The 57671-nt window shown below is 43.6% G+C and carries 57 protein-coding genes, 1 tRNA gene and 1 riboswitch (1 of these 59 running past the window's edge); of the genes, 42 read left to right on the top strand and 16 right to left on the bottom strand.

The genetic code is table 11. The features are described 5' to 3' along the window. From EXT47_RS15280 to EXT47_RS24295, 3 genes are all read left to right on the top strand, one after another. On the top strand, positions 1 to 1350 hold the 3' portion of the coding sequence (locus EXT47_RS15280) for a methyl-accepting chemotaxis protein (protein WP_130126991.1). 531 nt of this gene lie to the left of the window's left edge; 1350 of the gene's 1881 nt are visible here — the last part of the coding sequence; its start codon lies beyond the left edge, outside the window; it ends in the stop codon at positions 1348 to 1350. Between the two features lie 89 nt (positions 1351 to 1439). Next, a complete protein-coding gene (locus EXT47_RS15275) occupies positions 1440 to 1829 on the top strand; it encodes a GrpB family protein (protein WP_130126990.1) in 390 nt (129 codons plus the stop codon). 155 nt (positions 1830 to 1984) lie between these two features. After that, positions 1985 to 2158 (top strand): GrpB family protein, encoded by a 174-nt coding sequence (locus EXT47_RS24295; RefSeq protein WP_084204252.1) that lies wholly within the window; start codon positions 1985 to 1987, stop codon positions 2156 to 2158. Here EXT47_RS24295 and EXT47_RS15265 read toward each other — a convergent pair. From EXT47_RS15265 to priA, 5 genes are all read right to left on the bottom strand, one after another. After that, a complete protein-coding gene (locus EXT47_RS15265) occupies positions 2155 to 2529 on the bottom strand; it encodes a gamma-butyrobetaine hydroxylase-like domain-containing protein (protein WP_130126989.1) in 375 nt (124 codons plus the stop codon). The two genes, EXT47_RS24295 and EXT47_RS15265, sit on opposite strands and share 4 nt — an antisense overlap. Before the next feature lie 49 nt (positions 2530 to 2578). Next, a complete protein-coding gene (hslU, locus tag EXT47_RS15260) occupies positions 2579 to 3907 on the bottom strand; it encodes an HslU--HslV peptidase ATPase subunit (RefSeq protein WP_010607051.1) in 1329 nt (442 codons plus the stop codon). 11 nt (positions 3908 to 3918) lie between these two features. Continuing rightward, positions 3919 to 4437 (bottom strand): ATP-dependent protease subunit HslV, encoded by a 519-nt coding sequence (hslV, locus tag EXT47_RS15255; protein WP_010368932.1) that lies wholly within the window; start codon positions 4435 to 4437, stop codon positions 3919 to 3921. Positions 4438 to 4507: 70 nt separating this feature from the next. Further along, positions 4508 to 5038 carry an SPOR domain-containing protein gene (locus tag EXT47_RS15250; RefSeq protein WP_017217264.1) on the bottom strand — a complete coding sequence of 177 codons (531 nt, stop codon included), beginning with the start codon at positions 5036 to 5038 and terminating at the stop codon, positions 4508 to 4510. Between the two features lie 13 nt (positions 5039 to 5051). After that, positions 5052 to 7223 carry a primosomal protein N' gene (gene priA, locus EXT47_RS15245; RefSeq protein ID WP_130126988.1) on the bottom strand — a complete coding sequence of 724 codons (2172 nt, stop codon included), beginning with the start codon at positions 7221 to 7223 and terminating at the stop codon, positions 5052 to 5054. A gap of 214 nt (positions 7224 to 7437) precedes the next feature. Between priA and rpmE the strand changes: the two genes are divergently transcribed. Together rpmE and EXT47_RS15235 are read left to right on the top strand one after the other, a co-directional pair. Then, a complete protein-coding gene (gene rpmE, locus EXT47_RS15240; protein ID WP_010607053.1) occupies positions 7438 to 7653 on the top strand; it encodes a 50S ribosomal protein L31 in 216 nt (71 codons plus the stop codon). Positions 7654 to 8425: 772 nt separating this feature from the next. Further along, the gene (locus tag EXT47_RS15235; RefSeq protein WP_069020522.1) at positions 8426 to 9667 is read left to right on the top strand and encodes a malic enzyme-like NAD(P)-binding protein; all 1242 of its coding nucleotides are present in this window, start codon (positions 8426 to 8428) and stop codon (positions 9665 to 9667) included. An 81-nt stretch (positions 9668 to 9748) separates the two neighbouring features. Here the strand turns inward: EXT47_RS15235 and metJ are convergent, their stop codons facing one another. Then, positions 9749 to 10069, bottom strand: coding sequence for a met regulon transcriptional regulator MetJ (gene metJ, locus EXT47_RS15230; RefSeq protein ID WP_010368921.1), 321 nt, complete (start codon positions 10067 to 10069; stop codon positions 9749 to 9751). A gap of 344 nt (positions 10070 to 10413) precedes the next feature. On the opposite strand from metJ, the gene metB reads away from it, so the two are divergent. Continuing rightward, positions 10414 to 11634 (top strand): cystathionine gamma-synthase, encoded by a 1221-nt coding sequence (metB, locus tag EXT47_RS15225; RefSeq protein WP_130126987.1) that lies wholly within the window; start codon positions 10414 to 10416, stop codon positions 11632 to 11634. A gap of 4 nt (positions 11635 to 11638) precedes the next feature. Continuing rightward, positions 11639 to 13987, top strand: coding sequence for a bifunctional aspartate kinase/homoserine dehydrogenase II (gene metL, locus EXT47_RS15220; protein ID WP_130126986.1), 2349 nt, complete (start codon positions 11639 to 11641; stop codon positions 13985 to 13987). A 75-nt stretch (positions 13988 to 14062) separates the two neighbouring features. On the opposite strand, the gene EXT47_RS15215 is transcribed toward metL, so the two are convergent. After that, positions 14063 to 16519 (bottom strand): penicillin-binding protein 1A, encoded by a 2457-nt coding sequence (locus tag EXT47_RS15215; protein ID WP_130126985.1) that lies wholly within the window; start codon positions 16517 to 16519, stop codon positions 14063 to 14065. A 129-nt stretch (positions 16520 to 16648) separates the two neighbouring features. On the opposite strand from EXT47_RS15215, the gene EXT47_RS15210 reads away from it, so the two are divergent. From EXT47_RS15210 to EXT47_RS15170, 9 genes are all read left to right on the top strand, one after another. Then, on the top strand, positions 16649 to 17728 hold the full coding sequence (locus EXT47_RS15210) for a pilus assembly protein PilM (protein WP_045990228.1): 1080 nt from the start codon (positions 16649 to 16651) through the stop codon (positions 17726 to 17728). Further along, a complete protein-coding gene (locus EXT47_RS15205) occupies positions 17716 to 18288 on the top strand; it encodes a PilN domain-containing protein (protein ID WP_039494023.1) in 573 nt (190 codons plus the stop codon). Before EXT47_RS15210 ends, EXT47_RS15205 begins: the two co-directional genes overlap by 13 nt. A gap of 16 nt (positions 18289 to 18304) precedes the next feature. Further along, positions 18305 to 18910 (top strand): type 4a pilus biogenesis protein PilO, encoded by a 606-nt coding sequence (locus tag EXT47_RS15200; protein WP_039494025.1) that lies wholly within the window; start codon positions 18305 to 18307, stop codon positions 18908 to 18910. Next, positions 18907 to 19449: a pilus assembly protein PilP gene (locus EXT47_RS15195; protein ID WP_010368907.1), complete on the top strand. Its 543-nt coding sequence runs from the start codon at positions 18907 to 18909 to the stop codon at positions 19447 to 19449. Before EXT47_RS15200 ends, EXT47_RS15195 begins: the two co-directional genes overlap by 4 nt. Continuing rightward, positions 19439 to 21505 (top strand): type IV pilus secretin PilQ, encoded by a 2067-nt coding sequence (locus EXT47_RS15190; RefSeq protein WP_017217255.1) that lies wholly within the window; start codon positions 19439 to 19441, stop codon positions 21503 to 21505. Before EXT47_RS15195 ends, EXT47_RS15190 begins: the two co-directional genes overlap by 11 nt. Before the next feature lie 150 nt (positions 21506 to 21655). Further along, positions 21656 to 22174, top strand: coding sequence for a shikimate kinase AroK (aroK, locus tag EXT47_RS15185; protein ID WP_010607062.1), 519 nt, complete (start codon positions 21656 to 21658; stop codon positions 22172 to 22174). A 24-nt stretch (positions 22175 to 22198) separates the two neighbouring features. Then, the gene (aroB, locus tag EXT47_RS15180) at positions 22199 to 23269 is read left to right on the top strand and encodes a 3-dehydroquinate synthase (protein ID WP_010368901.1); all 1071 of its coding nucleotides are present in this window, start codon (positions 22199 to 22201) and stop codon (positions 23267 to 23269) included. Continuing rightward, a complete protein-coding gene (locus EXT47_RS15175; RefSeq protein ID WP_130126984.1) occupies positions 23270 to 24631 on the top strand; it encodes an AAA family ATPase in 1362 nt (453 codons plus the stop codon). A 47-nt stretch (positions 24632 to 24678) separates the two neighbouring features. Then, complete coding sequence (locus tag EXT47_RS15170; protein ID WP_010368897.1) at positions 24679 to 25512, top strand: Dam family site-specific DNA-(adenine-N6)-methyltransferase; 834 nt, start codon at positions 24679 to 24681, stop codon at positions 25510 to 25512. Positions 25513 to 25531: 19 nt separating this feature from the next. Here the strand turns inward: EXT47_RS15170 and EXT47_RS15165 are convergent, their stop codons facing one another. Then, positions 25532 to 25726: a DUF2970 domain-containing protein gene (locus EXT47_RS15165; protein WP_010368896.1), complete on the bottom strand. Its 195-nt coding sequence runs from the start codon at positions 25724 to 25726 to the stop codon at positions 25532 to 25534. 38 nt (positions 25727 to 25764) lie between these two features. Beyond that, on the bottom strand, positions 25765 to 26067 hold the full coding sequence (locus EXT47_RS15160) for a hypothetical protein (protein ID WP_010368894.1): 303 nt from the start codon (positions 26065 to 26067) through the stop codon (positions 25765 to 25767). 137 nt (positions 26068 to 26204) lie between these two features. Here EXT47_RS15160 and rpe point away from each other — a divergent pair, with 137 nt between their 5' ends. The 15 genes from rpe to EXT47_RS15085 all read left to right on the top strand — a co-directional run bounded on the left by rpe (position 26205) and on the right by EXT47_RS15085 (position 41404). Continuing rightward, the gene (gene rpe, locus EXT47_RS15155; protein ID WP_010368892.1) at positions 26205 to 26876 is read left to right on the top strand and encodes a ribulose-phosphate 3-epimerase; all 672 of its coding nucleotides are present in this window, start codon (positions 26205 to 26207) and stop codon (positions 26874 to 26876) included. After that, a complete protein-coding gene (locus tag EXT47_RS15150) occupies positions 26876 to 27541 on the top strand; it encodes an HAD-IA family hydrolase (RefSeq protein ID WP_130126983.1) in 666 nt (221 codons plus the stop codon). Before rpe ends, EXT47_RS15150 begins: the two co-directional genes overlap by 1 nt. Before the next feature lie 25 nt (positions 27542 to 27566). Next, on the top strand, positions 27567 to 28571 hold the full coding sequence (gene trpS / locus EXT47_RS15145; protein WP_039494036.1) for a tryptophan--tRNA ligase: 1005 nt from the start codon (positions 27567 to 27569) through the stop codon (positions 28569 to 28571). Positions 28572 to 28756: 185 nt separating this feature from the next. Further along, positions 28757 to 29338, top strand: coding sequence for an aminodeoxychorismate/anthranilate synthase component II (locus tag EXT47_RS15140; protein WP_039494039.1), 582 nt, complete (start codon positions 28757 to 28759; stop codon positions 29336 to 29338). 213 nt (positions 29339 to 29551) lie between these two features. After that, on the top strand, positions 29552 to 30727 hold the full coding sequence (locus tag EXT47_RS15135) for an HDOD domain-containing protein (protein ID WP_010607070.1): 1176 nt from the start codon (positions 29552 to 29554) through the stop codon (positions 30725 to 30727). A gap of 357 nt (positions 30728 to 31084) precedes the next feature. Beyond that, positions 31085 to 32296, top strand: a complete 1212-nt coding sequence (locus EXT47_RS15130) for an aspartate aminotransferase family protein (protein WP_130126982.1) — start codon at positions 31085 to 31087, stop codon at positions 32294 to 32296. Positions 32297 to 32363: 67 nt separating this feature from the next. Then, positions 32364 to 33377 (top strand): arginine N-succinyltransferase, encoded by a 1014-nt coding sequence (astA, locus tag EXT47_RS15125; RefSeq protein WP_010368879.1) that lies wholly within the window; start codon positions 32364 to 32366, stop codon positions 33375 to 33377. A 15-nt stretch (positions 33378 to 33392) separates the two neighbouring features. Further along, positions 33393 to 34865 carry a succinylglutamate-semialdehyde dehydrogenase gene (gene astD / locus EXT47_RS15120; RefSeq protein WP_010368876.1) on the top strand — a complete coding sequence of 491 codons (1473 nt, stop codon included), beginning with the start codon at positions 33393 to 33395 and terminating at the stop codon, positions 34863 to 34865. Between the two features lie 152 nt (positions 34866 to 35017). Further along, entirely contained in the window at positions 35018 to 35353 is a 336-nt protein-coding gene (locus EXT47_RS15115; protein ID WP_029215895.1) for a DUF3802 family protein, read from the top strand. Between the two features lie 103 nt (positions 35354 to 35456). Further along, the gene (locus EXT47_RS15110) at positions 35457 to 35870 is read left to right on the top strand and encodes an OsmC family protein (protein WP_010607074.1); all 414 of its coding nucleotides are present in this window, start codon (positions 35457 to 35459) and stop codon (positions 35868 to 35870) included. Positions 35871 to 35955: 85 nt separating this feature from the next. Beyond that, positions 35956 to 36765 carry an adenosylmethionine decarboxylase gene (speD, locus tag EXT47_RS15105; protein ID WP_010607075.1) on the top strand — a complete coding sequence of 270 codons (810 nt, stop codon included), beginning with the start codon at positions 35956 to 35958 and terminating at the stop codon, positions 36763 to 36765. 258 nt (positions 36766 to 37023) lie between these two features. Then, entirely contained in the window at positions 37024 to 39378 is a 2355-nt protein-coding gene (locus EXT47_RS15100; protein ID WP_130126981.1) for a hypothetical protein, read from the top strand. 10 nt (positions 39379 to 39388) lie between these two features. Beyond that, complete coding sequence (locus EXT47_RS15095; protein ID WP_130126980.1) at positions 39389 to 40084, top strand: AHH domain-containing protein; 696 nt, start codon at positions 39389 to 39391, stop codon at positions 40082 to 40084. Between the two features lies 1 nt (position 40085). After that, positions 40086 to 40721, top strand: a complete 636-nt coding sequence (locus EXT47_RS15090) for a DUF1629 domain-containing protein (protein WP_130126979.1) — start codon at positions 40086 to 40088, stop codon at positions 40719 to 40721. 47 nt (positions 40722 to 40768) lie between these two features. Next, a complete protein-coding gene (locus EXT47_RS15085; RefSeq protein WP_130126978.1) occupies positions 40769 to 41404 on the top strand; it encodes a DUF1629 domain-containing protein in 636 nt (211 codons plus the stop codon). Between the two features lie 68 nt (positions 41405 to 41472). Here EXT47_RS15085 and EXT47_RS15080 read toward each other — a convergent pair whose 3' ends face one another. The 4 genes from EXT47_RS15080 to EXT47_RS23875 form a co-directional block, all read right to left on the bottom strand. After that, complete coding sequence (locus tag EXT47_RS15080) at positions 41473 to 42132, bottom strand: hypothetical protein (protein ID WP_130126977.1); 660 nt, start codon at positions 42130 to 42132, stop codon at positions 41473 to 41475. Between the two features lie 28 nt (positions 42133 to 42160). Continuing rightward, positions 42161 to 42631 (bottom strand): hypothetical protein, encoded by a 471-nt coding sequence (locus tag EXT47_RS15075; protein ID WP_130126976.1) that lies wholly within the window; start codon positions 42629 to 42631, stop codon positions 42161 to 42163. Between the two features lie 154 nt (positions 42632 to 42785). Further along, the gene (locus tag EXT47_RS15070; protein WP_130126975.1) at positions 42786 to 43139 is read right to left on the bottom strand and encodes a helix-turn-helix transcriptional regulator; all 354 of its coding nucleotides are present in this window, start codon (positions 43137 to 43139) and stop codon (positions 42786 to 42788) included. Between the two features lie 495 nt (positions 43140 to 43634). After that, the gene (locus EXT47_RS23875; RefSeq protein ID WP_017217237.1) at positions 43635 to 43790 is read right to left on the bottom strand and encodes a hypothetical protein; all 156 of its coding nucleotides are present in this window, start codon (positions 43788 to 43790) and stop codon (positions 43635 to 43637) included. 611 nt (positions 43791 to 44401) lie between these two features. Between EXT47_RS23875 and EXT47_RS15060 the strand changes: the two genes are divergently transcribed. After that, positions 44402 to 44635: a hypothetical protein gene (locus EXT47_RS15060; protein ID WP_010368835.1), complete on the top strand. Its 234-nt coding sequence runs from the start codon at positions 44402 to 44404 to the stop codon at positions 44633 to 44635. Between the two features lie 125 nt (positions 44636 to 44760). On the opposite strand, the gene EXT47_RS15055 is transcribed toward EXT47_RS15060, so the two are convergent. Continuing rightward, complete coding sequence (locus EXT47_RS15055) at positions 44761 to 46839, bottom strand: TonB-dependent receptor (protein ID WP_130126974.1); 2079 nt, start codon at positions 46837 to 46839, stop codon at positions 44761 to 44763. A gap of 111 nt (positions 46840 to 46950) precedes the next feature. On the opposite strand from EXT47_RS15055, the gene EXT47_RS15050 reads away from it, so the two are divergent. The 8 genes from EXT47_RS15050 to EXT47_RS15015 all read left to right on the top strand — a co-directional run bounded on the left by EXT47_RS15050 (position 46951) and on the right by EXT47_RS15015 (position 54683). Continuing rightward, entirely contained in the window at positions 46951 to 47340 is a 390-nt protein-coding gene (locus tag EXT47_RS15050) for a thioesterase family protein (protein WP_130126973.1), read from the top strand. 125 nt (positions 47341 to 47465) lie between these two features. After that, a complete protein-coding gene (locus EXT47_RS15045) occupies positions 47466 to 47885 on the top strand; it encodes an META domain-containing protein (RefSeq protein WP_045962604.1) in 420 nt (139 codons plus the stop codon). A gap of 68 nt (positions 47886 to 47953) precedes the next feature. After that, positions 47954 to 48083, top strand: a riboswitch (TPP riboswitch). Between the two features lie 118 nt (positions 48084 to 48201). Then, positions 48202 to 50154, top strand: coding sequence for a phosphomethylpyrimidine synthase ThiC (thiC, locus tag EXT47_RS15040; protein WP_130126972.1), 1953 nt, complete (start codon positions 48202 to 48204; stop codon positions 50152 to 50154). Positions 50155 to 50375: 221 nt separating this feature from the next. Next, positions 50376 to 51389, top strand: a complete 1014-nt coding sequence (locus tag EXT47_RS15035; protein WP_039494061.1) for an FAD-dependent oxidoreductase — start codon at positions 50376 to 50378, stop codon at positions 51387 to 51389. Further along, complete coding sequence (gene thiS / locus EXT47_RS15030) at positions 51386 to 51583, top strand: sulfur carrier protein ThiS (protein WP_130126971.1); 198 nt, start codon at positions 51386 to 51388, stop codon at positions 51581 to 51583. Before EXT47_RS15035 ends, thiS begins: the two co-directional genes overlap by 4 nt. Before the next feature lie 2 nt (positions 51584 to 51585). Next, positions 51586 to 52383 (top strand): thiazole synthase, encoded by a 798-nt coding sequence (locus tag EXT47_RS15025; protein WP_130126970.1) that lies wholly within the window; start codon positions 51586 to 51588, stop codon positions 52381 to 52383. Between the two features lie 34 nt (positions 52384 to 52417). Then, entirely contained in the window at positions 52418 to 53941 is a 1524-nt protein-coding gene (thiE, locus tag EXT47_RS15020; protein WP_130126969.1) for a thiamine phosphate synthase, read from the top strand. Further along, positions 53934 to 54683 (top strand): HesA/MoeB/ThiF family protein, encoded by a 750-nt coding sequence (locus EXT47_RS15015; protein ID WP_039494068.1) that lies wholly within the window; start codon positions 53934 to 53936, stop codon positions 54681 to 54683. Before thiE ends, EXT47_RS15015 begins: the two co-directional genes overlap by 8 nt. Positions 54684 to 54706: 23 nt before the next feature. On the opposite strand, the gene asd is transcribed toward EXT47_RS15015, so the two are convergent. After that, positions 54707 to 55573, bottom strand: a complete 867-nt coding sequence (gene asd, locus EXT47_RS15010) for an archaetidylserine decarboxylase (RefSeq protein WP_039494070.1) — start codon at positions 55571 to 55573, stop codon at positions 54707 to 54709. A 99-nt stretch (positions 55574 to 55672) separates the two neighbouring features. Beyond that, the gene (gene rsgA / locus EXT47_RS15005; RefSeq protein WP_010368812.1) at positions 55673 to 56725 is read right to left on the bottom strand and encodes a small ribosomal subunit biogenesis GTPase RsgA; all 1053 of its coding nucleotides are present in this window, start codon (positions 56723 to 56725) and stop codon (positions 55673 to 55675) included. A 161-nt stretch (positions 56726 to 56886) separates the two neighbouring features. Between rsgA and orn the strand changes: the two genes are divergently transcribed. Beyond that, the gene (orn, locus tag EXT47_RS15000; protein ID WP_010607090.1) at positions 56887 to 57432 is read left to right on the top strand and encodes an oligoribonuclease; all 546 of its coding nucleotides are present in this window, start codon (positions 56887 to 56889) and stop codon (positions 57430 to 57432) included. A 167-nt stretch (positions 57433 to 57599) separates the two neighbouring features. Then, positions 57600 to 57671, top strand: a tRNA-Gly gene (locus EXT47_RS14995).

The following is a 57671-nucleotide window of genomic DNA, read 5'->3' as shown; positions in this document are numbered from 1 at the left end:
TTTGATACCAAATATCTTAAGCGTTTTGACGAGCTGGTTGCACAGTTTTCTCAGGAAATTCGCAGCGCTGGGTTTAACGCTCAATATCAATCTAAGCTGCTTAGTTTATTGAGCACCTATCAATCCAAATTTGCGGGTTTAGTTCGAGCACAAGAGGCACTTGGCTTAGATTTAACGAGCGGTGCGCTTGGCAAGATGAAAGTGAGTGTTGAGAAAAGTGATGCGGTGGTCTCTGAAGTCGTGGAACAGGCAAAAGCAGAGATCAAAGAAAACGTTGATAAAACTCAGATGCTTGCCATCGGTGTATTTGTTGTGGCTGGTATTATCGTGATGACTTTGGTGTTATCGACTAGTCGCTCAATTATTCAGCCCGTAGAGCGTGTTTACCAAACCATTGAGCGCATTCGTCGTGAAAATAATTTAAGTCTACAAATTGAACAAAGCGGTAATGACGAAATCACGATTATGACTCGTGATTTTAATAGCTTAATTTCTGACTTTAGAGATCTTATAGCGGATGTGAATGGAGCGTTGGCAACCATTAATGAAGCCACGGATCATTTAACGGAAACCACTGCCCAAACGAGTACTGGAATGGCTGAGCAGTTGCATGAAGCGGATATGGTCGCCACCGCAGCGACCGAAATGCAAGCGACGATCCAAGACATTTCTCATAATACGGGTGAAGCGGCGCATAAAGCCGAGACAACGAATGAAAATGCGCAACAAGGTCGCCGTGAGGTTACAGCAACAATTGAGCACATCATGCAGTTATCGGAATCGTTAGGTGGTGCTTCAAGCGTTGTTGCTCAGTTAGAACGTGACGGTGAAACCATTGGTTCGGTCCTGGATGTGATCCGTGGGATTGCAGAGCAAACAAACTTACTTGCGCTAAACGCTGCTATTGAAGCTGCGCGCGCAGGTGAGCAAGGTCGAGGTTTTGCTGTTGTGGCGGATGAAGTTAGGTCTCTTGCGCAGCGTACTCAAGACTCCACACAAGAAATCGAAAGTATCATTTCTACACTGCAACAGCGTACACGAGAAGTGGTGAACATCATGGAACAATGCCGTGAGCAAGGCAATGAAAGTGTGTCGCAAGCCGAAAAAGCAGGGGAGTTGCTCAGCATGATCACCCAAGATGTGCAAACGATTATGGAAATGAGCACGCATATCGCGACGGCAATTGATGAACAAAACCAAGTTGCTTCAGAAGTGAATAAAAACGTGGTTAAAATCAGAGACATTGCGCAAGGTGCGTCAGAGCATGCTCGCTCTAATGCGCAAAGTAGTGAAGAAGTCGCAGAGCAAGCGCGCGTATTACACGAAGCCGTGGCTAAGTATCAGGTATAAACACCAATTCAACCTGAGGTTCTTTATGTCAAAGCCCCACTTTATTTATAGTGGGGCTTTTATTTAGACTCAAGATAGGTATCACTTAAATGAATACCAACATAGCAGTGGTAAGTTACAAGTCGGATTGGCCGCACCAGTTCAATAAAGAGAAACAGGCGATACTCGCTCATCTATCCAAGGAAAATGTAGCTGCTTTACACCATATTGGCAGTACATCGGTGCCACTGCTGTGTGCTAAACCAATAATAGATATGTTATTGGAAGTAAATGACTTAGATAAATTAGACATAGAGTCAGAAAAATTGCGTGATTTAGGTTATGAGATAATGGGGGAGTTTGGTATTACTGGGCGCCGTTATTTTCGTAAAGGCATAGCGTCTAGAACTCATCATCTGCATGCTTTTTTAGCAGGTTCTGATGGAGTTAAACGTCACCTTGCCTTTCGTGACTATTTAATTAACCTGAGGTTTGGATAAGGAATGTTCCAACTCATTGTTGCTAAAGCACAACTTAGTTTTTTCCTTGTCTAGCCAGCAAGATTTAGGGAAAACAAGGCGAATTTACGCACCAATAGCTGGCTATTGGAAGTGAATTCAACGCAGTTAGCGCTAAAACTGGCTGCTAGAAAGGCATTAATTATCCGCAGCTCAGGTTAATTACTTTTCCAGATATAGCGAGGCAATACGCTAGGGTTAAGCAAGACGCTGTAAATGCCTGTAACCAAGATATGGAGAAGTACATTGCATTTAAGAATGACTTTATTCAATACCATGAGCAGCATGCATTGCTATGGCGGTTTGGTTAAGGCACAAACTTGATAGGTACGCTGTCCTTTTGGGTTTTATACTCTTCTACCGCGTTTACGTATTCTTGCCACAGCGCATCGTGTTGCGTGGCTATAGTGTCTAAGTATTGCCAGCTGTAAAGCCCAGAGTCGTGGCCATCATCAAAAACAATGCGTGCAGCGTAGTGACCAACGGGATCAATTGTCTTGATAGCGACATTCTGTTTGTTTAGCACGAGTTGCTTTTGCGCCGGACTATGTCCTTGCACTTCGGCGGATGGTGAATGTGTTCGTAAGAATTCGGCACTTAGCGCAAAACAGCGGCCGTCCTCAAAATAAACATCGAGCACTTTACTGAGCGTATGATAATGAAGTTTGGTGACTTGATACATAATTGGTATAACTCAAAAAGCGGAGCAAGGCTCCGCTTTTGATTTTAATTTACAGAATGAAGCGGCTTAAATCTTCATCCTGAACAAGCATGTCTAAATGCTGTTCAACGTAGGCGGCATCAATCGTCAAGGTGTCACCGGCTTTTTCACTGGCATCGAATGAAATCTCTTCCATCAATTTTTCCATCACAGTGTGAAGGCGACGCGCACCGATGTTTTCAGTTTTCTCGTTGACCTGATATGCAGCTTCAGCCAGTTTGGTGATAGCGTCATCGGTAAAGTCGATAGTGACGTCTTCTGTTTTCAGTAGCGCTTGTTGCTGCTCTGTAAGAGATGCATTTGGCTCAGTTAGAATACGTTTGAAATCACCCGCTGTCAGTGCTTCTAGTTCAACGCGAATAGGTAAACGACCTTGTAGCTCAGGGATTAAATCCGACGGCTTGGCCATTTGGAACGCACCTGACGCGATAAATAAAATGTGGTCGGTTTTTACCATACCGTGTTTAGTATTAACGGTTGAACCTTCGATAAGTGGTAGTAAGTCGCGTTGTACACCTTCACGGCTAACATCTGGGCCAGAAGATTCACCACGCTTACAAATTTTATCGATTTCATCAATAAACACGATACCGTTTTGTTCAACTGACTCAATAGCTTGCTCCTTAAGCTCTTCTGGATTAACAAGCTTTGCAGCTTCTTCTTCAATCAATAGCTTAAGTGCTTCTTTAATTTTCAGCTTACGGTTCTTTTTCTTGTCACCCGACATGTTTTGGAACATGCTCTGTAGCTGGCTGGTCATTTCTTCCATACCAGGAGGAGACATGATCTCAACATGAGGCGCAGTTTCTGCGATGTCGATCTCAATTTCTTTGTCGTCTAACTGACCTTCGCGTAGTTTCTTGCGAAATACTTGACGTGTTGACGAGTTTTCATTTGGCTGAGACTCACCCCAAGCGTCTTTTGCTGGTGGCAAAAGTGCATCTAAAATACGTTCTTCGGCGGCTTCTTCAGCGCGGAATTTGAATTTCTTGGTTTGCTGTTCACGTGTTAGTTTAAAAGAAACTTCGACTAGATCACGGATGATGGTTTCAACTTCTTTACCAACATAACCCACTTCGGTGAACTTAGTCGCTTCTACTTTGATAAATGGCGCGTTAGCAAGCTTTGCTAAACGGCGGGCAATTTCAGTTTTACCCACACCTGTTGGGCCGATCATCAAAATATTCTTTGGTGTAACTTCTGCACGCAGCTCTTCATCAAGCTGCATACGACGCCAACGGTTGCGCAGTGCAATCGCGACGGCTTTTTTGGCTTTGTCCTGACCGATAATGTGTTGATCAAGCTCGTGCACAATCTCTCTTGGAGTCATAGCTGTCATGACGAGTCCTATTACAATTCTTCGATAGTTTGGAAATTATTGGTAAATACGCAGATATCGCCAGCGATCTTCAGGCTCTTTTCCACGATTTCTTTCGCACTTAAGTCTGTATTTTCAAGTAGTGCGGTTGCAGCCGCCTGTGCGAAGTTACCACCACTGCCGATAGCAATAAGATCATGCTCTGGCTGCACCACATCGCCGTTACCTGTGATGATAAGCGAGGCGGTTTCATCGGCTACCGCAAGTAGGGCTTCAAGCCTTCTTAATGCTCTGTCGGTACGCCAGTCTTTTGCCATTTCTACGGCTGCTTTAGTGAGATGGCCTTGGTGCATCTCTAGCTTTGCTTCAAAGCGTTCAAATAATGTAAATGCATCAGCTGTACCGCCAGCGAAACCTGCCAGTACTTTACCATTGTATAGACGACGTACTTTACGTGCGTTGCCTTTCATAACTGTGTTACCAAGCGAAACTTGGCCATCACCGCCGATAACCACTTTGTCATCGCGACGAACACTAACGATGGTAGTCATAGTAATCCTTATTTGGGCCTGTGCCCGTGTAACTCTAGATTAGTAGGAAATATGGGTAGACTTATAAAAATCAAGTCCAGCCCCAAATCCCGCAGCCAAATATCCCAACACGCTGCAACTTGTTTTTATCGCTCTCGGCTAAACGTTTGGTATCGTAGGGACCAAGACGGACACGATACCAGACACCGTTACTCCCTTCGGTACGACGGATCTCCGCGATTAATCCAGCAAACGCAACTTTGGCTTTCATGGCTTCGGCTTGGCTATGGGTTCTAAATGAACCACACTGCATTTGATAGGGGCCTTTGCTCTCGATCTCTTTAACTTCGACCTTGATTTCATGATTTTTAATTTCTTCAATGAACTCAGGTGGGCGAGGCTTTGGTTTAATAACCTTTTGCTCGGCAACTGGATGCGGGTTTTTGGCTTGCTCTACTTCTTTCGGATCGGCATTGGTTTTTATAAACCAAAGACCGTAGGCAAACCCACCGATCAGTAGAAATGCAAAAATAGCAGCAATAACAGGAAATTTTGCCGATTTTTCTGGCTTGTCTTTCCCCTTGCCTTTAGGTTTCTTATTGATGTAATCGTGCTGTGCCATAGGTTATTTGATTTTAATAGCTATCCATTGGATCAACATCTATGCTCCAGCGTACTCGATTGGCAGACTCATGCGTAGCAATATAGCGCGCAAGTTGCGAAAGGTAGTCCCGCAGCACAGTGCGTTGTTGTGCGTGTATATGTAATTGATATCTGAACTTTCCAGCTATTCGTTCAAGTGGTGCTGGAATTGGACCCAGCAATTGTATACCAGGATAGGGGGTAGCTGGAACCAAATCCGACAAAAAGCGCAATACTGTATTTATATTTGTTGCCTCGGCGCGGATGATAGCTAAGTGTGCGAAGGGGGGAAGCATAGCTTCTTCACGCTCTTGTAAGGCATATCGCGCGAAGTCGCCATAACCATTATTGATTAAATCTTGCAATAATGGATGTTCTGGAAAATGCGTTTGCAATAACACGGTTCCCGCTTCACCGGCGCGTCCGGCTCGTCCAGCAACTTGCGTAATAAGCTGCGCCATTTGCTCGGTGGCTCTAAAGTCGCAAGAGTAAAGTCCTGAGTCCACATCCAAGATAATCACAAGACTGACATCGGCAAAGTGGTGGCCCTTGGCAAGCATTTGAGTGCCGACCAAAATTCGCGCGCCACCTTGATTAATTTCTTCAAGGGCGCTTTCAAGGCTGCCCTTACGGCGCGTAGAATCTCGGTCAATGCGAGTGACGGGAATATCAGTGAAGCGTTCGCTTAAAAAGCCTTCGAGTTGTTCTGTACCAAGCCCTGTGGGCATGATTTGGGTGCTGCCGCAATCTGGACACTGTCTCGGTACAAAGTCCTGTTCACCACAATGATGGCATACCAAGCGGTTCATGTTTTTATGGTACGTGGCGCTGGTAGAGCAATGTTTACAGGTATTAAGCCATCCGCATTCGTGACACATCAATGTTGGTGCAAAGCCTCGACGATTTAGAAACACCATAACTTGCTTACCGCGAGCGAGTGTTTTTTCCATCCAATGTAAACTCATTGGTGAAAACCCGCCTTGTTCTGGCTGACCTTTCATGTCTACAAGGTGAAATTGGTTATCGTGCTGGGTCTGCGCTCGTTTACTCAGTGTGACGAGTTGGTATTTGTTGGTAATGGCTTTGTGTAATGTTTCTAATGCCGGTGTTGCTGTTCCCAAAAGCAAAGGGCAGTGTGCCTGATGCGCTCGAAATGCAGCGAGATCTCTGGCGTGATAGCGCAGGCCTTCTTGCTGTTTAAACGAGTTGTCGTGCTCTTCGTCAACGATGATCATGCCGAGATTTTGAAATGGCAAAAAAATGGCCGAGCGAGTACCGATAACCAAGGCGCTCAGACCCTTTTCGGCGCGACGCCAAGTATGTAGGCGCTCGTTATCGGTTAGATTTGAGTGCCATAAATCAATGGGCAGGTTATTGAAGCGCTTCTTAAAGCGGTTGACTGTTTGCGGTGTGAGTCCAATTTCAGGCACCAAGATCAGTGCTTGTTTACCCGCTTTTATTATGTTTTCAAGGCTTTGTAAGTAGACTTCAGTTTTACCACTTCCCGTTACACCTTCGATTAAAAAGGTACGGTAACCGACTTGTGCATTGACGGCGCTGCAAATAGTCGCTTGTTGGTCGTTTAGGCGTGGTTTTTCGCCAAGCAGTAATTCGTTTTGCGACCAATCACTATCATGCTCAATAGATTGTGAGATAAGCGCTTTTTCTTCCAATGCTTTAATTGTTTGGTTTGCAAATCCGAGCGCTTTGAGTTCGCTTAATTTTATTGCGCCACCTTCATATAATTGAGAAAGCAGTGCTTGTTGCTTTTTGGCTCGCAGTGTTGGTAGTTTCTGCCCTTTTTCCGTTAATCTGACGACAGGGATCTGAGTTTTGTCTGGGCTTCCACCATCTCTGAGTACCGCCGGTAGTGCTGTGAATAAGGTATCGCCAATTGGATGACAGTAATACTGAGAGACAAAGTGTAAAAAGCTAAGTTGTGCTTGGCTAAAGACAGGATGCTCGTCCAACACCTCAATAATTTGCTTGAGCTTTTCTTTTGGTACATCGGTGTCGCCTTTTTTAGCAAGCACAATCGCTGTGCAGCGACGGTTGGCGAAATTGACGGTGACTCTCATTCCTGCTTCAACTTGCATGGTTGGTGCTAGCAAATAGTCGAATGTTCGGTGCAGTGGCAGCTTTAAAGCTACTTCAAGAATGAGCATGTATTACAATTCCATAAAGTGAGCGCAGTGACGAAGTATATACCTAAGGTGGTACGAATTGAAAATGTACTCTGCGACGGTGACAAAAAACTCTGAAATATTGCTTGTAGATTGTTCAGATAGGCACTAAAATACGCATCCACATTTTTGTATAACTACGTATGGTGCCAGACTTCGGGTTTGGAGAGCGATACGGCCTTAACTAGAGGTTGCTATGAAAGAAGGTATTCACCCTAATTACGAGACGATCACTGCATCGTGCTCTTGCGGTAACAAGTTCGAAACTCGTTCAACGCTATGTAAAGATATTCACCTAGACGTATGTTCTGCATGTCACCCGTTCTACACTGGTAAGCAGAAGATCCTTGACACAGGTGGCCGTGTAGATCGCTTTAACAAGCGTTTCGGTGCACTTAGCAGCAAGAAGTAATCTTGTTGGTCTAGTCGAAAAAAGCACCTTAGGGTGCTTTTTTTGTGCCTGTTTGAAAATACCTTCCCGATTTATACATTCTGTTCTTCATTGACAGAAAGACCGTCAGTCATCCCGCCTTCATTGTGTCTTTTATTCTTCTAAAATAAAAAACTTGCCAGTTTGGCAGCAAAACTTTACTGATCTCTTGGGTAGAGTAAAAACTCTATTTAGTAGATAAATACTGAACATTTACGAGCTTAAGTTGTGAAAATAATCAAAGCTCATATAGTAAATAGTATCAGGTATGAGCATTTTATATAAACAAAAGTCAGTATATTGCGATTAAATGTCGGTATCTTGATGTTAAAATTAGCTAAGTTGCTATTTTCTTATTGTTTTTATAATTAGTGTACATTTGTGTTGATTTTCTACACTTTGTGCTGGTTTTAGCGTCTTATTTTTTAAGTTTTAGTCATTTTATTTGTGAAATATTTCTTAAAATTGAGCTTATCTTCTCGGAAAAGTATAGAAAATACCGTGCTAGTGGATAGACCTGATTTTACTTGAATAATGAGCAAAACTCGGTATTGTGTGAATACGGTCGATTAACTATATGTCCTATTGACATACCGCGACAGCAAAGCACATACGCTTGTTGAGCGGTTGAATGTCGTCGCTCATATAGTTAATCGCACTGTGTGTTGCTGTAACCAGCCTGATAGGTTGCCAACATTCAGAATGCGAACGTTTACCACACTCTCACATTAACTTCGTAGGAAAATATCGCGCCATGACAGATTTTCGTCAACAAGCTCTAGATTATCACGAGAAGCCCGTTCCAGGTAAAATCAGTGTTGAACTCACTAAACCTGCCGAGACCGTAAAAGACTTAGCACTTGCATACAGCCCAGGTGTTGCAGAGCCAGTACGTGAAATCGCGGCTGATCCGGCGAATGCATACCGTTACACGGGTAAAGGAAATATGGTTGCGGTGATCAGTAATGGTACGGCAATTCTTGGCTTGGGTAACTTAGGTCCTTTGGCGTCAAAGCCTGTTATGGAAGGTAAGGCGCTATTATTTAAGCGTTTTGCGGGTCTTGATTCAATCGATATCGAAGTTAAGCACAACACCACCGAAGACTTCATCAATACGGTGGCAAATATCGCAGACACATTTGGCGGTATTAACCTAGAAGATATTAAAGCGCCAGAGTGCTTTGAAATTGAGCGCGCGCTAATCGAACGTTGTGACGTTCCTGTATTCCATGATGATCAGCACGGCACCGCAATTGTAACCGCTGCGGGTATGCTGAATGCGTTGGAAATTCAAGGTAAAGATATTCATGATGCGATTATTGTGTGTCTTGGCGCGGGTGCAGCCGCTATTGCTTGTATGGAATTACTGATCAAATGCGGTGCTCAACGTGAGCACATCTATATGCTGGACAGAAAAGGCGTGATCCATACTCGTCGTGATGACCTAAATGAATACAAAGAGCTGTTTGCAAACAACACGGATAAGCGTACGTTACAAGACGTGATTGCAGATGCGGACGTATTTGTTGGTGTTTCTGGCCCAGACTTACTTTCTGCTGAGGATCTAAAGCTAATGGCTGACAAGCCAGTGGTATTTGCTTGTTCTAACCCAGACCCTGAGATCAGCCCTGAAGTTGCACACGGTGCACGTAATGATTTGATCATGGCGACTGGTCGCTCAGATTATCCAAACCAAGTAAATAACGTGTTGTGTTTCCCGTTTATCTTCCGTGGTGCGCTTGATGTACGTGCAACCGCTATCAATGATGAGATGAAGATTGCAGCGGTTGAAGCAATTAGAACGATTGCTAAAGAGCCTGTGCCTGCTGAAGTGTTAAAAGCGGCTGACGTGGATAGTCTTGAGTTTGGTCCTGAGTACATTATTCCAAAACCAATGGATCCGCGTTTGTTACCTCGTATCGCAAAAGCGGTAGCGGTAGCTGCAATTGAATCAGGTGTGGCCCAAATCGATATGCCAGCTGGATACATGGAATAATACCATTGGTATTATCCAAATGAAAAAAGCCTCGATTGAGGCTTTTTTTGTGTCTGTATGTCCACAGAGAAAGAATAGTTATCACTCTTCGTTTATTTCTGGGATCTCCAAACCGCGCTCTTCCATTATTTGTCTTACCTCTAACGGAATACGCTCTGGATTATCTTTTCTCAAGTCTTCATCGCTCGGCAGTGGCTGACCTGTGAAGGCATGTAGAAACGCCTCACATAAAAGCTCACTGTTCGTGGCATGACGTAAGTTATTCACTTGGCGACGTGTACGCTCATCAGTTAGCACTTTGAGTACATTCAGAGGTATGCTCACCGTGATCTTTTTTACTTGCTCTGCTTTCTTACCGTGTTCTGCATATGGGTGAATATACTCACCGTTCCATTTTGCCATAATTGTGTACTTGCCTCAGTTACATCAATGCCAATATGACTGGGTTCTGGTCTACATTATTCACCAACCGCATGAATATAGGGATAACCTTACGAATTAAAGATAAATCCCAAACTCAAATAGATGAATAAACTAATCCGCCATAGCGAGATAGAAGAATCTCTGCCATAGTTTTCAATAACTCAGTCGTATTAGCAACGCCTAGAGTGGCGAAATTTTATCGGTTTAAAAAAGATAGTCAAATACTAGTTATTTAGCCATTTAGCAGTATAAATGTTTTGACTTCTAGTTTCTGTTGTTCTAACCTTTTAGACGTCTAAACATCCAAATATCTAGGTGACCTTATGAGTCAAGTTAACAAATCGACGGTTGTAGTGCGTCATGGTATAGAAGCTGATAAAGCACATGGGGCAGTAGTGCCACCGCTTTACCTTTCTACCACCTATTCTTTTGCCGATTTTGATACCAAACGCGACTACGATTATGGACGCAGTGGTAACTTTAATCGTGATGTGCTTGCACAGGCACTTACCGAACTTGAAGGTGGTGCTCGTGGCATTATTACCGCGACTGGCATGGCTGCCGTTCACCTAGTAACTCAGCTACTTAACCATGACGATACGCTGGTTATTCCACATGACTGTTACGGTGGTAGCTATCGCTTGTTTACATCGCTTGCTAAGCGTGGATTGCTCAAATTAGCCGTCTTGGATCTCACACAATCGGAAAGTCTTGCACAGCTGCAGCAGATCAAACCTAAATTAGTTTGGATTGAAACACCAAGTAACCCAATATTAAGGCTAACGGATATAGAAGCTGTCGTAAATGCAGCACACGCAGTGGGGGCTTTGGTCGCCGCCGACAACACCTTCTTGTCTCCAGCACTACAAAATCCCATTGCCTTTGGCGTAGATGTAGTCGTGCATTCAACTACTAAATATATCAATGGTCATTCTGATGTCGTGGGGGGCGCGGTGATCGCGCGTACACAGGTGTTGGGTGATGAGTTAGCTTGGTGGGCGAATAATATCGGTATTACAGGTGCACCTTTTGATAGCTACCTTACCCTACGTGGACTGCGCACCTTAAACGTGCGTTTACGCCAACATCAAGAAAATGCTCAGCTTATTGCGGAGTATTTAGAAAAGTCGCCGTATGTTAGCCAAGTTTATTACCCTGGCCTTGAGTCGCATCCTCAACACGAACTTGCGAAAAAACAACAGCTCGGCTTTGGTGGCATGGTGAGCTTTGATATCAAAGGCGATCTGCAAACATCAGCGAAGTTTTTAACGTCTCTAACGCACTTTTCATTGGCAGAATCTTTAGGTGGGGTTGAGAGTCTTATTTGCCATCCAGCGACGATGACACACGCAGGTATGGATCCGCAAGCACGTTTAGAAGCGGGAGTGGGCGACACGTTGATTCGTATTTCTGTAGGCATTGAAGATGCACAAGATCTTATTGCAGATCTGGAATCAGGATTTGCATGTATTGATGAAAGTCGGGCGAGTGATGATGCTAAGTCATTCAAATTAACGCCTGCACATACAGTAGCGTTGTGGTGAGTAAATGGCAAAAGTAGTACATAAGTTTGGTGGTTCGAGTTTAAGCTCGCCAGAGCGTTATCAGGCAGTTGCCAAGATAGTGTTAGAGCAATGTCAACTAGGTGACAGTGTTGTGGTTTCTGCTGCAGGAAAAACAACGAATACCCTAGTGAAGTTATGGCAAAGTTTTGAGCAGCAAGATGTTCGCGCATTCAACGATGTTTTATTACAAGTTGAAAATCATCAACGAGAATTAATTGATGCCCTGTTTGTAGGTGAACAACACAGTGTGTTACTCAAACAGCTTGTCAATGAGCTGCAAGCAATCGCTTTAGGGCGAGAAGAGCAACATCTTCACTACGCGAGTTTACTTGCACATGGAGAGCTATGGTCGGCTCGTATATTAGCAAACTACCTCAGCTCTCAAGGTGTTGAAGCCAAAGCTATTGACGCTCGTAGGTTATTTGTACAACAAGAGGGGGTGTTACTACACGCCCATAACAAAGAAGCGTGCTATCGCGCCATTGATGATCACGCTATCTATATCGTTACCGGTTTTATTGCTGCAAATGCACAAGGTGAAACGGTGACCTTAGGCCGAAATGGCAGTGACTATAGCGCAACTTTGTTGGCAAGTTATCTTGATGCGGCTCAAGTATCAATTTGGACGGATACAACTGGTGTGTTCAGCACTGATCCACGTAAAGTCGCTAATGCCATAAAATACACTAAAGTATGTCGTGGCCAAGCTGAATTACTCGCACGATTAGGTAATCCGGTACTGCATGCAAAAACGCTGTCTCCACTTAAAGATACCGATATAAAACTACAAGTTCGCAGCAGCTTTGATGCCGATGCGCTTGGCACTGAGATAGTAAAGGCAGGCTATAGCAAAGAGAAGCGCTTTATTACCACTTTTGGACAACTTGACCTGTTACGCGTTGAGCAACTAAAAAGTGGTGAAGTAAAACAGCTAAGCCAGCTTATCCAGCATAGCATTCATCATTTTGTTAAAGGTGGAGAGGCACACTTACTGGTGCCATCTGAGTTTAGCCATGTTGTGATCAAAGCGCTGGATTCGCGGGCCAATATTATTGAATCACAAGTACAAGGCTTTGCTATTGTTGCCCCAAGTCAGGATGTCGCTGGCTTACATCAGCAGGCACTGGAATTATTGGATGAACATGCGATTGTCACCCGTTTTGTGCTGCAAGAGCGTCATTACAGCTTAGTGTTAACCGATCAAGCAATTGATAGCGATCTACTTGCTATATTGCACGAGCGTTTGGTGAATAAAGGCCGGGAGCTTGCAGTGATTGTCGCGGGTGTTGGCAATGTGGGTGAAGTGTTTATCGAACAATGCAAAAACCAAGTCGCTAAGCTGAGTGAGCACTTTGATCTTAAGTTGGTTGGCCTACTGCGTTCTAAGCAAATGTTGTTCTGTCCAAGCGGGTTGAATTTAGCATCGTGGCAACAGCAATGGCAAAATGAGGCCATCGAATACAATGAAGCAGAGCTATTCACTCGTATTAAAGAGCTAGATTACGAGCATAAAGTGGTGGTCGATATTACTGCGAGCGAGCGTTTCAGCGAGTTGTATCCGCTGTTTGTTGAACATGACTGTCATTTGATCAGCGCCAATAAATATGCCGGCACGGCACAACAAGGTTGGTACTCAAAGCTGCGTCAGCAGTTACAAGAGCGTAACCTTTTATGGCGTTACAATACCAGTGTTGGCGCAGGTCTTCCCATTAACTTTGCATTGGCTGATCTGCAAAATAGTGGCGATGAAGTGGTGAGAATTGAAGGTGTCTTTTCCGGTACTTTATCTTGGCTTTGTAGTCGCTATGATGGTTCTGAAGCATTTTCTGAGCTAGTGCTTGGGGCGCAAGAACTTGGTTTTACCGAGCCCGATCCGCGCGAAGATCTATCTGGCCGAGATATGCAGCGTAAGCTTTTGATTTTAGCACGAGAGTTAGGCATTGAACTTGAGCTTGAAGATATTGAATTAGAGGCATTAATGCCTGAGTCCTTGAGTGTGGGTTCATGGCAAACGTTTTTAGAAAATCGCCAGCAACTCGATGACTTTTATGCGACACACTATGCAAAGGCCACTGCGAATGACGCTGCGCTTCGCTATACTGGTGCGCTTGAAATTGCAAGCAATGGTAAAGTGTCTGCAAAAGTAGGCATAGCACAGGTACCAAACGGCTCGGCAATCGCGAATTTAACACCGGGTGATAATATTTTTGTGATCCACACTAAATGGTATGAACAAAACCCACTGGTGATCCAAGGCCCGGGGGCAGGTAAAGAAGTGACTGCTGCGGGAATACATTCCGATTTATTCTGGCTGACGCAAAATCTAAAATAACTCTTTTAAGAAAATAGATATGATACTACTGGTATAAGACAAAAATGCCGATACATTTGTATCGGCATTTTTATTCTAGAATAACTCTTCGTGAGTTGGTAGCGGCGCGGTATCGTCAAACGGTGTGCTGCTATCCGTATCTAATACGTATTTGGTTGGGGCCGTACCTTGTTCGAAATACTCAAACCGAGATGTGTAGTCGTTCTTACGAGACAAAAGCCCTGTTTTTAAGTCTATCCGAGTTGAAATAAGCCCTGGAGGCGGCTCTATCGGGGCCAAAGGCTCATCTCTAAGTGCCTCACGCATAAAGTCTATCCAAGCAGGTTGTGCTGAAATTGCGCCGGCTTCTGCCCCAACAAGTTGATTATCACCAAGGTTAGCGTTGTAGGCCGCACGACCCAAGGATTTACTCGCATCGTCAAAGCCAACCCAAACTGTAGTGAGAACGTTGCGGTTAAAGCCCGTAAACCAAGTATCTACTGAGTCGTTGGTGGTACCCGTTTTTCCAGCAAGGTCACGACGTTTTAACCACTGACCACGCCAGCCTGTGCCGCTCCAGCCCGTGTCGTGTTTCCAGCTACCACCACCCCAGATAGCACTGTGAAGTGCATCGGCAATCAGAAATGCGTTTTGCTCCGAAATCACTTGCGGTGCACAGCGCTCAGGTTGTTCTTCCAGCTGCTGCTCGTCGCAGACTAATAACGGTTCTGCCGACCCCAGTTCAGTGCCGAATGAGTCGGTAATTCTATCGATAAAGTACGGCTCAATGAGGTGACCGCCATTGGCAAAAGTGGCCATGCCGCGCGCCATTTCAATAGGAGTCAGTGCAGCACTACCAAGCGCCAATGACTCACTGCGATTAATATCTGCGTCTTGAAAACCAAATTTAAGCAAATGATCAGCAGCCTTATTTATGCCAACACCTTTGATCAAACGAACAGATACCACGTTTTTCGATTGTGCAAGCGCTCGACGAATACGGATTGGGCCGTTATACACTTCAGGGCTATTCTTCGGACGCCAAGCCACGCCAACGCTTCTGTCCCAATGATTAATCGGGGCGTCATTAAGAATGGTGGCTAGGGTATAGCCATTTTCTAATGCGGATGAATAAATAAAAGGTTTGATGTTTGAACCCACCTGACGCTTAGCTTGGGTAGCACGATTGTATTGGCTAAGCTCAAAGCTGTAGCCACCCACAATCGCCTTTACACGCCCATCCTGCGGGTCGAGTGAGACAAGAGCACTAGATGCCTGTGGCAACTGACTTAACATCCAGCCGTCGTCTTGTTTACGGACGAACACTTGCATGCCCGGCGCGAGGATATCTGCGGTTGTTTTTGGTGGTAAGCTTTGACGCGTCTCACTGATGTATTGTCTGGCCCAACTTAAGCCTGACCATTCCAATGTAATTTGTTCACCGGTCTTTAAGAGCAGGTCGGCCGTTTTCTCTGCAATGCTCAGCACCACAGCGGCTTTTAACGGTCCAATTTCATTGACCTTTTTAAGGCGAGTAATAATGCCTTCATGGCTTAGCGGCGATCCCGTCTCAGCATGCCAATAGGTTTCTTCTGCGCCTCTAAAGCCGTGACGCATATCGTAGGCATGTAAATTATCAACTAATGCATGCTGAGCAGCCTGTTGCATGTCAGAATCCACACTGGTGTAAACTTTCATGCCTGAGTTATAAGCTTTATCAGTACCGTAGCGTTCGACCATATAGGCGCGAACCATTTCAGAAATATAAGGTGCATACAGCTCGATTTCGGCGCCATGGAATTTAGCCGTGATAGGAGCTTGTGTCGCCTCATCATATTCTGCGCGGGTAATATACTTTTCAGCAAGCATTCGTCCGAGCACAACATTCCGGCGCAATTGTGCGCGCTCTGGGTTACGAATTGGATTTAACGCAGAAGGCGCTTTTGGCAGGCCTGCAATCATTGCCATTTCTGCTAAAGTTAATTCTGATAGTGAGCGACCGTAGTAGACTTGTGCTGCTGCACCGATACCAAAGGCGCGATTGCCCAGTTCAATTTTGTTTAAGTAAAGCTCAAAAATTTCATCTTTCGTTAATAGTTGCTCAATATGCAACGCAATAAAGATTTCTTTTACTTTACGAATATAGGCTTTCTCTCTTGTTAAGAAGAAGTTTCTGGCAAGTTGCATGGTGAGCGTACTGGCTCCCTGCTTTTTTTGCCCTGTGGTGATAAGCACTATAGCGGAGCGGACGATACCTATCGGGTCAATGCCGAAATGATCGTAAAAGCGATTGTCTTCTGTCGCTAAGAATGCTTTTCGCATGGGAAGTGGAACATCCTGCAAACGTACAGGGATCCTGCGCTTTTCACCAAACTGATTGATGAGTTTTCCGTCTCGTGTAAAGACTTGCATGGGTGTTTGTAGTTGGACATCTTTCAAAACCTCTACACTTGGTATGTCAGATTTGACATAATAATAAAGACTGATAAGTGTCAACACGCCTAAAAGGGTACAAACAAAAACGAATTGTAAAAATCTTTTCAATAATTTCACGGAATTATCCCTAGTTAGACTCCCAATTACAGGTAGACACTGCTAGTATATCTTGATTAAAAAACGATTAATATTTTTGTGTGCTAAATTTTTATGGTACACAGTCTTAAAAGGAAACGGGCGCTTCACATGCTGAGCCAACTACTAAAAAAACAAGCACCTCTGATGATAGGGATCGATATCGGTTCCCATTGTGTCAAAGCGGTGTTGCTGTCGAAGACAAGTTCCAGCTACCGAGTAGAAGCCGTTGCGATTGAACCTATTCCGAAAGGAGCAGTAAATGAAAGGGCCATTCAAGACATTGAAGCGATCGGCAACGCGATAACTAAAATGAAGCGGCGCATTCCAAAGCTCACGCAATATGCAGCAGTTGCCGTATCCGGTCAGACCGTGATTACAAAAGTGATCTTTATGGATGTGTCATTAACTGATGCTGAACTCGAGTCCCAGATAGCTATTGAAGCGGATAGCCTGATCCCTTACCCGTTAGATGAAGTTAGTCTAGATTTTGAAAAAATTGGAGTAAACGAAGCCGATCCGTCAAAAATGAATGTGCTGCTCTCTGCGGCTCGTACCGAAAGCGTGCAAGCACGGGTTGGTGCATTGGAAGAAGCTGGTTTCAAAGCGAAAGTTGTTGATGTAGAAAACTACGCACTAAGTAGAGCCATGGACGTCATTTACCCTGAACTGCCAAATGATGCCTTTGATAAAATAGTAGCAATGATAGATATTGGCGCTGTGCTTACGTTGATAAGCGTTATTCAATCTGGGAAAACGATTTATACCCGTGATCAAGTGTTTGGTGGTGAGCAATATACCAACAGTATTGTTGCTTATTACAACAAAACTTACGATGAAGCTGAACTGGCGAAAACGACGGGGGATTTACCGCCAAACTATACCTTTGAAGTCTTAGCTCCTTTCCAAACTTCTATGCTGCAGCAAATTCGTCGAGCAGTGCAAATGTTCATGACGACCAGTGGTAAAGATCATATCGATTACATCGTGTTGACGGGTGGAACGGCTTTGGTGAGTGGCTTAGATAAACTGCTCATTGATGAGCTTGGGATCCACACAATAGTGGCAGATCCGTTTACTGACATGGAGATTGCACCAAAAGTAGATAGGCATGTGCTGCAAAAGCATAAAGCGCAGTTCGCCTTAGCGACAGGCTTGGCACTAAGGAGCTTCTCATCATGCCACATATAAATTTGCTACCTTGGCGCGAGCAGCAAAGGCAAGCGTCGCAACAAATCTTTTTGACTATCATTGCGGTGATCATCGCGGCTTGTCTGTTGTTAATGTATTTGCTTGGCAGCTTCTATGACGGCTTGAAAACCGGGCAAGAAATTAAAAACCGCTATCTCGAAAGTGAGATCACTCAACTAGATTCACGGATAGTCGCGATTAACGATCTTAATAAGCAAAAAGAAAATTTACAGCGCCGTATTCGGCTTATTGAAGAGCTACAACTCAACCGTAGTCTCGGCACGCAAATTATCGATGAAATAGCACGAGTAGTTCCGGCTGGGGTTTATCTCACCAGTCTTGAACGGCAAGACAATATGATCAAAGTCATTGGTCGAAGTGAATCGAACAACCGCTTATCGCAAATGCTACGACAAGTTGAATCGTCTTATTTATTAGAGCGACCTGTGATCCAAGGCATAGTAGCCGGTGAGCAAAGTTCAAAATTACTGAGTGATTTTACGATGCATTTTTATGTTAAGTCTCATGAAGACATCCACTTAGCCGATAAAGCGAAGTAGGGCGGAGGCACAGTGCATGAATTTTGACTTAAACAGTTTAAAAGAAATCGATTGGAATGAGCTGGAGCTCGACAACATAGGTCATTGGCCTTTTCCTGTAAAAGTTTTATGTTCCATTCTCGTGGTTTTATTAATGATGATATTGGGTTATAACCTGATGGTCTCAAGCTCAATTGACCGTTACGACCAAGCGGTTAAAAAAGAGCAGGAGCTAAGAACGAGCTACCGAATAAAATACGCAAGAGCAAACAATCTTGAGCTTTATAAACAGCAAATGATTGATATGGAAGCGCAATTTACAGAGCTGTTGAGGCGACTGCCAAGTTCCAACGAAACGCCTGGGTTACTTGATGATCTGACTTACGTTGGTACTTCAAGCGGATTAACCTTCCTAAAAATTGGCTGGATGCCAGAGGTACGCAAAGAGTTTTATACTGAATTGCCTATTAAGTTAGAGGTGATTGGTAAGTATCATGAATTTGGTCAGTTTGTGAGTAAAGTATCTGAGTTACCTCGAATAGTCAGCCTACACGATTTTAGAATCGAAAATGCAGGAAACGGCGAGCTGGTATTTAGTGTTGTGGCAAAAACTTATCGCTATGAGCAAGGAGGTCAGAAATGATCCGACTGATGCTCTGCGTGACCACATTGATGTTCATCTCTGGTTGTAATGATAGTACGGCAGAACAAAAAGAATTTATTGATCAGGTAAAAGCAAGCTCAACGCCAAAAATCGAGCCGATACCTGAAATGCAAAATTATGAACCGTTTAAGTATAGCGCTTCGGAGTTACGCAGTCCTTTTGTTGCGCCACAGCCCGAAGTGATTGAAAATAAACTAGTTCAAATTAAAAACTGCTTACATCCAGATCCTGATAGAGATCGCTATCCTTTAGAGAAGTTTCCATTGGATAACCTGCGTATGAAAGGCATTATCGCCAAGTCTGACGGTCGTTGGGCGCTAATCGAAGCGGCAACGCAGGGGTTATATCGTGTTAAACGTGGCGAATATATGGGTTTGTATCATGGCAAAGTGCTAAGTGTACATGCCGATCATTTAGAATTATTAGAATTGATCCCAGATGGAACGGGATGTTGGAAAGAAAGGCTAACAAAAGTGGAAATGTTAGAAGCGGAACAAGGTGGCGCGAGTGAATACTAACAATAACGTTATAAAATCAACTATTAAAAGCACTCGAACACTATGGCGTTCCGTGCTCGGTGTTGCCTTAGTTGGCCTTTCGTCAATAGCGCATGCCATTCCTATGTTGTATGACATTCGCTATAACCCTGTGCCAACAGGGGAAACCCAGCTACAACTGGTGTTTGACGAAAAACTCAATACAGAGCCAAAAGTTCGAGTTGTTGGCGAAAGTGCTAGTATTGAATTATTTTTCCAGCAGGCTGAGTTTGAAGAAAGCTTAAAAGCATTGAGCATTAACAAGGCTGGCATTCAAGGCATTACCAGTGAACTCAGAGATGGCGGTTTTGCCGTTTCCATCAACATGGATGAGCTGAAGCTATATAAAACCGAGGTTAAGAATAATCTTGTGATAGTGGAAGTATCTAACAAGCCGATTGTCTCCGAACAAGATCAAAGTCAAAAAGTCACCGCATTTATTAACCAAATTCAAGCTATCGATTTTCGTCGCGGTGAGAAAGGTGAGGCGAAGGTATTAGCGTTTTTAGAGCACAATCAAGCTGCTATTGATGTACAAGAGCGCGGTGGCAAAATCATTGCGGACTTCCACCATATTGATATTGCGGAAGACCTGTTATATGAACTTGATGTGTTAGATTTTGGCACTGTGGTATCTCGTATCGAGACCTTTAAAGAAGACAATAAAAGCCGCATTGTGATTGAGCCAAATGCGGCATTCAAGTTTACCTATCAGCAGCTTGATAACATCTTTACGTTATCAGTTGAGAAAGACGAAGGTAATAAAACCTTTGGCGATAAAAAAGAGTATAAAGGTCAGCCAATCACGCTGAATTTTCAGGATATTCCAATTCGCTCTGTACTACAGATCATCGCAGATACAAACAACTTTAACCTAGTAACGAGTGACACTGTATCTGGCAATATAACCCTACGTTTAGACGGTGTACCTTGGGATCAGGCGCTTGATGTTGTGTTACGTGTGAAAGGGCTAGATAAGCGTATGGATGGTTCTATTTTGATGGTTGCACCATCAGAAGAACTCGCAGCGAGAGAAGCCAAAGAATTACAAGCGCGTCAGCAAGTGGAAGAGCTAGAGCCATTATATAGCGAGTATATTCAACTTAATTACGCGAAAGCGGAAGAGTTTGCTGACTTACTTAAAACAGATATCAACTCTATTATTAGCCATCGTGGTAGTGTGTCCGTTGACAAACGTACCAATACTTTATTAATTAAAGATACCTCGCGCAGTATTGAAAGTGTGCGCCGGATGGTGGAAACCTTAGATGTGCCAGTAAAACAGGTGCGTATTGAGTCGCGTATGGTTACTGTGGATGATACCGTACAAGAAGACTTAGGTGTCCGCTGGGGCTTTAGCGACCAGCAAGGTAGCGATGCCATATCTGGTACGCTGGAAGGCGCTGATGCTTTGTCCAATGGTAACATCCCGTCTTTGGAAAATCGCTTGAACGTTAATTTAGGCGTGAAAGGGGTTCCTGCTGGTAGTATTGGTATGCACATTGCTAAATTGGCGGATGGCACACTGATTGATCTTGAGTTGTCAGCTTTGGAACAAGAGAACAAAGGCGAGATAATTGCAACGCCAAGTATCACCACGGCGAATCAGAAAAAGGCGCGTATCGAGCAAGGTACAGAAATTCCTTACGTAGAGGCATCGTCAAGTGGTGCAACGACGGTGAGTTTCAAAAAAGCGGTTTTAAGCTTGGAGGTGACACCGCAAATTACACCTGATAATAAAATAATTCTCGACTTAGTGATTACACAAGACACTAAAGGTGATACCGTGCAAACGCCAAATGGCCCGGCGACGGCAATCAATACCCAACAGATCCAAACACAAGTACTGGTCGAAAATGGTCAAACTATTGTACTGGGTGGTATCTATCAGCAAGAAGTGAAAACAGCAGTAAGTAAGATCCCAATTTTGGGCGACATCCCATATTTAGGTCTATTGTTTAAGAACTCTCGTGATATTAATGAGAAGCGAGAATTGCTGATATTTGTGACACCTAAGATCATTCAAGACAGTTTATAGGCCCGTTGACAGTAAAAGTATTACGCTTTTTGCGTGGTTTGACTTGAAATTGTTCACGGATTACTGAGATAATCCCCTCCTTAATTTTGGGGCCAGGTCGTTAGGCGGGGTTTTATTTCAAATTTTAGAGTTCGTTTGTACTAAAAAGATATGGCTGAGAAACGTAATATATTTCTAGTAGGCCCGATGGGGGCTGGTAAAAGCACGATTGGTCGTCACATTGCAGATCAATTACACCTTGAATTTTTCGATTCGGATCAGGAAATTGAGCGCCGCACAGGTGCCGATATTTCTTGGGTGTTCGATATTGAAGGCGAAGAGGGGTTCCGCAAGCGTGAAGAAAGCGTCATCTCTGACCTAACAGAAATGCAAGGCATTGTGTTAGCGACAGGTGGTGGCTCTGTGATCAGCAAAGAAGTGCGCAACAAGTTGTCTGCGCGCGGTATTGTTGTTTACCTAGAAACGCCGATCGAAAAACAGGTAGCTCGTACTCAGCGTGATAAGCGTCGTCCATTACTACAAACCAGTGAAGACTCACGTGACGTACTAGAGCGCTTAGCCGATGAGCGTGAACCACTATATAGAGAAGTGGCAGATCACGTTGTTCGTACGGATGAGCAAAGCGCTAAAGTAGTTGCAAACCAAATTATTGAAAAATTAGATTTCTAATGACAACACCGTAGGAGGGAAGCCATGCTTGAATTAAAGGTTGATTTAAACGAGCGAAGCTATCCCATCTTCATCGGTGAACATCTCTTATCAGATGAAGGACGACTTAAGCAGTATGTTGGGCAAAGTCGTCCTGTTATCATCACCAACACCACCATAGCGCCTCTATATTTAGACAGTCTGTTAGCGATATTTGACGCTCAAAAACCGCTACATTTTGTTATCCCTGATGGTGAACAATACAAATCACTAGAGTGGTTTGAAAAGATCTCTGCTTTTTTGCTCGAGCATAATTGTGGTCGAGATACGTGTTTGATTGCCCTCGGTGGCGGTGTGGTTGGTGATTTGACTGGTTTTGTTGCGGCATGCTACCAGCGTGGTGTTCCGTTTATTCAGATCCCTACGACTTTGTTGTCACAAGTCGATTCGTCAGTTGGTGGTAAAACTGCGGTAAATCATCCGTTAGGTAAAAACATGATTGGTGCTTTCTATCAGCCAAAAGCGGTTTTTATCGACACCAAGACCTTAAGTACATTACCTGCAAGAGAGTTTGCTGCGGGTATGGCTGAAGTCATTAAATATGCGTTGATCTATGATGCATCTTTTCTTGATACATTAACGGATCAGCACCCTCAGCTCAGCGCACTAGATGCTGAAAGCCTTCAACAAGTTATTTATAAGTGTTGTGCAATAAAAGCTGAGATCGTCGCCAAAGACGAAACCGAAGCAGGATTGCGTGCATTACTTAATTTGGGTCACACCTTTGGCCATGCGATTGAAGCGCAAATGGGCTATGGTAATTGGTTGCACGGTGAGGCTGTTGCTGCTGGAATGATGATAGCTGCAAACTTGGCTTGCCAGCGCGGCGCGCTTAGTACTGCTGATGTTGAAAAGATCCGTCGCGTTATTGCGCTTTATCAATTACCGACAGAAGCGCCAAGCGAGATGACCGCAGCGCAGTTTTTACAACATATGCGCAAAGACAAAAAGAACAAACAAGGCAAAATTCGCTTTATTCTGCCAACGCAACTAGGTCAATGTGCGCTAGTGGATGATGTTAGCGATGAAACCGTGGTAACTCTAATAGGTCGTTAAATGCAGTCGCAAATTTTACCAAGCAGAGCTGCATTGGTAGATAGAATTGCTATGCAATTCGACTATGGCCAAAACCTGATAACCTTAGTCGGCTCTTCGGGTCTTGGTAAAAGCTACCTTGCAGAATCGTTTCTTACCGATAAGTATCCAGACTTTAACAAAGCGTTTGTAAAGCTGACTGCAAATACTCAAGAGTTTGATGTAGTGCGGCAGCTGCTTGAGCATAGCTTTCGCAGTCCTCTCATTGATCAGAAGTTATCTCTAAGTGAAAACTTCATGTTGCTCCATGATGAACAAGCTTGTGGACCATGCTTATGGGTGTTAGACAACGTTAGGCATTTAACCCAAGAGCTTGCGGAACAACTACAAAAGCTCGCAAAATCTTCTCGCGAAACAATTTACATACTCGCTACGGCGCAGCAGCCTCAGCTGATCCCTGAAAGTTTGGATATTCATATCGAGCCTTTATCCATGCTTGAAAGCAAGCGTTTGATGAGCATGTTTTACAAAGACTTACCGCCTGATGAAGATCCTATTTTTAATACGTTTGTTGCTGAAGCTCGAGGTAATCCGAGTGTTTTACTTTCTTGGCAGCCGCAGCAACAGAGTCTGAATTTACGTGAACAAAGTTCCAAAGTGGGTAGCAAATCACAATGGCAATGGTATGTCATTGCGCTTTGTTTGATACTGACCGCGTTAATGGTTGCTTTAGTGTATAAGCAAGAATTAAAACGATACTGGACGCCAACTGAAGATAATCAAGAAGCCGTCGCTACTGCTATTGATGCGCAAGCTGTATTTGAAGCGCCAACTACTACAGTTGAAAAAGTTGAAGTTGAAAACAACGTACAACCAGAGTTGCCAGCCGAAGCGCCAACGCAAATTGAAACAGCGCCTGTTGGTAGTATTTTATCTGCATTAACTGAAGCAAAAGAAACTACTACAAACAACAATAACGCACTATCAGAGCAAGCGACTGAAGCTGAAGAAGCCAATGTTGGTAGTACTCCGGCCACTTTATCGCCAGTAAAAGAGCCTCAGTACGCAGAGCCTGAACCATTGACGGGAAACCCTTGGTATCTCAGTCGTTCAGATGATGAATGGGTTATCCAGTTACTTGCTGTGACAGAAAGTGAGATTGCAGCTGGGTTTATGGCGGAGCATAACGAGGTGGTGACACAGCAGTTTACTGTTTTAAGAAACGGCCGAACTTGGTTTGTGGTTACAACTGATGCTTATGATAGTTTGGCCTCAGCGAAGCAAGCAAAGGCGGTATTGCCTGAGGCGCTACAAAAAGGTCAGCCATTTTTTAAGAGAATGAGTAAAATTAAACAAGAAATTACTCAGTCTCTCGGTAATTAGCCACATTTAGTGTAAAATCGCGCAACCACTCACGACATAGAACGAGCATGCAACAAAAGACTAGAGCCTTCTTAAAATGGGCAGGCGGAAAATACAGCTTAGTAGAAGATATTTCTAAGCGCCTACAAGCAGCAAGTAATGAAGCCGACACGCTAGTAGAACCTTTTGTTGGAGCGGGATCTGTTTTCCTTAACACTCAGTTTAAGCATTATGTCTTAAATGACATTAACGCTGATCTTATCAACCTGTATAAAGAGTTGAAGCGTATTCCTGATGAATTTATCAGTGATGCTAAAAGGCTATTCGTCGAGTTGAATAACCACCCAGATGCTTATTACGCGTATCGACAACAGTTTAACGAAAGCATTGATGTGTATGAGCGTGCGATTCTATTTCTATATATGAATCGCCATGGCTACAATGGTTTATGTCGTTATAACTTAAAGGGGATCTTTAACGTCCCTTTTGGTAAGTACAAAAAGCCTTACTTTCCAGAGCGTGAGTTATATGTGTTTGCTGAAAAGGCTCAACAGGCTACTTTTACCTGTCAAAGTTACAGCCAAGTATTTGAAACCATGCCAAAAAATGCGGTAGTGTATTGCGATCCACCGTATGTGCCTTTGAGCAAAACAGCATCATTTACTAGCTATGCAAAAGGCGGCTTTAACTTAGACGACCAAGCGCAATTGGCGAATCTTGCGGAAACCGCGGCTTTTGAAAAACAAACGCCAGTGTTAATCTCCAATCACGATACAGTGTGGACACGAAAGATTTATAATCAAGCGAAGCTAGATGTGATCAAGGTGAAACGTACAATTAGCCCTAAAGGTAATGGGCGAAATAAAGTTGACGAACTAATGGCGTTATATCACCGTCCGTAATTTTCTACGGCATAAAGGACTAAGCCAAAACTACACCATTTACAAACCAAATTAAGCCAATGACAAAGGCGGCGACAAAAACGATGCCCGCAAAAGCAAACGGCCAAAAATGCTTTTTGTTAAAGTCATATGCTTGTTTTTGACCACTCTGCACACCAAACATTGCTGCACAGACACTTTGAACTAATGCGAATTTACTATTGGAAGAAGCCATAGTGTTTACCTCTTACCAGTTGATTGGCTCAACTGGTATTAGTAAGGAGATGAAACTTTACTACTGCTTTGATTATCTTTAGAGCCAAGTAATAGCTCAAGCAAATCCAAATAATGGAATTGGCCACTCGAACTACCGCCAGTCAACCACGCAGCCCAACTGGTGTGCGCTTCTTGCTGACATTCCACTGCATTTATTCGACTGCTTAAATTGCCAGTGCTACAAGTGCATGCGGAGTAATTTGCGGCAAGACTTTCATCATTGTCGAAAGAAAATACCCCTGCCGACACGGCTAATACCGTCCCAAGCAGAGCAATCCGTGCTTTATATCTAGAAACCATAACCCTATCCCCAGAAGTTAGATATCACATAATGATACACAATGTTCGTTTATTGCACAATCATAAAGCGCCTTAAATCGCAGACATTTTGGGCAATTTACGGTACAGTATTGCGGTCTTACGTTTAGGGGAAAAGTATGTCTGATTTTTTAATTGCACCATCCATTCTATCCGCAGATTTTGCGAGGTTAGGCGAAGATGTTGAAAAGGTACTGACAGCAGGTGCCGACGTGGTTCATTTCGATGTAATGGATAATCACTATGTGCCAAATTTAACTTTTGGTCCAATGATTTGTGACGCATTAAGAAATTACGGAATTACAGCTCCTATCGACGTACACTTGATGATAAAGCCTGTAGATAGTCTAATTCCCGAGTTTGCTAAAGCCGGAGCGAGCATTATTACATTTCACCCAGAGGCCAGCGAGCATATAGACAGAAGCCTTGCGCTGATTAAAGAATCAGGTTGTAAAGCTGGCTTGGTATTTAACCCAGGCACACCGCTGCATTATCTCGATCATGTGATGGATAAAATTGATCAAATCCTCTTGATGTCGGTAAACCCTGGTTTTGGCGGCCAAAGTTTTATCCCACATACACTTGAAAAATTAAAAGAAGCGAGAGCACGCATTGACGCTTCCGGTCGCGATATTCGTCTTGAAGTGGATGGGGGGATTAAGGTGGACAACATTGCTGAAGTTGCAGCTGCCGGTGCAGACATGTTTGTTGCGGGTTCCGCTATCTTTAATCAACCCGATTACAAAGCGGTAATAGACGCCATGCGTCAAGAATTAGCAAAGGTAAAATAATGCGTTTTGAGGGTATTTTATTTGACCTCGATGGCACGTTAGTTGATAGCGTCGAGGATATGTACATGGCGCTCAATTTAACACTGTCTGAGCTTGCTCACCCAATTGTTAGTCATGCTCTGGTGCGTGAATGGGTAGGTAACGGCATCGATATGTTAGTAAAAAGAGGCCTAAGCGGTAGCCATGAAGTTAGCGAAGCGCTATCCGAAAGTTTAGCGCACACCGCCATTGAGCGTTTTAAAGTGCATTATGATGAATTAGTTGGTCAGTATGCAGGTTTATATCCGCATGTTGAGACGGGGTTATCTGCATTTGCCGCAGTGCCAAAAGCCATCGTGACCAATAAAAATCGTGCATTTACGCTAAAGCTGCTAGATAAATTAAATCTCACATCGCATTTTGATTGTATCGTCTGTGGTGATGATACTGACAAAAAGCCATCACCAGCTCCGCTATTGCTGGCTGCCGAGCGTCTTGGTATACCAGCGGATAAGCTTATTATGGTTGGAGATTCTAAAAGCGATATTTTGGCCGCTCAGGGCGCTAAGATACCTGTGATTGCGCTAAATTATGGGTATAATCAGGGATTCGATTTGAAAGAGTTCAATCCACAGTACCTTTGTGATGGATTCTTAGATATTATTCCCATTATCAATCAACGTTAATTCAATGAAGAAATAAAGGAACGACATGAGTAAACCTGTAGTATTAAGTGGTATTCAGCCAACCGGTGGTATGACAATAGGCAATTACGTAGGTGCCATTAACCAGTGGCTTAAACTACAAAACGATCATGATTGTTACTTTATGTTGGTTGACTTGCATGCCATTACGGTTCGCCAAGAGCCACAGCAACTACGCGATCGCGTATTAGACGGCGTAGCACTATATACCGCTTGCGGCATCGACCCAGATAAATCGTCACTATTTGTACAATCACAGGTTCCTGAGCATGCACAGCTAGGTTGGGTGCTGAACTGTTATGCACAAATGGGTGAATTAAACCGCATGACGCAGTTTAAAGATAAATCAGCAAAGCACGCCAATAACGTAAACGTTGGCTTATTCGCCTATCCAGTATTGCAAGCTGCGGATATTTTATTGTATCAAGCGGATCAAGTACCGGTTGGTGAAGACCAAAAGCAGCACCTTGAGTTGACCCGCGATATCGCAACGCGCTTTAACAACCTGTATGGCGATGTCTTTAAGATCCCAGAACCTTATATTCCAGAGTTTGGCGCTCGTGTTATGAGCTTGCAAGATCCGAGCAAGAAGATGTCAAAATCAGACGAAAACCCAAATGGTTTTGTGATGTTGTTGGATGAACCTAAGAAGATAGAGAAAAAGCTGAAAAAAGCGGTAACGGATTCAGATGAACAAGCACGCATTTACTTTGATCGTGTTGAAAAACCTGGTGTATCCAACTTACTGACTCTACTTAGTGTTGCAACTAAACGCTCAATTGAAGAGTTAGTGCCAGAGTACGAAGACAAAATGTACGGTCACTTGAAGAAAGACACTGCCGATGCGGTAGTGAATATGCTTGAGCCTATTCAAGCGCGCTTTAAAGAAATCCGTGAAGATCAAACTCTGCTGAACGAAATCATGAAAAAAGGCGCGGAAAAAGCAAGTATTCGTGCCGAGAAAACGCTTAAAGCTGTGTATGACGCCGTCGGTTTTATTCCTCGCGGTTAATAAAACACAAAGAAAAGACACCATTTATGGTGTCTTTTTGTATTACAAGGGGCGATAGCCCCTTGGCTTAAAGCAGATACTAGATATAAGAAAACCCTCCTGTTGAGTTCGTGATAAAATAGACTATAACGAACATCTTTACCCTAGTGGCGAATAGGCTGCTTGGTTCTTTTAGTGGTACCTACATGCTGTTGATGATTGATAACTATGATTCCTTTACTTACAACCTAGTGCAGTATTTTCAGCGCTTAGACGTGGACGTGCTGGTAAAGCGGAATGATGAAATCAGCGCCTCACAAATCAAGCAGCTTAATCCCAAATATGTTGTGCTATCTCCTGGCCCATGCAGTCCTGATGAAGCGGGGATCTCGCTTGAAGTAGTAAAACGTCTACAGGGACAAATTCCTATTCTTGGCATTTGCCTTGGTCATCAAACGATTGCACAAGCTTTAGGTGGAAAAGTCATTCGAGCAAAACAAGTGATGCATGGTAAGACGTCTCAAGTTCATCATAACAATATAGGCGTATTTCAAGGCCTGCCATCACCATACGAAGTATGCCGCTACCACTCTTTGGTTGTTGAACAAAGTAGCCTGCCAAATGCTCTAGCCGTAACGGCTTGGACACAGACACAAGAGGGTGAATGTGATGAAGTTATGGGACTCTTGGCTGCCGATAGAGCACTAGAAGGAGTGCAATTTCACCCAGAAGCTATCCTCACGGAACACGGCTTAGCATTACTTGATAACTTTATAAAACGCTTCTAAAGTTTAAACAAAACCAACAGGGTTTCGCCTAGGTGTAATATATCCATATTCGCTGCGCTTTCGTTGGTTAGACTGGCTTTTGATATATAACTTTTTGATTCTATTGTGCGCAATATCAAATCATAATATTGCTTTTACTGGTATAATACTAATCAGTAAGACGATTCTGTTGAGTGCTTAACTCAGTGTTTTTCTTTTAGATAAGTAGCATGCATGACGCAAGAAAATAAGCAAATTAGAATGGCACAAGCGCTATCCGAGCGTGCCCATGACCTCCTTATCAGCCTCAACTTTGCGCAGAAGCAAATAGGCTATATCCATACGTTTGATATCAGCTACGGTGAGAATATCGCACAGCGCACTATGCTAGAGGTGGAAATTGCTGCGGCTGCAAAACGTCAAGAAAGCAGCACAAGTCATCACAAATATATTGCCAAAGCGAGTAAGCATCTACATTCCGTTATCGAAGAAGCTATCACAAAGCAACTGCATGACCTTGATAACATCTATCATGAAGTCATTGGCATTCAAGACTCCGTTCCTGCGATCTTAGATATTCTAGCCGTGCGCTCAGCTTCGGTTGGGCGTTTAGAACCTTTGGTCAATGACTTAAGTTGGCTGGGTCGTGAGCTAGTTTCGCTAGTCAACTTGCCACAGTATCGCAAAAAAAACAGTAAAGGCACGTCCATTAAGGTCGACACGCCGGCATTAGCATTAAGGTATTTAGGCCTTGAGAACTTGCAAATGGTGATCCCGACAATGGCGGTAAGACACTGGATGCCGCATGCTACAGAGCCATTTGGCTTAATGAAGCGTAAATTACGCGAGCTGAGCATGAGCACAGCCATTGCGGCAAAAGAGCTGGCGCCATTTTTTGGGGTAAAAGAACAGCATGCGTTTACTTTAGGCATGTTACTAGAGCTTGGGAAAGTGGCCTTGATCCGTCTTTATTTACGCACCTTCGAAAAAGTGTGGCAAGCCAAGGTACAAATAGCACGAGACAAAAAGCAAAAAGACCTACACACCGCATTAATGGAGTTATCTCCTGATCCATTATTTTTACGTAACTTGTTGATAGAACATTCGGCAGAGATTTCACGTAAGCTAATTGAAAAAATGGAGTTACGTTATTTGCCCTTTAATGCCGTCATGGAAGAGTATGCGCAAACTTATCTACCAAATGCGCATAAAAACATTGCCGACCCATTACCTTTGACACAAGTGATGCAAAAAGCCTATGGCTACGCACAACTGCTTGTTTTAAAAGATAGTCAGTTAATTGAAGATGACGAAGCCGAGATTTTGCTCAATCATTTAGAACTTACCGAGGAAATGCGTCAGCAATTGGCAAAATGTGCGTTCCATAACCTGCAGTTGACGATTTTGTAAAAAAAATTGAAATTTTTTTTGCGACTATTCATTCAAAACCTAATCTTAAATGATCTGTGCAAGGCTGCACGGCGCTTGCTTTGCCCTAAATATCTGCCCTAGATAGTTATTCACTTGAGTTGAGAATATATGTTAAACCCTTGAATACTAAGGGCTGAGAACGTGGTATAAGTGAGACAAATGGCGCTTTTTCTGAAATAATGAGCGTATGAATTTTGTGCCATCAAGGGGCGGGTCAAAATACATAGCACCGAATTGGTGTGAATAAATATCCTATCAAGTGGCGGCAACGCGCCGACCTCCAAAAGGAAATGACTCCTTGTTTGTACTTTCACTCACCAAATATGAGGAAATAAAATGACTATCAATCGTGAATTGTTTGACGACGTAATGGTACCTAACTACGCACCTTCAGCGGTAATTCCAGTGAAAGGTGAAGGCTCTCGAGTATGGGATCAGGAAGGTCGTGAGTACATCGACTTTGCTGGTGGTATCGCAGTTAACTGTCTAGGTCATTGTCACCCAGCTTTGGTGGGCGCGCTTAAAGAGCAAGGCGAGAAAATTTGGCATCTGTCTAACGTGATGACCAATGAGCCTGCACTACGTTTAGCGAAAAAGCTAACTGATGCAACGTTCGCAGAGAAAGTCTACTTTGCAAACTCAGGTGCAGAAGCGAACGAAGCGGCGCTTAAGTTAGCACGCCGTTGGGCACTAGATAAGTTTGGTGCTGAAAAGTCGCAAATCATCTCTTTCAACAAAGGTTTTCACGGCCGTACTTTCTTCACTGTGACCGTTGGTGGTCAAGCTGCATACTCTGATGGCTTTGGTCCAAAGCCGGGCGACATCGTTCACACAGACTATAACGATTTAGCGGCATTTGAAGCGCTTATTTCAGACAACACTTGTGCCGTGATGATGGAGCCGCTACAAGGCGAAGGTGGTATCATTTCACCAACTGCTGAGTTTGTAAAAGGTGTTCGTGAGCTGTGTGACAAGCACAATGCGCTACTTATTTTTGATGAAGTGCAAACTGGTGTTGGCCGTACTGGTGATTTGTATGCATACCAAGGTTTAAACGTAACCCCTGATATTTTAACAACGGCTAAAGCACTTGGCGGTGGTTTCCCTATCGGCGCGATGATCACAACAACTGAGATTGCTGCGCACCTAAAAGTGGGAACTCATGGTTCTACCTACGGCGGTAACCCGCTGGCGTGTGCGGTTGCAGAAGCGGCATTCGACACAGTAAACACAACAACAGTACTTGATGGCGTAAAAGCAAAAGAGCAGCTGTTCCGTGAACTGTTAAACGACATCAACGAAAAGTACAACGTATTCACCGAAGTACGTGGTAAAGGTCTATTGCTTGGTGGTGTAGTCACTGAAAAGTACGAAGGCAAAGCAAAAGAATTCTTGGTTGAAGGTGTCAAGCAAGGCGTGATGTCACTTGTTGCAGGTGCAAACGTAGTACGTTTCACTCCATCTCTTGTTATTCCAGAAGCTGACATCCGCGAAGGGATGGCACGTTTTGAAAAAGCCGTTGCTGCGGTAGTTGCTAACAACGCTTAATACTGGTTGCAAGGTCACCTTTTGGTGGCCTTGTTGTTATCCACATTTTTGAGGAGTAAGCGGGCTCATGATGATCCTTCGCCCAATCCAAGAAAGCGATTATCCAGCGCTTTTAAACATTGCTCACGAATCAGGTCACGGTTTTACCTCTTTGCCTGTAAACGAAGAGCTATTACAGAAGAAGATTGCACGCTCAGTTGCTTCATTTGGCAAGCAAGCTGACAAGCCTTTTGATGAAGGCTATTTATTTGTATTAGAAGATACTGAAACAGGCGAGGTGGTTGGTACCAGCGGTATCGAAGCTGCGGTTGGTTTAGATGATGCGTTTTATCATTATCACCTAAGCAAAGTGATCCACTCTTCACGCACACTCGATGTTTATAAAGCAGTGGATATTTTAACGCTGTGTAATGACTACACTGGCGCGACGGAATTATGCACTCTGTTTTTAAAAGATGGCTATCGCAAAGGCGCAAATGGCAAATTGCTGTCTCGCTCTCGCTTTATGTTTATCAATCAACATCGTGATCGTTTTGCTGAAACCGTTATCGCGGAAATGCGCGGTGTTTCTAATGAGCAAGGTGAAAGTCCGTTCTGGCAATGGCTTGAAGAGCATTTCTTCTCGATGGATTTCCCGACAGCGGATTATCTAACGGGGATTGGCCAAAAGGTCTTTATTGCTGAATTAATGCCTAAGTACCCAATCTACGTGAACCTGCTTAGTAAAGAAGCACAAGCAGTGATTGGTGAAGTCCACGACAATACGCGCCCTGCTATTGAGCTACTAAAAAGTGAAGGTTTCACATTTAATGGTTATGTTGATATCTTCGACGCGGGTCCAACGGTAGAAGCAAAAGTGGGGAATATCCGCACGGTTCGCAATAGTGAAACTCGTACTGTAAAAATCGGCGAAAGCAACGGTGGATTCCCTGTTATGGTCGCAAATGGTAAACTTGTTGATTATCGCGCGGCGGTAATCGAGTTAGCCCTGACTGATAGCAATGAAGTAACGCTTGCTCCACATGTTGCCGCGGCGCTAAAAGTTGAAGAAGGCGATCAAGTAAGCCTAGTAAAGATTTAAGATTGGGAACAGATTATGACAACACATGCAGCACAACTAATAAATGGTGAGTGGATTGCAGGACAAGGCGCAAGCTTTAGCTCTGTAAACCCAGCAAACAACGACGTTATTTGGAGCGCAAACGCAGCTACTGCTGAGCAAGTTGATGGCGCGGTAAAAGCTGCTCGTGAAGCTTTCTATTCATGGAGCGACATGAGCTTTGAAGCGCGTCTAGAAATTGTTAAGCGTTTCGCTGAAGTACTAAAAGAAAATAGCGAAGAGCTGGCTATTGCAATTGCTAAAGAAACGGGTAAGCCACTTTGGGAAACTCGTACAGAAGCGGGTGCTATGGTAGGTAAAATCGCGATTTCTGAGAAAGCCTATCAAGAGCGTACAGGCGTTGTGGAAAATCCAATGCCAGTTGGCCGTGCCGTGATCCGTCACAAGGCGCATGGTGTAGTTGCTGTATTTGGCCCATATAACTTCCCCGGTCACTTACCTAATGGCCACATCGTGCCTGCGCTACTTGCTGGTAACACGGTTATCTTTAAGCCATCTGAACTGACGCCTTATGTTGCTGAGCTAACGCTTAAATACTGGCAACAAGCGGGTCTTCCTGCTGGCGTGATTAACCTAGTTCAGGGTGAAGTTGAAACAGGTAAAGCACTTGCGTCACACGCGGGTATTGACGGCTTATTCTTTACTGGCTCTTCTCGTACGGGTCACTTGCTACATGAACAATATGCAGGTCAACCGGGTAAGATCCTAGCGCTTGAAATGGGTGGTAATAACCCACTTATCGTAAAAGACGTAGCGGATACCAAAGCGGCAGTACACGACATTATTCAATCTGCGTTTATCTCAAGCGGTCAGCGTTGTACTTGTGCTCGTAAACTATTCCTTCCTGCAGGTGAACAAGGTGACACAATCCTTGAGCAACTGATCAAAGCAACTAAAGCGATTAAAGTGGGTAACTTTGACGATGCTGATCAACCGTTCATGGGTTCAATGATCTCAAATGCCGCCGCCGCTGGCATGGTAAAAGCACAGCAACAGCTTGTTGAGCTTGGTGGTGAATCGCTTATCGAGCTGACGCACACAGAAGGCACAGGCTTTGTGACGCCAGGGATCATCGAATGTACTAACATTGCAGACTTCCCTGATGAAGAGCACTTTGGTCCGCTGTTAAAAATATTCCGTTACACAGACTTTGACGCTGCTATTGAAAAAGCGAACGAGACAAGCTTTGGCTTATCAGCAGGTCTGCTTGGCGACAACGAAGCTGACTACGACCGTTTCTTACGTCGTATTCGTGCAGGTATCGTAAACTGGAACCGCCCAATCACTGGCGCTTCAAGTGCAGCTCCGTTTGGTGGTATCGGTGCATCAGGTAACCACCGTGCAAGTGCATACTACGCGGCAGATTACTGTGCATACCCAGTGGCTTCTGTGGAACTAGAAAAGGTAACTTTACCTTCTAGCTTGAGCCCAGGTTTATCTTTGGATTAAAATGCCAATATTGAGGTTTACTCAATAAAAATTGATAAGAAAAGCAGCTTCGGCTGCTTTTTTGTGTCTAGTTGACTACAAAAGTAGCAATCGAAAAAACTTTCTGCTTAAATCAATAGGAGATGTCTTTGATAGGTTCGGGTGAGCAAAGTATGGTTTTAGATAAACAAGGGTACGATGATTTAGTCATGTATTTGACGCAAAACTTAGCCTTGTTTGAGAAGTCTGGGACGGTTGAACCAGGGGCTCCAACAGTCATGGAATTAATCGAAGATGTGATCGCTGAAAACGTTATCCGTATATGCGAGCAGCACACTGAGTTATCTACAGAGCAGCGCAGCATGATCGTGCGTGAGGTAGATGGCATTGTGTACGACTTACAAGAAGTGCTATCAAGTGTTGTTGATAGACGTGTCACCGTAGAACAAAAAGAATTTATCGAAGAATTCGCAGGTTTGGTCAAAAACCTGTTTGATTCTGCTGTATAGCTTGGCACAATCACTATCGACAGTGTAGAAAACACACTTAGAGGCAATTCTAGGTTTAAGATACACCGCCATTTGGCGGTGTTATGCTTTATAGAGGATAACTATGTTAGCTAGCGTAAAATGGGTTGAAGGAGATACCTTTATCGGTCGCTCTGCGTCGGGACATAATGTGGTATTTGATGCCGGTTCTGATAGTGCTGCGCCAAGTCCAATGGAGATGGTATTAATGTCAGCGGGATGTTGTTCGTCAGTCGATGTAGTCAGCATTCTACAAAAAGCGCGTCAGGATGTTACCGACGTGGAAGTAAAATTAACCGCAGAGCGCGCAGAAAGCGCACCTAGGGTTTTTACCAAGATCAATTTACACTTCGTGGTGAAAGGGCGTAATGTCTCTGAAAAACACCTAGAAAGAGCCGTAAGTTTATCCGCTGAAAAGTATTGCTCAGTGGCATTAATGCTTGAAAAAGCAGTAGAAATTACGCATAGCCATGAAGTGGTTGAAATTGACGAAAAATAACGCTTTTTCATAGCGCTATTTTCGTATAAAATCCGCGAACTTTTGTTTCTGCAGCGCAGATTTTTTGTATTAAGGTGGGTCTATCGTGAACAAGCCCTTTGATAAAATTAAACTCCATGGCTTTAACAACTTAACTAAGAGTTTAAGCTTTAGCATTTACGATATTTGCTACGCCAAGACCGAGCAGCAACGTAAAGAATATCTAGAATACATCGATGAGCAGTACAGTGCTGATCGTTTGACGGATATTCTAAAAGACGTAACGGATATTATCGGTGCAAACGTACTGAATATCGCGCGTCAAGATTATGAACCACAAGGGGCGAGTGTGACGATATTAGTATCAGAAGAACCTGTTGATCAACAGACTTTTGATAGTAATGAAGCACCAGGTCCACTTCCTGAGTCAGTGGTAGCACACTTAGATAAGAGTCACATTTGTGTTCATACTTATCCTGAAGCACACCCTGATGATGGCATTTGTACTTTTAGAGCGGATATCGAAGTTTCAACGTGTGGCATTATTTCGCCACTTAAAGCGCTTAACTTCTTAATTCACTCTTTAGAGTCAGATGTGGTGACGATCGACTATCGTGTTCGTGGATTTACTCGTGACGTTAATGGTGTTAAACACTATATCGACCACGCAATTCACTCGATCCAGAATTACATGACGGAAGATACGAAAGACGCATACCACATGGTAGACGTAAACGTGTATCAAGAGAACCTATTCCATACTAAGATGATGCTTAAGGAAACAGACCTAAATGCATATCTATTTGGAATTAGTACTGATGATTTAGATGCAGACGAAGAGGAAGAAATTCGTCTTAAGCTGAATCGTGAAATTCAGGAAGTGTTCTACGGTCGCAATTTACCAGAAACTGAATAATCAGCGGTAAATTAAGGTATTAAAAAAGGCGCGCAAGCGCCTTTTTTAATGTCTGAGATTTGTAAGGTATTCAGCTTACATTTAATTTTAATATGGACAATATTTATTCGCTTTAAATAGCGGCTAAAGCGTCTAATCGGTGGGCTTATTCGGTAGGCAATAGTGCAGGCTGAAACCAGCTGGAAGAAGACACTAATTATCCGAGGCTCAGATTAGGTACTAACCTCTCATTTCATAACGCTATTAAAGGACTAAAAAATGGCATTTGATGATCTCATCTCGCGCTTAGGTGATAATCAGGAAAGCACCAGTAATAGCACTGAGCATGAAGCGCCAAGTGAAGTACAACTTCTTGCTGCAACAGCGATGTCCTCCATTCAAAGACGAAAGCTTCCTATTGAAATCATGCATGTGCTTCATGGTCGTATTTGGAGCATCATTCCGTTTAGACAAGCCCCGCTTTTTAGATATCACTCTCAGGCTCAATTTTGGATACTTGCAAGCAAGCGATGGCAGCGAGTAAATTACTCTAGCTTTAGTCACCACAGTGGTGAGCGATATGCCTTTGTGCCATATCAATCACTTGATGTAAAAGATAAACCGACAAGCTATGGGGGAGAAAATCGCAGTGCGCAAGATTTTAATAGCTTGGTGCAAGCAGATATGCCTCGAGGACTTAGCCAAGCTGAAATTAATCGCACCTTACTTGGTGGCAGCAAAGCAATAAAATCTGAAGTGGTACTCGAGCCAACAGTTTTTATTTCTAATCCAAATAACAATTCCAAAGTGGAACTAAAACGCTCCCAACAAGTTTATATGCGTTTTAGCGATCACATGTTTCGTGCTGGAGATACCGTAGAGTCCGTCGCTAACCAATATGCGGGTAGGCCCGATCCTAAGCTGATTTATGGTTACAACGACCATGTCAATCGCAACAATCCTCCAAAGGCTGGTGACCGTTTACGGGTACCGAGTGGTTGGGATACTAAAGTGGGTGGCTCGGTAAGTAATGCCCGCGCAGTAAGGTTGCAGTGGCAAGGTCCAAGCAAGGGAAGCGCAGTGCTTGATGTACCAAAACTACCACCAGATCAATTACACTTTTGGGACACTCGACTTAAACTCGATCCTGGCGTTTATGTTCTTACCGCGAGCGCAGGTTCAGCCAATCATAGTATTGACGTTGAAGTACTCGGTGTTAAGTCAAGTGCCGCATGGATAAAAGTGAGGGCGTATTACGATGATGAATGGCAGACCGCGCTTCCCCTTGAACAAGTCAATATTCATTTAGGTAATACACTAATCCACAGAAAACTTAAACTCAATTCAAGTGGTGATAAGAGTACAGATGCAAATGCACTTGAACGAGCAGAGTCAACGGCAAATGAGGCTGGAGTTGTGGTAAAAAGCGACTTACCACAAGAGGGACAAGTCACTGTAGAAGTTGCTCGTAACGAAGCGCTAGAAGCGGAAATCAACAACCTCAAATCATCATTACACATGCAGCTTGATGGTGCATATCGAGATACCGTATCGAATATGAGTGGATTTCAATCTGATTGGGACGAATATGGTTTTGCTGCAATTGCAATTAATGGCGCGCAAGGTGCGTATCAAGGTGGAAGTAAGTGGCTTGAAGACCAAGCAGATTTGTTCGAAGCACAAACATGGATTGACTTAGGAAAAACCATTAAGTCCGTCGCAGGTAGCGCATATGATACCACCGCAGATTATGCTAGCGAGCGCTTTGAGCAATTGCGACAAAGTGCCAATGAAATGTCCAATTGGATTGAAGAGGATGCCAGTGAAGACTTGCTCAGTTGGAACTGGTATCAAGCCAATACACAGCGAGCATTAGATGCAGCCGAACAGGCTTATCGCGATGTACATCATGATACTACTCAGTACCTTAACGACGCTGCAGACGCAATTAAAAATACAAGCCATTATGCAAGTGCGTTATACACGCATCGTCATGCAATTACCAACTTACTTGATGATATCGCGAAAGGGGAGGTCGCTAAAGTACAACAATTTGTTGATACCACTTTAGTTGATATTGACACTGAATTAGCCGCTAGCATAAAAAACACTCCTGACTTCTATTTAGTGTTGGCGCTCATAGACGATCATGATAGTGTACTAACTTATGTTGCTTACGCTTCACTCTTTATGGAAGCTGTGCCTCCTAATTTTTATGCATACATTGGCGGAAAAGGCGGCGCTTATGTCGCGATAGAGGTTTGTTTGTTACTAGCAACGTCATTACTTACATTAGGAGCGGGTACAGCCGCAAGAGTAACAGCACTTGCTGCCAAGTTATCAGCCAACGGTGCCAGAGCCGCAAGTACATCAGTAAAAGTTAAAAAAGCACAAGCGGCAATCCGCGCTTTTATCCGCACGCTTGAAGACTTTAACGACAGCACTACAACCTTAAAAAATCTCGGGAAAAAGCTTACAACCGCGCGTTCAAGTGGGTTGCTACTTAAAGGCAAAACCAACTCGACGCTAACTGCGAAAAAGCAAACAACAAAACGACAGACACGATGCCGCTTATGTGGCAAAACAGATCACACAACACCACGCAGTCTACGTGGCATCGTTCATTATGAATAAGGAGTGATTCATGAGTGAAGAAATTGAGGAACAAATTGAGGAACAAATTGAAGGGATGGTTGATAAGGACAAAAAGTATCGAAATAGATTAATCGCAAATATTAAACACAAGAAAGATCATCCATTCCATAATGGTATTCATATGGCGGCTCATCACTTGATTTCTGAAGATGGAGTTAAACAGAGTGGGTTGGGAAGTTTACTCGAACACAAAGGGTACAATATAAATGTACTTGAGAATTTGGTATTTCTACCTAGCACACTTCAAGGTGCATGCCACTTAAGGGTCCAACTACACCGATTAGACCATACACACTCATTACCAAATATGTACCCGTATCATCATCAAGTTTCTTTCGCGATAAAAAAACTAGAAGGGAAAATTATAAACTGTACTTATGGGTCACAGAAAAATAGTAACGAGATTCAGAAGTTAATAAATAAAGAGAGCCGAAAAATACTTAGAAAAATAGCAGAATTTAGGGTCGCGCTTACACCGATTTATAGTAATTTTAAGCCTGCGAGTAAAGTTGGATGCTCGAATCATAGTGAAATTGTTGAGTGTGAAGGAAGTCTTTCAAGGTGTGACTGTGATCGAACTCATATCGGCCAGTTAAATTACCTATATCCAAATGCAAAAACTAGAAAAGTAGGAAAGAGAATCAGCTATTCAAAATCATTTTATCAACTTGAGGTAGGTAAGTAACATGCCAAAAAATTACAATGAAGAATACTATATACTTCTCACGGATTACAATGAAAATACATTGTATACAATGCCGCTAGAGCGAAGTGCGACTCGTCACTTTGGTATTAAAAAGCTTAATTGGGGTGATGAGCCTCTTTTTTTTGAGAACTGTTACAAGGAAAGGGATGCTTTAAATAATTTTACACGTCCAATTACGGACGTATTTTTTGATGCTACAGTACCTATTATAAACTCAAAAATAAGAGATAAGTTAAAGTTTTTATATCTAAAAGATATGCAACTTTATCCTGCTGTTTTTATTAATGATGAAGGAGCTTATATAGAAGACTATTGGTATATGAACTTTTGGCAAGAACTTGACTGTTGGGATCGGGAAAAGTCAAAGATAGAAACATTCACAGCAGAAGAAATGTTAGATCCAGATTATTTAGAGGACTGTGAGATATATAAATATCATTTAGACAGTGAAGTGTTAGACAACATCCCAGAAGAAGAACGTTTGATCTTTAAACAAGCTGGTGGTGTAAAGTATATTTTTGTTCATCAAACGGTTGCAGATATCTTTTTTGAGGAGAAGGCGACAGGCGTTAACTTAGTCAAAGTATCCGACTTTGAAGAAGGGATGCAGTTTTAGTTTGCCAACTAGTTAGGAGACTACTTTACATAAAGGTTGGAAGTGCAATGACAAGAGATTTTAACGACCAATATTACATCATTTTAAAAAATTATAGCGAAGTAACATTGCACCTTACTGCTTTGCAAAAGTCGGCGGATAGAGATTATGAGTTTGAACAGTTAGTTTGGGGGAAAGAACCGCTATTTTTCGAAAATGCGTATAGAGATAAAGATAATGCGAATGGAGTTATACGTCCTATCCCCAGTGTTTTACTAGACGCTACGATCCCTATCGTTAGCTCAAAAATTAGAGAGCGGTTAAAGCTCTTTAATTTTGTTGGGATGCAGCTATATCCTGCTGTGTACATTGACGATGGTGATAACTATCACGAAGACTTTTGGTGCATGAATTTTTGGCAAGAACTTGACTGCTGGGATCGAGCAAAGTCAAAAATAGAAAAATTCACTGCAGAGGAGATGTTAGAGCCTGACTATTTAAAAGGTTGCGATATATATAAATACCATCTAGATAGTGAAGTCTTGGATAAAATTCCAGAAGAAGAACGTTTGATATTTAAACAAGCTGGTGGTCTGAAGTATGTCTTTGTCCATCAAAAAATTGCAGATATCTTTTTTGAGGAGAAGGCGACAGGCGTTAACTTAGTCAAAGTATCCGACTTTGAAGAAGGGATGCAGTTTTAGTTTTATATCTGTGTAAAACAAAAAACAAAACCCGCGGGAGCGGGCTTTATTTTTTACAAGCTATTGCCCTATTTGGGTTCGCTTTCCAATTCCTCATCTGGCGTATCAGGGCGCTGTCGTTCGACAAAGATAGTGGCCAGTAGGGTGGTGATCACACAGGAGAGTAAAATCGACTTTAAAACTTCGTAGTTATTGTAAAAGAATCCCCAACTCCAAAAGGGTTTAGACGCTTCTTCGGACACACCAAAAAAGAGATCCATATAGCGAATCAAGTTTTCACCAAAAGCGGCTAAATCGACCAATACAAACCCAAAGAAAATGCCATATAGGATCGGGTCTGCATGAGTCATATAGATTGAGCGCCAATTTTCAGGAGCTGTTTTGTGAATATACTTTAATGACCAGTAAACCCTACGCTTTAGCATAACGATCATAAAAATATCTACGATGAGGTGGATTCCAAAAATGTACGCATTTGTTAAGTGTGCCTCTAAACCTTGTGCGCGCATAGAAAGTATCCAACCATTAATATAATACTCAACAGCCGTCACTAATAATAAAATTATAGAGAGGTGTTTTATATTTTCCTGTCCTTTAGCGAACAAACTAAGAGTAAAGATACTAGCCAATACTACAAGGTTGACGTAGTTGTTAACTTCAATATGAATATACGTAAGCAATATGCCACTCAAAATACAAAGCAGCAGAAAGAACCACGATAATTTCATCACTATTCCTTAAAATATACATTTGGAGCTAATTCGAACCGCCCGAATCCGGTTTCTCCAATCTGGGGTCATCACCTTTGGTTCCACTGCTTCCACCTACCACTCGGGTAGTTGAGCTTTTCTCCAGTTGAAACTTGTAATCTGATGACTGTGCTATTGGTTCGCATTTTACCTTTGGCTCTGCGACTTTATTGTCACCACTTCCACCAATCACCTGATTAACTGAGTCAGCACTAAGTGATGATTTTTTATTTGGTGTTATGGAGTCGTTTTGTACTCTAGGGTCATCAGCTTGTCCTCCTGTTGTGCCACCAATCACCTGATTAACTGAATCAGCACTAAGTGATGATTGTCTACTTGGCGCTGCTGAGTCACTTTCGAGTTTTGGATCTTTTACTTTTGGCCCAAGCGATCCACCAGATACCCTGTTAGCTTGTTTTTGGGAAAGTGCTGTTAAAGTTACGAGTCGGTTAGCTATATTTTTTATAAAAAAGCGCATAATGACGTCCTTTCTAAGTTAAGTTTTGCGGTGTTTAATTTCCACTCCACTTTACTCCTTAACAATAAAGTTGAAAACATTGTGTTGCAAATGGACCTTATTCGTAACTTTATTGTTTGCCATTGTGGTGAGGGGCAATGAAAGTGCGCATCTTTCATTTGCCGTTATCCTCGTTACTTGATCTGCTATTTCGTGGTGTTGGCGACTTGCGCCATAATTTGGCGTCGTCAATTTTGTCTCTTAAGGCAAGGATTTGTTCTCTAAGTGGATTGAGGTTGATGCCGCAGGCGTCGCACCATACTTCAAAATATTCGTAGGGAAATTTGCTTACGCCTTTTTCATAGTTCTCGTAAGTGCCACGCTCCACACCGACCAAATTAGCCATTTCTTGCGTGGTTTTGCCGGCGACTTTGCGCATGCGGCGCAGGTCGTCTCCTGTAAAGCGCTTATCAAATTTCCCCACCAACTCAATCCTTTTTGCCTGTCGCACTCGCGTCACAAACAGCATCAACCCCTATGTAGCCGGATGTATGCTATTTGTTTGTCTCTATTGTTCGCTTAACTAAGTTGCATTTTTGTATCTAAACCGTAAACGCGAGTCTATCGTAGAAAATTTCTTTTTCAAGTGTATTCAGTCTAAAAATGTATATTTTGTTTCACTGTTATTTTCTTCGCATAATTTTTTGTGCGAAGCACATTAGAGTTATTTGGATTAAGCGTTGATGATTAAGACTAAGAAGAAATTAGTCAAAAGCAAAAGTGCGAAATTCAAGAAGTGTTCTAGAGTCGTAATTTACCTGAAGTGTAATAGTCCGTGGTGTTAGGTTAAGTAAGAGTAAAAGGCGCCATTTTTAATTTTTCAGCCCTAGAGTTATAGGAAAACTACTTTTGGTAAAGAGGATGTTCCGTTGATATTGTAGGGATAGATGAAGAGATTATAACGCCCTCTTTTAGGGGAGTAAAAAGCCACCTTCTTAAGAGAGTGGCTCCCCACTAGTAATGGTCAATAAATAACAGTTCTCGTTGAAGAGCCTTTCTCTACTCTAGGGTCTTTATCTTTATTTGGACCGCTGCCACCAGAAATCATTTTTGTTTCTTTGAGGTGGAGCTGATAAATATCTGAAAGTTTATTAGTGGTCTTTTTTAGCAAAAAGCGCATAATGATGTCCTTCCTAGGTTAAGTTTTAATGTACTCTGATCCCACTCTACTTTACTCCTTAATAAAAAATTTGAAAACATCATGTAGTAAATATGCGTCATACGTATCTTGATTGTTTTGCATGCGTGATTGCAAGGGGAAAAAGCTTGGGCATTCATTTGCGGTTACCCTCTTTACTTGATTTGTTACTTTGGTTTGGGGATTTACGCCAAAGTTTAGCATCATCAATTTTATCTCTGAGCGCTAAAATTTGCTCCCTTAATGGGTTTAGGTTAATACCACAAGCGATACACCACACTTTAAAATACGCATAGGGGACTTTACTGACTCCCTTTTCATAGTTTTCATAAATGCCGCGCTCTACACGGCTAATTTAGCCATTTCGAAGTCAGATCAAAAATATATATTGTGTTTCACTGCTATTTTCTTCGCATAATTTTTTGTGCGAAGCACACCAAAATTATTTGGATTAAGCACCGATGTGTTGTTATTTAGTTTGTGTGTTTACTGATAAATTTAACAGTCAATTAAAAAAAATTTTCTTCGCGCAGATTTTTGCTCGAAGCTTTTGTTACTTTAGTGTGAAATAAAGTGACATGTTGGAGAGCAATATGGATTATCTACGCCAATATCATGACTTAACGATTTATTACGATGCCCTCAAGAAGGCGGCAAGGCAGGGTAACGAGGTGCCAGACACTACAACCAAATGGTTAGCACTGGTGGAAACAACCTTGTTTGAACTGCAAGAGCTTGCCCATATGGAAAAGGCTTACATGCAGAAGTCAAAAACGATGAATAATCTGGTTGAGTTGGTGTATTCCAGTGCCCCAAGCATGGAATAACTAAAAGGGTAATTGCTTTTTGAGTTTTTGCGGTGAGGGGGAGCGTTTTACTCTAATTTTACGTTCCCCCTTTTTTCTTTTTGTACGTGTTTATCGCCTTATGTGTAGGCGATAAACGGGTCGTACTACAGTTCGTAAGTAAAACTTAGGCCATAAACGCGCGGCTCGCCGTATTGTACATAGGTATTGTCTTGCCAGCCGTCTAATGGATTATTACCAAACCTAAAGCCACGTACTACAATGTCTTCGTCTGCTAGGTTTCTACCCCAAGCCGTTAATGACCAGTTGTCACCATAGTAACTAAGGCTTGCGTTGATCAGGTTATGATTGCGCGCTTGCTCATTGTGACTGTCCGAGAGGTAATAGTTGTCTTTGCCTTCTACACCCAATTCAACCACTAGGTTATCCATTAACTCGTAATTGACGGCAAACGAGTATTGATAATTTGGCGCTTGTGCTTGGTCGCGACCATCAAGGTTTAGGCCACTGGCAGCCACAAAGTCTTCAATTTCGGTCTCTAAATAGCCTGCGCTATAGCTAAAACCAAGGCGGTCCGTGTATTGTAGGTTGCCTTCAACTTCTAGGCCGTAGTTACTGCCTTTACTGGCGTTGTCGATGTAGCCTGCAAATTGCTGGTTAGAAACTTGCCATTGTTTTAGCTGGATATCATCGCGTTGCATATAAAACGCGGTAACACGCACAAGGTGACGCTTGTCTTCAGACTCACCTTTTACACCAAACTCAGCGTTCCAAACATACTCAGGGTCAAAGTAATGGTGTTCAGCCGGAATATTTAAACCTTCATCTTTGGCTTTTGCCAGTGCTTCGCCGTTTACACCGCCGACTTTGTAACCGCGAGTAAGGCTGGTGTAGATCATAGTGCGCGGTACAACTTGATATTCAAGTGCGACTTTTCCGCCCCACATTACATCATCGGTTTCGATACTAAAGCCGTTACTATCTAAATAGTCAGCGTCATATTGCTCCGCGCGAAGACCACCGATTAGGCGAGTTTTGTCTGAAAGGTGATGCACGTATTGACCAAAAATCGCTTTGCTTTCTACGGTGTATGCTGACGTAAATGGGTTCTCAAGCCAAGTGTAATGACGGGTCAAATCAACATCGTTACGCTTTGCAAAAACACCTACCACCCAGTCATTTTGCTTATCTTTGATTAAAAATTCTATGTTGCCATTTTCATGGTTACGCTCGTAGGCATCGGTTGAGCTATATCCTTCAGGGTGTAATCCTGCTGCGCATAGCGCTGGCTGAGCTGCGTCATTACATACCCAATCTTCGTCGTAGCTATATAAAGTATCAGCATCTAGCCCAGATACTTTAAATTCGACATTGAATAAGTCTGAGCGAGTATAAATTCCGCGTAGTGAAAACGCATCGGAGCTGAGGTTGTCTTGGCCTGGGGTATCAGCAACACTGTTACGTGAATTATCCAGGGTGAAACCGTCGTACCCGTTTTCAGTATCAATATGGTGATAAGCAAACTCTAGTGCGAGATTATCGCTCACTTGAGAGTTAAGTTTCACTCTTGCTACTTGCTCGTCTTGTTGCTGAGTGGGTTTGTTTAGGTAGAGGTTATCTACGTAACCGTCAGACTCTCGTTGATAGAGGCTGACGCGCACAGCAGTGTCGTCGCTTAATCCTGTGCCAGCAGCAAGGCCTGCTTCGTAGCTACCATAATTACCTGCGCCTAACTTCACTTTTAATGAGGGCGCTGTGGTAGCGGCTTGGGTATTTACTTCAACGATTCCTGCTAAAGCATCAGAACCGAATTTAGTGCCTTGAGGGCCGCGATACACCACCACTGACTCAGTATCAAAAAGCAGCGCACTTGCGCCTAATCCAGAATAATTAATACCGTCAATTAATAAGCCAACGCTGGGATAAATAGGATCAACAAACTGTGAACGTAAGCCGATACCACGGATTTGCATAAAGCGACCACGAGACGCACCTGCCGTAAAGTTAACGTTAGCGGTGGCACCTAGTATCTCATCTAAATATTGCGCACCACGCTTAGCGATAGTGAGTTCGTCAACCACCGAAGCGCTTGCACTTAATGTCTGGATAGTTTCATTCTGAAAATCGCCAGTGACGACAATGGTTTCTAGGTTATCGTCGGCAAGTGCCTGATGAGAGAAAAATGGCAGCAGTGCCAAGGTGATCGTAGAGAGTTTTAACTTCATGCTTAATCTTTGTCCCATTTTTAATTGGGCACAGTTTAACAAAAGCCAGACCAGTTGACAGTGAAATTGTGTTATATGTTAGCCCGCAAATGTTAAACAAATAGGCCAGATATGAGTTTTAAAGTTGATTTTAAAGTCCGAGACTATGAGTGTGATTTACAGGGAATAGTTAATAACAGCGTGTATTTTAATTATTTAGAGCACGCAAGACATGAGTTTTTATTGGCGAATAACGTTGATTTTGCAGCGCTTGCAGAGCAAAAAGTGAACTTAGTCGTTATTCGGAGCGAAATGAATTACAAAGACTCGTTACGTCCAGGCGATGAGTTTTATGTTGAAGTCGCACTTGAGCGTGAAAGCAGAGTAAAGTTCGCATTTAAGCAAAAAGTGATAAGAGCGCATGACGATAAGCTAATGCTAGATGCTGTGGTCACTGGAACTTCGGTGAATGAGCGCGGTAGACCGTTTTTACCTGACGCTATTACACACTTATTTAATTAAATACTACGATATGTAAACATAGCGATGGTAAAATACTCAATTGAGTGATTTTTACAGAATTTTACTGCTATTTTTGTGTCTTGAAACGTTATAATAAACTCAGGGCATAAAATAGATGGTTTACCATGAAATTCATCAGCATAATCGGCGCAATAATGGCGCTTAGTGGATGTATATCGACAGGGAAGGTAGACACGGAAGCGCTTAAGTATTCCGCTTGGCAGTTACAGAGTATTAATGGCCAAGATATTACGCAATTACAATCAGACGCTGGACTTGGTGAAAAGCCTATTGATATTCGTTTTATCGATGCACTGCAAGTCAATGGTTTTGCGGGTTGTAATCGCTTTTTTGGTGAAGGCGAAATTGTCGAAGGGCAGTTAAAAGTTAAAAACTTAGGCATGACGCGTAAGTACTGCGGTGAAGAAATCGCTCAGGTTGAATCGCAGCTTATTAACCAATTACAAATTGGTGTCTTGCTTGAAGTAAATGCTAATAAGTTGACCTTAAAAGGAAAACCTCAGTTTAGTTTTATTAAACAATAAGCTGAAAATAAGAATTCCAGTGTCAGTGCTTGCGAGCTTTCGTGTTAGCAAGTAGACTGGCGCTAATTCGTTACTTGTCGGAGTGCCTTGAGTTTTTGCAGCAAATTTGTTGCAGATAGTCTGGCTGAGATCGCATTTTGCGGGATCCGTGGACCTGATCAGGTTAATGCCTGCGTAGGGAACAAGACAGCAAACGCGCTGCGTTTGTCTGTAGCAATAGTGGTTTATTGCTATCCACCTTACCCGAGGACTATCCTCGTCTCTCTCCTGTTGGAGATCTGACAAGACACCTTTGTATGAAAACAAGAGGGACGTCATGTCAAACAATAGTAGCAAGCTAAGTCGTCGTGAAGCGCGAGCAGCCGCGGCAGAATTTATCCATAACCTTAAAGGCCAACCTTTTCCAAACTCACATAAAGTTTATGTGAAGGGCGAGCAAGCAGGCGTACGCGTTGGTATGCGTGAAATCACGCTAAGTGATTCGTTTGTTGGTGGCACCGAAGAAAATCCGGTATTTGAATCAAACGATCCCATTCGTGTTTATGATACTTCAGGTCCATACACAGATCCTGAAGTACCGGTTGACGTTCGTGCTGGTCTTCCTAAATTTAGAGAGCAGTGGATAGTTGAGCGCGATGATACTGAAATGCTAGAGTCGGTGACGTCACAGTTTTCTCAGCAGCGTATGGCGGATGAAGGACTTGATCATATTCGCTTTGAACATTTACCTAAAATTCGCCGTGCCAAGGCGGGTAAAAATGTCACGCAAATGCACTACGCCCGCCAAGGCATAGTGACGCCTGAAATGGAATATGTGGCGATCCGTGAAAATATGGGACGCGCTAAGTTGCGTGAAGAATTGCTCGCGCAGCAACACAAAGGCCAATCGTTTGGAGCCAGTATTCCTGAGTTTATTACGCCTGAATTTGTGCGTGATGAAATCGCCCGTGGTCGTGCTGTACTACCAAACAATATTAATCACCCTGAGACTGAGCCGATGATTATCGGACGTAACTTCTTAGTCAAAGTTAACGCCAATATTGGTAACTCATCAGTGACCTCTTCTATCGAAGAAGAAGTGGAAAAAATGGTATGGTCGACCCGTTGGGGTGCAGATACCGTAATGGATCTGTCGACAGGGCGCTACATTCATGAGACCCGCGAGTGGGTGGTACGTAACTCTCCTGTGCCTATCGGTACGGTTCCAATCTATCAGGCACTAGAAAAAGTGAATGGCGTTGCCGAAGATCTAACGTGGGAGATCTTCCGCGATACCTTGATTGAGCAAGCTGAGCAAGGCGTGGATTACTTTACTATCCATGCGGGAGTACTACTGCGTTACGTGCCAATGACGGCAAAACGCGTGACGGGTATTGTGTCTCGCGGTGGTTCAATTATGGCGAAGTGGTGTTTAGCGCATCACAAAGAAAACTTCCTCTACACGCACTTTGAAGACATCTGTGAAATCTTAAAGCAATACGATGTTTGTTTCTCGTTAGGTGATGGCTTGCGTCCTGGTTCTATTGCCGATGCCAATGACGAAGCACAATTTAGCGAACTGCGTACCCTTGGTGAGTTAACTAAGCTTGCGTGGAAACACGATGTTCAGGTCTTTATTGAAGGCCCAGGACACGTGCCGATGCATATGATCAAAGAGAATATGGAAGAGCAGCTAAAGCACTGCGATGAAGCACCGTTTTACACGCTTGGCCCACTCACTACCGATATTGCTCCGGGTTATGATCACTTCACTTCTGGGATCGGCGCGGCGCAAATTGCTTGGTATGGCTGTGCCATGCTGTGCTATGTGACACCAAAAGAACACTTAGGCTTACCGAATAAAGAAGATGTAAAAGAAGGTTTGATCACCTATAAGATCGCGGCGCATGCAGCGGATCTGGCGAAGGGCCATCCGGGTGCTCAAGTTCGTGACAATGCGCTGTCTAAAGCACGCTTTGAGTTCCGCTGGCACGATCAGTTTAATCTCGGTCTAGATCCAGAGCGTGCTCGTGAATATCACGATGAGACCTTGCCGCAAGAGTCGGGCAAAGTCGCTCACTTCTGCTCTATGTGTGGTCCTAAATTCTGCTCGATGAAGATCACCCAAGATGTACGCGACTATGCGAAAGCGTTAGAAGCGCGAGGCATCGACCCTAATAATGTAGGCGAAGAGATCAGCATTAAAATGGTGGATGTTGAAGCTGAGATGAAAGCAAAATCGGAAGAGTTTAAGCAATCAGGCTCTGAGCTTTACCACAAAGCCTTATGATACCACTTTGTCTTAATACTTGCTCAATTTGAGGGAGTAAATCTGACGCTAACTGCGTTAAAAGTTTCTTATTTAGAACAACTAAATAGCAAAACTTTTGCCTTGTTATCGACAAGATTTTCTTGCCTCAAAATAGATCACTTAATAAAGCAAATTGGTATAACTCATCCCATCATAGCCACCTTGATGCCCGTCGGGTGGCTAATTTTAGGAGTGTAGCTATGTCTACTCAAGCACGTGTTGCTATCTTGGGTTTTGGCTTAACTGGGCGCATCGCTGCATTGATGCTCGCTGAGCGCTATCAAATCAGCGTGTTTGAACAAGCAAAGCAAGGTACGGAGAGCTCAGCAGGTAGTGTCGCGGCGGCCATGTTAGCGCCGTTGGCTGAGTCTGTGATATGCGATGAAGCATTGGCGCTGCAAGGGCTGGAGTCCATGAAACTGTGGCCACAATTACTGGCGAAACTGGAAAATCCGGTATTTTTTCAGCAGCAAGGCTCCCTTATTGTGGCACATGGTCAAGACCGTGGTGATTTAGTGAGTTTTCAGCAGCGCTTAAAACCGTTAAGAGATCATAGCGCGGAAGTGGTAAATGGCGCTCGGATCGCGCAATTGGAACCAGAGCTTGGCGGTGTCTTTCATCAAGGCTTGTATTTACCTTGCGAAGGCCAGCTTGATAATCAGGCGTTTTATCAAAGTAGTGCGGCAACATTAACTAAGCAAGGTGTAGAGATTAACTACGGTGTTCATTGTAACGAAGCGCAAAAGGCGCAGCTTAGTCAAGCGTATGACTGGGTGATTGATTGTCGCGGTCTTGGTGCGAAAGCCACGTGTAATGGGCTTCGTGGCGTACGCGGCGAAGTGGCGAGAATTTATGCCCCAGAAGTGACCTTGACTCGACCTGTGCGCTTGATGCACCCAAGATACCCCATTTACATTGCGCCAAAGCCAGACCATCAGTTTGTTATTGGTGCGACGGAAATTGAGTCGCAAGATAATGGTGAGATAACGGTACGTTCTACACTCGAATTACTCTCTGCTGCTTATTCAGTTCATCGTGGGTTTGCCGAAGCGCGAGTATTGTCTTTATTAGCAGGACTTAGACCTGCCTTTAAAGATAATCACCCCAAAATTGAACAACAAGGTAATGTGATCAGTATCAATGGCCTATATAGACACGGTTATCTGCTGGCACCGCTTATCGTGAAACAAGCACTATCTAAGGAGTTATTATGAAAGTCGAATTTAATGGCGAAACGATTAATATCAACCGCGAGCAAAATATTCAGGAATTTATTGAAGCCAGAGGTGCCAAGCCGCCTTTTGCCGTCGCGCTTAATGGTACTTTTGTTTCCCGCACGGAGTTCCCAATCGTGACATTGAGCGACGGCGATAAGATTGAGCTTTTATCGCCAATTCAAGGGGGATAAATATGCAGTCTTTGACTGATACTAAGCTCACTATTTATGGTGAACAATTTACTAACCGCATGTTAATTGGCTCAGCACTTTATCCTTCTCCGGAGGTAATGCAGGCGGCTATCGCCACCTCGGGTGCTGAAATTGTTACTGTGTCACTGAGACGCCAGCAAACTAAGCAGGCGGGTGATGACTTTTGGACGCTTATCAAAGAGATGGGACTACGAGTCTTACCAAATACGGCAGGCTGTCACAGCGTAAAAGAAGCGGTGACTTTGGCGCAGATGTGCCGGGAAGTGTTTGCCACGGATTGGATTAAACTTGAACTCATTGGTGATGAATATAACTTACAGCCAGACCCAATTGCATTGCTCGAAGCCACCGAAATTTTGCTAAAAGACGGGTTTAAGGTATTGCCTTATTGCACTGATGATTTGGTGCTGTGTCAGCGTTTAGATGCACTTGGTTGTGAAGTTTTAATGCCTTGGGGCGCACCAATTGGTACGGGAAAAGGGCTGTTAAATCCATATAACCTGCAAACCATTCGCACGCGTTTACCTCATCAAACCTTGATTGTCGATGCGGGACTCGGCTTGCCGTCTCATGCTTGCCAAGCTCTAGAGCTGGGTTATGATGCCGTACTATTGAATTCGGCAGTGGCAGGGGCGGGCTGTCCTATCACCATGGCAAAAGCGTTTGAAGCCAGCACGGTTGCAGGGCGTCTGTCTTATTTGGCAAAAGCAATGCCACAAAAAGAGGTGGCATCACCTTCTACGCCAACCTTAGGCATGCCTTTTTGGCACGCAAACTAACTTGAATTGCGGATAACTACATAAGGAGTTCTCTTTGTCACACATCGTTTGGAGTATTGCGGGTTCTGATTCTGGCGGCGGCGCTGGTATTCAAGCGGATATCAAAGCAACGCAGAGCTTTAATGTTCATTGTTGTACCGTAGTAACTGCGTTGACGGCGCAAAATAGTTTAGGAGTGGAAGCGTTAAACCCGGTTTCGACCACGGTTATCGAATCTCAGCTGACGGCGCTTTCGCAAGATATGCCTGCAACGGTGATAAAGATTGGCATGCTCGCCAATGTTCAGCAGATCCAACTGATTGCTGAACACCTCGAGCATTATAAAGCAACATGGGAAAAGCCGCCGCTTGTGGTTTATGATCCAGTAGCTATCGCGACCAGCGGGGATTCATTAACCGAAGAAGACACGGTGGATGCGTTAAAAACCCATTTATTACCGCTGGTGGATATCATTACACCCAATACACACGAAACTCAGCTGCTGACAGGCGTGTATTTGATAGGTCCTGAAGCGGTAAAAGAGGCTGCTGCCAAATTGAGTGAATTTGGTGCAAAGTCGGTGATCATTAAAGGCGGTCATTGGGATTACCCAAAAGGCTACTGCATTGATTATGGCTTAGCGGGTGATACCGAGTATTGGCTTGGCAATGAGAAAATTCAAACACCGCATAGCCATGGTACTGGGTGTAGTTTATCGTCAGTGATCGCGGCATGTATGGCCAAGGAGTACCCATTTAAAGATGCTTTTATTCTTGCAAAAGCGTATATCAACGCTGGATTAAAAGCGGCGATACGTTATGGCGAAGGTGTGGGCCCTGTTGCGCATACGAGTTTTCCAGTTGAGCTTAATGATTACCCGCAAGTGATAGAAGCGGGCTCTTGGCTTGCTGATGAATTAGAGTTTGCTTTACCTGAGGAATTTAATTTTGCCGCAGGCTTTGCCAGCATTGACGACCCTATTGGCCTTTATGCCGTGGTGGACAGCGCTGACTGGGTGGAAAAGTGCCTTGCTTTAGGTGTCGATACGGTGCAGCTGAGAATTAAAGATCCAGAGCAAGCTAATCTTGAAGCTGAAATACAAACTGCCATTGCACTTGGACAAAAATACGATGCGAAGGTGTTTATTAACGACTACTGGCAGTTAGCGATTAAACACGGCGCTTATGGAATTCATTTGGGCCAAGAGGATATCGATAAAGCTAATCTTGTTGCCATCCAAGAGGCAGGGCTGCGTTTAGGTATTTCGACCCATGGTTTTTATGAAATGCTCCGGGCGCATAACTATCGCCCAAGTTATTTGGCTTTTGGTGCTATCTACCCAACCACGACTAAAGACATGACCGGCCAAATCCAAGGGCTGGAAAAGCTGACACATTTTGTGCCTTTGATGCAAAGTAGCTATCCAACAGTCGCTATTGGAGGCATTGATCTTAGTCGCGTGCCAGAAGTGGCTGCAACTGGCGTATCTAGTATCGCGGTTGTAAGAGCTATCACTGAGGCCCAAGACCCACAGCAGGCCGTACTAGAATTAAAGCAAGCTATGGCGCGGCATGACTGAACTCAATGACAAAGAGCGGCTAAGGTATAGTCGCCATTTGCTGTTAAAAGAGGTTGGTGAGCAAGGCCAACTCGCATTGAAACAGGCGCATGTGGCTGTGGTTGGCTGCGGTGGGCTGGGAAGTCCAGCGTTGTTTTACTTAGCGGCGAGTGGCATTGGTAAGCTTACTTTTGTTGATGATGACGACGTGGAATTGTCTAACTTACAAAGGCAAATTCTGTATAAGGTGAACCACCTTGGTCAGCAAAAAGCCAAAGCAGCAGGAAAGGTGCTGGCAAGTCTCAATAACGAGATCACACTAGTACCAATTAAAGCGAGGTTGACCGATAAGAACGTCGCCGAGTTACTCCGTGATGCAGATATTGTCTTGGATTGCAGCGATAACTTTACTACACGTTATTTGCTCAATAGGTATTGTCATCAAGCGAGCAAGGTGTTGATAGCAGGCGCTGCTATCGCTACACAAGGCCAACTCATGTGCTTTGATTTTAGGGCTGAGTCACCTTGTTATGCTTGCGTTTTCCCTGAGGGTTCGCAAACACCAGTGGAGAATTGTGACAACTTTGGCGTCATTAGTCCATTACTGGGGGTGATCGGTGCGCAGCAAGCTTTATTGACCATAAACGTGTTACTTGGACATCACCAAGGAAGCGTATTTTGTACGCTAGATGCTATGAGTTTGCAGCAAAAGCAGTATGGGCTCAGTAAAAACCCCGAGTGTGAATGTTGTGGCTTGAGATAGTTTCAAGCCACTAATACAGTATTCTACTCTGCTATTTTTGCGAAAGGCGTACCCATGCGTGTGACTGTCTCTGGGTTTTGGCCATCTAAGAACTCTGCCTTATTTGCCCCCCACGCTAAGATCACGGTAGAACCAAGCTTAAAGCGACCCATCTCTTCGCCTTTTTTCAGCGTTATCGCGTTGTCACCTTCTGCTGGATATGTCCAAGTAAAGACATCTCTTCCGGCTGGTGGTGTCACTGTACCGGCCCAAATCGTCTCAATGCTAGCAACGATAGTTGCACCAACCAGTACCATGGAAAGCGGACCAATCTCAGTGTCAAAAATAGCAACAACTCGCTCGTTACGAGCAAATAAATTAGGCACATTTTGCGCGGTAAGTGGATTTACTGAGAATAAGTCGCCCGGTACATAAATCATTTTACGAAGGGTGCCATCAACCGGCATGTGGATACGGTGATAATCCTTCGGTGCTAGATAAATCGTTGCAAACTTACCACCAACATAAGGCGCAACGTCTTCTTCTTTACCGCCTAGCAGCGTCTGTAAGCTGTAGTTGTGACCCTTAGCTTGGATAATCTGACCATCGACGACATCACCAAGTTGGCTGATTGCACCATCAACTGGGTGGGCAAGGATATCGCTCTCTTCTGCCAAAGGACGGATCCCCGGCTTCAGTGGACGGGTAAAAAACTCGTTAAAGGTTTTGTAGTGAGCTGGATCTTCGTGCAATGCCTCGCTCATGTCGATTTTATATTGTTTGATAAACAGCTTAATTAGCTTTGTGGTTAAGGCGCCAGCTTCTGCTGCGGCAAGCTTACCAACCAAACGAGAAACCGCATGTTTAGGTAATGCATATTGCATGGCAATTTTTAGTTTATCCAAATTCACTTTTAACAGTTCCTAATTATTAGTCTTGTCACTTTCGCTTTTTTTGTATTGCGAAGTGGCTATAGGGCTCAAGTCATTGAGCCAATTTAGCAAATATTATCAGACTCTAGGCGCGCGCGCACCTGCGCGGCCATCAGCCATAGATTCTAAAATACGATGGTAACTTTCAAAACGTAATTCGCTGATTTTACCTTCATCTACGGCTTCACGAAGTAAGCATCCCGGATCGTTCAGGTGTTTACAGTCTCTAAAGCGGCAGCCACCAATAAATTCCCTAAATTCTTTAAAGCACCAAGTGACGCGTTCCACGTCTAAGTGCCATAGGCCGAACTCACGGATCCCTGGGCTGTCGATCAGGTTTCCACCGGACGGCAAGTGGTGTAAGCGCGATACTGTGGTTGTATGTTGCCCTAAGCCACTATTTTCGGAGACTTCTTTGGTGAGAATATCTGCATTGGGCAGTACCGTATTGACCAACGTTGATTTGCCAACCCCTGATTGACCAACAAAAATGTTATTTTTGTCCTCAAGCATGTGTTTTAGCTCGTCAATGCCTTCGCCTGATTTTGTACTGACTAACAGTACGCGATAGCCAAGCTCACGATATATATCTAAGACTTCGTCAATATATTCGAGGCTTTCTTGGTCAAGCAAATCAATTTTATTGAGTAATAAAATCGGCTCTATCCCCATATCCTCACACGCGACTAAGTAGCGATCGATGATTTGAGGGGTAAATTCGGGCACAACGGCCGACACCATCAATATTTGGTCAATATTCGCAGCGACAACTTTCACACCGTCATAAAAATCCGGACGAGTGAGTTGTGTGCGCCTTTCATGTACAGCCTCAATTACGCCGGCTAAGTCACCATCACTGACCTTGGCACGACGAAAAATGACTTCATCACCGCAAACTAAGCTTGTTACGGTACGACGGATATTGCAACGCAAAACCTCTTGGTCTGTGGTTTCTATATCCGCATGTTGGCCGAAGCGGCTGATCACCACTGCGGCTTCTGTTGGCCCTAAGTTGTCGTTTTGCCATGAAACATCAGATACTTCTGTCTCTTTCGCTTTATCGATTCGCTTCTGATGATTGGCTTTAATCCGACGGGATTGGCCCTTACTGAGTTTCTTTTTCTTTGCCATGTTTATAATCTGTTTAAGCTTAGGCGTGCAGAGCGTTCAAATTTAGGCTATAAATCAATAAAACGCCGCGCATGGTAAAAAAAGCTTTAGGTCGAGTGTTTAAACTAATATGATATATCTAATTGCATTGGATCTAAAGGAAAGTACCGCTAAGGTAAAGTATGACTTTTCATGAATCAAACTTGATCTGGCTCGATCTAGAGATGACGGGGCTAGAACCGAAAACAGATAAAATCTTAGAAATCGCGACGGTGATCACAGACGGTGATCTCAATGTTTTAGCTGAAGGTCCAGTAGTGGCAATTCATCAAAGTGATGAGCTGTTGGACAATATGGATGAGTGGTGCACCAATCAACATGGTCGCTCAGGTCTGACTGCTCGCTGTAAAGCGAGTAAGTTCACGGAAGCAGATGCAGTTAAGCAAACACTAGATTTCCTTAAAGAGTGGGTGCCGCCAGGTGCTTCACCAATGTGCGGTAACTCTATTGGTCAAGACCGTAGATTCCTCAACAAATACATGCCAGAGCTAGAAGCTTATTTCCACTATCGCAATTTGGACGTCAGTACGATAAAAGAACTTGCGAGACGCTGGAAGCCTGAACTATTGGGTGAGATAAAGAAAAAAAGCTCTCACTTAGCACTGGATGATATCAAAGACTCCATCATGGAGCTGAAAGTTTACCAAGAAAAATTCTTCAAAGTTTAAAAAACACTTGCAAAGCAAATTTTATCTTGTAGAATCCTGCCCCGCTTGAGATGACAAGCCTTGCGGGGTTTCTTGAGCATTATTAAAGCAGTATAAGCTCAGCTGCTAAAACGTTAGACGCGACCTCAAGGTTGCGCCCAGCGAAAAATTAAGAGCTACATCGGAATGCGGCACTAGCTCAGCTGGTAGAGCGCGACCTTGCCAAGGTCGAGGTCACGAGTTCGAACCTCGTGTGCCGC

This window comes from Pseudoalteromonas sp. CO342X (assembly GCF_004208915.1).
Taxonomy (GTDB): domain Bacteria; phylum Pseudomonadota; class Gammaproteobacteria; order Enterobacterales; family Alteromonadaceae; genus Pseudoalteromonas; species Pseudoalteromonas maricaloris.
The sequence above is the reverse complement of the archived record's forward strand: the minus strand, read 5'-3'. Positions and strand labels throughout refer to the sequence as shown.

Coding starts and splice junctions, on each gene's coding strand:
- rsgA (WP_010368812.1), bottom strand. CDS start 56,725: ATGGCAAAGAAAAAGAAACTCAGTAAGGGCCAATCCCGTCGGATTAAA.
- astD (WP_010368876.1), top strand. CDS start 33,393: ATGACAACACATGCAGCACAACTAATAAATGGTGAGTGGATTGCAGGA.
- metL (WP_130126986.1), top strand. CDS start 11,639: ATGGCAAAAGTAGTACATAAGTTTGGTGGTTCGAGTTTAAGCTCGCCA.
- EXT47_RS15085 (WP_130126978.1), top strand. CDS start 40,769: ATGACAAGAGATTTTAACGACCAATATTACATCATTTTAAAAAATTAT.
- aroK (WP_010607062.1), top strand. CDS start 21,656: ATGGCTGAGAAACGTAATATATTTCTAGTAGGCCCGATGGGGGCTGGT.
- metJ (WP_010368921.1), bottom strand. CDS start 10,069: ATGGCAAAATGGAACGGTGAGTATATTCACCCATATGCAGAACACGGT.
- EXT47_RS15275 (WP_130126990.1), top strand. CDS start 1,440: ATGAATACCAACATAGCAGTGGTAAGTTACAAGTCGGATTGGCCGCAC.
- EXT47_RS15050 (WP_130126973.1), top strand. CDS start 46,951: ATGAGTTTTAAAGTTGATTTTAAAGTCCGAGACTATGAGTGTGATTTA.
- EXT47_RS15165 (WP_010368896.1), bottom strand. CDS start 25,726: ATGGCTTCTTCCAATAGTAAATTCGCATTAGTTCAAAGTGTCTGTGCA.
- aroB (WP_010368901.1), top strand. CDS start 22,199: ATGCTTGAATTAAAGGTTGATTTAAACGAGCGAAGCTATCCCATCTTC.
- EXT47_RS15015 (WP_039494068.1), top strand. CDS start 53,934: ATGACTGAACTCAATGACAAAGAGCGGCTAAGGTATAGTCGCCATTTG.
- EXT47_RS15170 (WP_010368897.1), top strand. CDS start 24,679: ATGCAACAAAAGACTAGAGCCTTCTTAAAATGGGCAGGCGGAAAATAC.
- EXT47_RS15150 (WP_130126983.1), top strand. CDS start 26,876: ATGCGTTTTGAGGGTATTTTATTTGACCTCGATGGCACGTTAGTTGAT.
- trpS (WP_039494036.1), top strand. CDS start 27,567: ATGAGTAAACCTGTAGTATTAAGTGGTATTCAGCCAACCGGTGGTATG.
- EXT47_RS15095 (WP_130126980.1), top strand. CDS start 39,389: ATGAGTGAAGAAATTGAGGAACAAATTGAGGAACAAATTGAAGGGATG.
- EXT47_RS15075 (WP_130126976.1), bottom strand. CDS start 42,631: ATGCGCTTTTTTATAAAAAATATAGCTAACCGACTCGTAACTTTAACA.
- thiS (WP_130126971.1), top strand. CDS start 51,386: ATGAAAGTCGAATTTAATGGCGAAACGATTAATATCAACCGCGAGCAA.
- EXT47_RS15175 (WP_130126984.1), top strand. CDS start 23,270: ATGCAGTCGCAAATTTTACCAAGCAGAGCTGCATTGGTAGATAGAATT.
- EXT47_RS15265 (WP_130126989.1), bottom strand. CDS start 2,529: ATGTATCAAGTCACCAAACTTCATTATCATACGCTCAGTAAAGTGCTC.
- EXT47_RS15140 (WP_039494039.1), top strand. CDS start 28,757: ATGCTGTTGATGATTGATAACTATGATTCCTTTACTTACAACCTAGTG.
- EXT47_RS15160 (WP_010368894.1), bottom strand. CDS start 26,067: ATGGTTTCTAGATATAAAGCACGGATTGCTCTGCTTGGGACGGTATTA.
- EXT47_RS15025 (WP_130126970.1), top strand. CDS start 51,586: ATGCAGTCTTTGACTGATACTAAGCTCACTATTTATGGTGAACAATTT.
- EXT47_RS15090 (WP_130126979.1), top strand. CDS start 40,086: ATGCCAAAAAATTACAATGAAGAATACTATATACTTCTCACGGATTAC.
- EXT47_RS23875 (WP_017217237.1), bottom strand. CDS start 43,790: ATGCGCTTTTTGCTAAAAAAGACCACTAATAAACTTTCAGATATTTAT.
- orn (WP_010607090.1), top strand. CDS start 56,887: ATGACTTTTCATGAATCAAACTTGATCTGGCTCGATCTAGAGATGACG.
- hslU (WP_010607051.1), bottom strand. CDS start 3,907: ATGACAGCTATGACTCCAAGAGAGATTGTGCACGAGCTTGATCAACAC.
- rpe (WP_010368892.1), top strand. CDS start 26,205: ATGTCTGATTTTTTAATTGCACCATCCATTCTATCCGCAGATTTTGCG.
- astA (WP_010368879.1), top strand. CDS start 32,364: ATGATGATCCTTCGCCCAATCCAAGAAAGCGATTATCCAGCGCTTTTA.
- EXT47_RS15060 (WP_010368835.1), top strand. CDS start 44,402: ATGGATTATCTACGCCAATATCATGACTTAACGATTTATTACGATGCC.
- hslV (WP_010368932.1), bottom strand. CDS start 4,437: ATGACTACCATCGTTAGTGTTCGTCGCGATGACAAAGTGGTTATCGGC.
- EXT47_RS15035 (WP_039494061.1), top strand. CDS start 50,376: ATGTCTACTCAAGCACGTGTTGCTATCTTGGGTTTTGGCTTAACTGGG.
- EXT47_RS15080 (WP_130126977.1), bottom strand. CDS start 42,132: ATGAAATTATCGTGGTTCTTTCTGCTGCTTTGTATTTTGAGTGGCATA.
- EXT47_RS15110 (WP_010607074.1), top strand. CDS start 35,457: ATGTTAGCTAGCGTAAAATGGGTTGAAGGAGATACCTTTATCGGTCGC.
- EXT47_RS15205 (WP_039494023.1), top strand. CDS start 17,716: ATGCCACATATAAATTTGCTACCTTGGCGCGAGCAGCAAAGGCAAGCG.
- thiC (WP_130126972.1), top strand. CDS start 48,202: ATGTCAAACAATAGTAGCAAGCTAAGTCGTCGTGAAGCGCGAGCAGCC.
- EXT47_RS15195 (WP_010368907.1), top strand. CDS start 18,907: ATGATCCGACTGATGCTCTGCGTGACCACATTGATGTTCATCTCTGGT.
- metB (WP_130126987.1), top strand. CDS start 10,414: ATGAGTCAAGTTAACAAATCGACGGTTGTAGTGCGTCATGGTATAGAA.
- EXT47_RS15235 (WP_069020522.1), top strand. CDS start 8,426: ATGACAGATTTTCGTCAACAAGCTCTAGATTATCACGAGAAGCCCGTT.
- EXT47_RS15045 (WP_045962604.1), top strand. CDS start 47,466: ATGAAATTCATCAGCATAATCGGCGCAATAATGGCGCTTAGTGGATGT.
- EXT47_RS15200 (WP_039494025.1), top strand. CDS start 18,305: ATGAATTTTGACTTAAACAGTTTAAAAGAAATCGATTGGAATGAGCTG.
- EXT47_RS15130 (WP_130126982.1), top strand. CDS start 31,085: ATGACTATCAATCGTGAATTGTTTGACGACGTAATGGTACCTAACTAC.
- EXT47_RS15210 (WP_045990228.1), top strand. CDS start 16,649: ATGCTGAGCCAACTACTAAAAAAACAAGCACCTCTGATGATAGGGATC.
- rpmE (WP_010607053.1), top strand. CDS start 7,438: ATGAAAGAAGGTATTCACCCTAATTACGAGACGATCACTGCATCGTGC.
- EXT47_RS15100 (WP_130126981.1), top strand. CDS start 37,024: ATGGCATTTGATGATCTCATCTCGCGCTTAGGTGATAATCAGGAAAGC.
- EXT47_RS15115 (WP_029215895.1), top strand. CDS start 35,018: ATGGTTTTAGATAAACAAGGGTACGATGATTTAGTCATGTATTTGACG.
- EXT47_RS15070 (WP_130126975.1), bottom strand. CDS start 43,139: ATGCTGTTTGTGACGCGAGTGCGACAGGCAAAAAGGATTGAGTTGGTG.
- EXT47_RS15135 (WP_010607070.1), top strand. CDS start 29,552: ATGACGCAAGAAAATAAGCAAATTAGAATGGCACAAGCGCTATCCGAG.
- EXT47_RS15250 (WP_017217264.1), bottom strand. CDS start 5,038: ATGGCACAGCACGATTACATCAATAAGAAACCTAAAGGCAAGGGGAAA.
- EXT47_RS15055 (WP_130126974.1), bottom strand. CDS start 46,839: ATGAAGTTAAAACTCTCTACGATCACCTTGGCACTGCTGCCATTTTTC.
- priA (WP_130126988.1), bottom strand. CDS start 7,223: ATGCTCATTCTTGAAGTAGCTTTAAAGCTGCCACTGCACCGAACATTC.